Origin of the sequence: Halostella pelagica, from assembly GCF_004762015.1 — an archaeon.
GTDB lineage: Archaea > Halobacteriota > Halobacteria > Halobacteriales > Natronoarchaeaceae > Halostella > Halostella pelagica.
This window is the reverse complement of the sequence record NZ_SJES01000002.1, coordinates 217,629-272,580: the sequence shown is the minus strand read 5'-3', so window position 1 is coordinate 272,580 and position 54,952 is coordinate 217,629. Positions and strand designations below refer to the sequence as shown.

61 protein-coding genes and 1 tRNA gene (2 of these 62 only partly in view) are annotated in these 54,952 nt (G+C 63.1%); 30 read left to right on the top strand and 32 right to left on the bottom strand.

Annotation, left to right across the window (positions count from 1 at the left end):
- The 3 genes from EYW42_RS05815 to EYW42_RS05805 all read left to right on the top strand — a co-directional run.
- Positions 1 to 398: the 3' end of a Gfo/Idh/MocA family protein gene (locus EYW42_RS05815; protein ID WP_135534313.1), read on the top strand. Its footprint begins 697 nt before the window's first position; the window shows 398 of its 1,095 coding nt (coding positions 698–1,095); its start codon lies off the left edge, out of view; its stop codon occupies positions 396 to 398.
- Between the two features lie 300 nt (positions 399 to 698).
- Positions 699 to 1,832, top strand: a complete 1,134-nt coding sequence (locus tag EYW42_RS05810) for a S1C family serine protease (RefSeq protein WP_202613819.1) — start codon at positions 699 to 701, stop codon at positions 1,830 to 1,832.
- A 49-nt stretch (positions 1,833 to 1,881) separates the two neighbouring features.
- The gene (locus EYW42_RS05805) at positions 1,882 to 2,853 is read left to right on the top strand and encodes a sugar phosphate isomerase/epimerase family protein (protein ID WP_135534312.1); all 972 of its coding nucleotides are present in this window, start codon (positions 1,882 to 1,884) and stop codon (positions 2,851 to 2,853) included.
- Between the two features lie 34 nt (positions 2,854 to 2,887).
- Here EYW42_RS05805 and EYW42_RS05800 read toward each other — a convergent pair whose 3' ends face one another.
- From EYW42_RS05800 to EYW42_RS05785, 4 genes are all read right to left on the bottom strand, one after another.
- A complete protein-coding gene (locus EYW42_RS05800; protein ID WP_135534311.1) occupies positions 2,888 to 4,039 on the bottom strand; it encodes a DUF5305 domain-containing protein in 1,152 nt (383 codons plus the stop codon).
- 103 nt (positions 4,040 to 4,142) lie between these two features.
- Positions 4,143 to 5,264: a signal peptidase I gene (locus tag EYW42_RS05795; protein ID WP_135534310.1), complete on the bottom strand. Its 1,122-nt coding sequence runs from the start codon at positions 5,262 to 5,264 to the stop codon at positions 4,143 to 4,145.
- A gap of 43 nt (positions 5,265 to 5,307) precedes the next feature.
- Entirely contained in the window at positions 5,308 to 6,495 is a 1,188-nt protein-coding gene (locus tag EYW42_RS05790) for a CARDB domain-containing protein (RefSeq protein ID WP_135534309.1), read from the bottom strand.
- A gap of 210 nt (positions 6,496 to 6,705) precedes the next feature.
- The gene (locus tag EYW42_RS05785; RefSeq protein ID WP_135534308.1) at positions 6,706 to 7,203 is read right to left on the bottom strand and encodes a hypothetical protein; all 498 of its coding nucleotides are present in this window, start codon (positions 7,201 to 7,203) and stop codon (positions 6,706 to 6,708) included.
- 513 nt (positions 7,204 to 7,716) lie between these two features.
- On the opposite strand from EYW42_RS05785, the gene EYW42_RS05780 reads away from it, so the two are divergent.
- Both EYW42_RS05780 and EYW42_RS05775 read left to right on the top strand, forming a co-directional pair.
- Positions 7,717 to 8,226, top strand: coding sequence for a hypothetical protein (locus EYW42_RS05780; RefSeq protein WP_135534307.1), 510 nt, complete (start codon positions 7,717 to 7,719; stop codon positions 8,224 to 8,226).
- Positions 8,227 to 8,360: 134 nt separating this feature from the next.
- Positions 8,361 to 8,897 carry a DUF7344 domain-containing protein gene (locus EYW42_RS05775; RefSeq protein WP_135534306.1) on the top strand — a complete coding sequence of 179 codons (537 nt, stop codon included), beginning with the start codon at positions 8,361 to 8,363 and terminating at the stop codon, positions 8,895 to 8,897.
- A 50-nt stretch (positions 8,898 to 8,947) separates the two neighbouring features.
- Here EYW42_RS05775 and EYW42_RS05770 read toward each other — a convergent pair whose 3' ends face one another.
- The gene (locus EYW42_RS05770) at positions 8,948 to 9,739 is read right to left on the bottom strand and encodes a hypothetical protein (protein WP_135534305.1); all 792 of its coding nucleotides are present in this window, start codon (positions 9,737 to 9,739) and stop codon (positions 8,948 to 8,950) included.
- A 127-nt stretch (positions 9,740 to 9,866) separates the two neighbouring features.
- On the opposite strand from EYW42_RS05770, the gene EYW42_RS05765 reads away from it, so the two are divergent.
- Complete coding sequence (locus tag EYW42_RS05765; RefSeq protein WP_135534304.1) at positions 9,867 to 10,979, top strand: Gfo/Idh/MocA family protein; 1,113 nt, start codon at positions 9,867 to 9,869, stop codon at positions 10,977 to 10,979.
- 72 nt (positions 10,980 to 11,051) lie between these two features.
- On the opposite strand, the gene EYW42_RS05760 is transcribed toward EYW42_RS05765, so the two are convergent.
- Together EYW42_RS05760 and EYW42_RS05755 are read right to left on the bottom strand one after the other, a co-directional pair.
- A complete protein-coding gene (locus EYW42_RS05760; RefSeq protein WP_237561284.1) occupies positions 11,052 to 11,972 on the bottom strand; it encodes an alpha/beta fold hydrolase in 921 nt (306 codons plus the stop codon).
- A 61-nt stretch (positions 11,973 to 12,033) separates the two neighbouring features.
- Positions 12,034 to 12,885 carry a translation initiation factor eIF-2B gene (locus EYW42_RS05755; RefSeq protein ID WP_135534302.1) on the bottom strand — a complete coding sequence of 284 codons (852 nt, stop codon included), beginning with the start codon at positions 12,883 to 12,885 and terminating at the stop codon, positions 12,034 to 12,036.
- 432 nt (positions 12,886 to 13,317) lie between these two features.
- Here EYW42_RS05755 and EYW42_RS05750 point away from each other — a divergent pair, with 432 nt between their 5' ends.
- Positions 13,318 to 13,614 (top strand): hypothetical protein, encoded by a 297-nt coding sequence (locus EYW42_RS05750; protein WP_135534301.1) that lies wholly within the window; start codon positions 13,318 to 13,320, stop codon positions 13,612 to 13,614.
- Positions 13,611 to 13,823, top strand: a complete 213-nt coding sequence (locus EYW42_RS05745; protein WP_135534300.1) for a hypothetical protein — start codon at positions 13,611 to 13,613, stop codon at positions 13,821 to 13,823. The genes EYW42_RS05750 and EYW42_RS05745 overlap by 4 nt, the downstream gene beginning before the upstream one ends.
- Here EYW42_RS05745 and EYW42_RS05740 read toward each other — a convergent pair whose 3' ends face one another.
- A complete protein-coding gene (locus tag EYW42_RS05740; RefSeq protein WP_135534299.1) occupies positions 13,824 to 15,281 on the bottom strand; it encodes an RtcB family protein in 1,458 nt (485 codons plus the stop codon). It abuts the gene before it with no gap.
- Positions 15,282 to 15,391: 110 nt separating this feature from the next.
- A complete protein-coding gene (locus EYW42_RS05735; RefSeq protein WP_135534298.1) occupies positions 15,392 to 15,802 on the bottom strand; it encodes an archease in 411 nt (136 codons plus the stop codon).
- A gap of 119 nt (positions 15,803 to 15,921) precedes the next feature.
- Between EYW42_RS05735 and EYW42_RS05730 the strand changes: the two genes are divergently transcribed.
- The 4 genes from EYW42_RS05730 (at position 15,922) to bcp (ending at position 19,141) form a co-directional block, all read left to right on the top strand.
- Positions 15,922 to 16,398 (top strand): GNAT family N-acetyltransferase, encoded by a 477-nt coding sequence (locus EYW42_RS05730; protein ID WP_135534297.1) that lies wholly within the window; start codon positions 15,922 to 15,924, stop codon positions 16,396 to 16,398.
- A gap of 85 nt (positions 16,399 to 16,483) precedes the next feature.
- Positions 16,484 to 17,695, top strand: a complete 1,212-nt coding sequence (gene priS, locus EYW42_RS05725; protein WP_135534296.1) for a DNA primase small subunit PriS — start codon at positions 16,484 to 16,486, stop codon at positions 17,693 to 17,695.
- Positions 17,692 to 18,645 carry a DNA replication complex subunit Gins51 gene (locus EYW42_RS05720; RefSeq protein ID WP_135534295.1) on the top strand — a complete coding sequence of 318 codons (954 nt, stop codon included), beginning with the start codon at positions 17,692 to 17,694 and terminating at the stop codon, positions 18,643 to 18,645. Before priS ends, EYW42_RS05720 begins: the two co-directional genes overlap by 4 nt.
- 40 nt (positions 18,646 to 18,685) lie before the next feature.
- Complete coding sequence (gene bcp / locus EYW42_RS05715; RefSeq protein ID WP_135534294.1) at positions 18,686 to 19,141, top strand: thioredoxin-dependent thiol peroxidase; 456 nt, start codon at positions 18,686 to 18,688, stop codon at positions 19,139 to 19,141.
- A gap of 24 nt (positions 19,142 to 19,165) precedes the next feature.
- Here the strand turns inward: bcp and EYW42_RS05710 are convergent, their stop codons facing one another.
- From EYW42_RS05710 to EYW42_RS05700, 3 genes are all read right to left on the bottom strand, one after another.
- Positions 19,166 to 19,672, bottom strand: a complete 507-nt coding sequence (locus tag EYW42_RS05710) for an SHOCT domain-containing protein (protein WP_135534293.1) — start codon at positions 19,670 to 19,672, stop codon at positions 19,166 to 19,168.
- 162 nt (positions 19,673 to 19,834) lie between these two features.
- On the bottom strand, positions 19,835 to 22,099 hold the full coding sequence (locus EYW42_RS05705) for a CDC48 family AAA ATPase (RefSeq protein ID WP_135534292.1): 2,265 nt from the start codon (positions 22,097 to 22,099) through the stop codon (positions 19,835 to 19,837).
- Complete coding sequence (locus tag EYW42_RS05700; protein WP_135534291.1) at positions 22,096 to 22,350, bottom strand: DUF7127 family protein; 255 nt, start codon at positions 22,348 to 22,350, stop codon at positions 22,096 to 22,098. Before EYW42_RS05700 ends, EYW42_RS05705 begins: the two co-directional genes overlap by 4 nt.
- Before the next feature lie 159 nt (positions 22,351 to 22,509).
- On the opposite strand from EYW42_RS05700, the gene EYW42_RS05695 reads away from it, so the two are divergent.
- Positions 22,510 to 23,280: an alpha/beta fold hydrolase gene (locus tag EYW42_RS05695; protein WP_135534290.1), complete on the top strand. Its 771-nt coding sequence runs from the start codon at positions 22,510 to 22,512 to the stop codon at positions 23,278 to 23,280.
- Positions 23,281 to 23,389: 109 nt separating this feature from the next.
- Here the strand turns inward: EYW42_RS05695 and panB are convergent, their stop codons facing one another.
- Complete coding sequence (gene panB / locus EYW42_RS05690; RefSeq protein ID WP_135534289.1) at positions 23,390 to 24,199, bottom strand: 3-methyl-2-oxobutanoate hydroxymethyltransferase; 810 nt, start codon at positions 24,197 to 24,199, stop codon at positions 23,390 to 23,392.
- A gap of 83 nt (positions 24,200 to 24,282) precedes the next feature.
- Between panB and EYW42_RS05685 the strand changes: the two genes are divergently transcribed.
- Entirely contained in the window at positions 24,283 to 24,513 is a 231-nt protein-coding gene (locus EYW42_RS05685) for a hypothetical protein (protein WP_135534288.1), read from the top strand.
- Positions 24,514 to 24,569: 56 nt separating this feature from the next.
- A complete protein-coding gene (locus EYW42_RS05680) occupies positions 24,570 to 24,809 on the top strand; it encodes a DUF5822 domain-containing protein (RefSeq protein WP_135534287.1) in 240 nt (79 codons plus the stop codon).
- 16 nt (positions 24,810 to 24,825) lie between these two features.
- Here EYW42_RS05680 and EYW42_RS05675 read toward each other — a convergent pair whose 3' ends face one another.
- Positions 24,826 to 25,323, bottom strand: coding sequence for an HAD family hydrolase (locus EYW42_RS05675; RefSeq protein ID WP_135534752.1), 498 nt, complete (start codon positions 25,321 to 25,323; stop codon positions 24,826 to 24,828).
- A gap of 312 nt (positions 25,324 to 25,635) precedes the next feature.
- On the opposite strand from EYW42_RS05675, the gene cysE reads away from it, so the two are divergent.
- Entirely contained in the window at positions 25,636 to 26,154 is a 519-nt protein-coding gene (cysE, locus tag EYW42_RS05670) for a serine O-acetyltransferase (protein ID WP_135534286.1), read from the top strand.
- 68 nt (positions 26,155 to 26,222) lie between these two features.
- On the opposite strand, the gene EYW42_RS05665 is transcribed toward cysE, so the two are convergent.
- The 4 genes from EYW42_RS05665 to EYW42_RS05650 all read right to left on the bottom strand — a co-directional run bounded on the left by EYW42_RS05665 (position 26,223) and on the right by EYW42_RS05650 (position 30,371).
- On the bottom strand, positions 26,223 to 27,395 hold the full coding sequence (locus tag EYW42_RS05665) for an acyl-CoA dehydrogenase family protein (protein WP_135534285.1): 1,173 nt from the start codon (positions 27,393 to 27,395) through the stop codon (positions 26,223 to 26,225).
- Between the two features lie 37 nt (positions 27,396 to 27,432).
- Entirely contained in the window at positions 27,433 to 28,242 is an 810-nt protein-coding gene (locus EYW42_RS05660) for a helix-turn-helix transcriptional regulator (RefSeq protein WP_135534284.1), read from the bottom strand.
- Positions 28,243 to 28,507: 265 nt separating this feature from the next.
- Entirely contained in the window at positions 28,508 to 29,707 is a 1,200-nt protein-coding gene (locus EYW42_RS05655; RefSeq protein WP_135534283.1) for an alanyl-tRNA editing protein, read from the bottom strand.
- Positions 29,708 to 29,858: 151 nt separating this feature from the next.
- Positions 29,859 to 30,371, bottom strand: a complete 513-nt coding sequence (locus EYW42_RS05650; protein ID WP_135534282.1) for a multiprotein-bridging factor 1 family protein — start codon at positions 30,369 to 30,371, stop codon at positions 29,859 to 29,861.
- 158 nt (positions 30,372 to 30,529) lie between these two features.
- Between EYW42_RS05650 and EYW42_RS05645 the strand changes: the two genes are divergently transcribed.
- Both EYW42_RS05645 and EYW42_RS05640 read left to right on the top strand, forming a co-directional pair.
- Positions 30,530 to 30,614 (top strand) — tRNA-Leu (locus EYW42_RS05645).
- A 545-nt stretch (positions 30,615 to 31,159) separates the two neighbouring features.
- Complete coding sequence (locus tag EYW42_RS05640; protein ID WP_135534281.1) at positions 31,160 to 32,950, top strand: hypothetical protein; 1,791 nt, start codon at positions 31,160 to 31,162, stop codon at positions 32,948 to 32,950.
- Here EYW42_RS05640 and EYW42_RS19745 read toward each other — a convergent pair whose 3' ends face one another.
- The 3 genes from EYW42_RS19745 to EYW42_RS05630 all read right to left on the bottom strand — a co-directional run bounded on the left by EYW42_RS19745 (position 32,951) and on the right by EYW42_RS05630 (position 34,885).
- Complete coding sequence (locus EYW42_RS19745) at positions 32,951 to 33,088, bottom strand: DUF7503 family protein (protein ID WP_168192961.1); 138 nt, start codon at positions 33,086 to 33,088, stop codon at positions 32,951 to 32,953.
- 118 nt (positions 33,089 to 33,206) lie between these two features.
- The gene (locus tag EYW42_RS05635; RefSeq protein WP_135534280.1) at positions 33,207 to 33,482 is read right to left on the bottom strand and encodes a DUF3006 domain-containing protein; all 276 of its coding nucleotides are present in this window, start codon (positions 33,480 to 33,482) and stop codon (positions 33,207 to 33,209) included.
- Entirely contained in the window at positions 33,479 to 34,885 is a 1,407-nt protein-coding gene (locus EYW42_RS05630) for a lamin tail domain-containing protein (RefSeq protein ID WP_237561283.1), read from the bottom strand. The genes EYW42_RS05635 and EYW42_RS05630 overlap by 4 nt, the downstream gene beginning before the upstream one ends.
- Positions 34,886 to 35,054: 169 nt before the next feature.
- Between EYW42_RS05630 and EYW42_RS05625 the strand changes: the two genes are divergently transcribed.
- A complete protein-coding gene (locus EYW42_RS05625; RefSeq protein ID WP_135534279.1) occupies positions 35,055 to 35,615 on the top strand; it encodes a DUF420 domain-containing protein in 561 nt (186 codons plus the stop codon).
- Positions 35,616 to 35,635: 20 nt separating this feature from the next.
- On the opposite strand, the gene EYW42_RS05620 is transcribed toward EYW42_RS05625, so the two are convergent.
- The 6 genes from EYW42_RS05620 to EYW42_RS19430 all read right to left on the bottom strand — a co-directional run bounded on the left by EYW42_RS05620 (position 35,636) and on the right by EYW42_RS19430 (position 39,776).
- Complete coding sequence (locus tag EYW42_RS05620; RefSeq protein WP_135534278.1) at positions 35,636 to 36,160, bottom strand: GNAT family N-acetyltransferase; 525 nt, start codon at positions 36,158 to 36,160, stop codon at positions 35,636 to 35,638.
- Positions 36,161 to 36,304: 144 nt separating this feature from the next.
- Positions 36,305 to 37,720, bottom strand: coding sequence for an amidophosphoribosyltransferase (gene purF / locus EYW42_RS05615; RefSeq protein ID WP_135534750.1), 1,416 nt, complete (start codon positions 37,718 to 37,720; stop codon positions 36,305 to 36,307).
- 328 nt (positions 37,721 to 38,048) lie between these two features.
- The gene (locus EYW42_RS05610; RefSeq protein WP_135534277.1) at positions 38,049 to 38,222 is read right to left on the bottom strand and encodes a 50S ribosomal protein L37e; all 174 of its coding nucleotides are present in this window, start codon (positions 38,220 to 38,222) and stop codon (positions 38,049 to 38,051) included.
- Positions 38,219 to 38,410 (bottom strand): LSM domain-containing protein, encoded by a 192-nt coding sequence (locus EYW42_RS05605; protein ID WP_135534276.1) that lies wholly within the window; start codon positions 38,408 to 38,410, stop codon positions 38,219 to 38,221. The genes EYW42_RS05610 and EYW42_RS05605 overlap by 4 nt, the downstream gene beginning before the upstream one ends.
- 47 nt (positions 38,411 to 38,457) lie before the next feature.
- Complete coding sequence (locus EYW42_RS05600) at positions 38,458 to 39,522, bottom strand: M20/M25/M40 family metallo-hydrolase (RefSeq protein ID WP_135534275.1); 1,065 nt, start codon at positions 39,520 to 39,522, stop codon at positions 38,458 to 38,460.
- Between the two features lie 83 nt (positions 39,523 to 39,605).
- Positions 39,606 to 39,776, bottom strand: a complete 171-nt coding sequence (locus EYW42_RS19430; protein WP_161972912.1) for a hypothetical protein — start codon at positions 39,774 to 39,776, stop codon at positions 39,606 to 39,608.
- Between the two features lie 13 nt (positions 39,777 to 39,789).
- On the opposite strand from EYW42_RS19430, the gene EYW42_RS05595 reads away from it, so the two are divergent.
- From EYW42_RS05595 to EYW42_RS05575, 5 genes are all read left to right on the top strand, one after another.
- Entirely contained in the window at positions 39,790 to 40,068 is a 279-nt protein-coding gene (locus EYW42_RS05595) for a hypothetical protein (protein WP_135534274.1), read from the top strand.
- A 72-nt stretch (positions 40,069 to 40,140) separates the two neighbouring features.
- Positions 40,141 to 41,097, top strand: a complete 957-nt coding sequence (locus tag EYW42_RS05590) for a zinc-dependent metalloprotease (RefSeq protein ID WP_135534273.1) — start codon at positions 40,141 to 40,143, stop codon at positions 41,095 to 41,097.
- Positions 41,098 to 41,212: 115 nt separating this feature from the next.
- The gene (locus EYW42_RS05585; RefSeq protein WP_202613818.1) at positions 41,213 to 41,524 is read left to right on the top strand and encodes a HalOD1 output domain-containing protein; all 312 of its coding nucleotides are present in this window, start codon (positions 41,213 to 41,215) and stop codon (positions 41,522 to 41,524) included.
- A 130-nt stretch (positions 41,525 to 41,654) separates the two neighbouring features.
- Positions 41,655 to 42,272 (top strand): class I SAM-dependent methyltransferase, encoded by a 618-nt coding sequence (locus tag EYW42_RS05580; RefSeq protein ID WP_135534272.1) that lies wholly within the window; start codon positions 41,655 to 41,657, stop codon positions 42,270 to 42,272.
- 63 nt (positions 42,273 to 42,335) lie between these two features.
- Positions 42,336 to 43,355, top strand: coding sequence for a threonine ammonia-lyase (locus EYW42_RS05575; protein ID WP_135534271.1), 1,020 nt, complete (start codon positions 42,336 to 42,338; stop codon positions 43,353 to 43,355).
- A 29-nt stretch (positions 43,356 to 43,384) separates the two neighbouring features.
- On the opposite strand, the gene EYW42_RS05570 is transcribed toward EYW42_RS05575, so the two are convergent.
- The 3 genes from EYW42_RS05570 to EYW42_RS05560 are packed head-to-tail and all read right to left on the bottom strand — an operon-like array spanning position 43,385 to position 44,577.
- Positions 43,385 to 43,588 carry a hypothetical protein gene (locus EYW42_RS05570; RefSeq protein ID WP_135534270.1) on the bottom strand — a complete coding sequence of 68 codons (204 nt, stop codon included), beginning with the start codon at positions 43,586 to 43,588 and terminating at the stop codon, positions 43,385 to 43,387.
- Between the two features lies 1 nt (position 43,589).
- Entirely contained in the window at positions 43,590 to 43,994 is a 405-nt protein-coding gene (locus EYW42_RS05565) for a nuclear transport factor 2 family protein (RefSeq protein ID WP_135534269.1), read from the bottom strand.
- Between the two features lie 31 nt (positions 43,995 to 44,025).
- Positions 44,026 to 44,577: a hypothetical protein gene (locus tag EYW42_RS05560; protein WP_135534268.1), complete on the bottom strand. Its 552-nt coding sequence runs from the start codon at positions 44,575 to 44,577 to the stop codon at positions 44,026 to 44,028.
- Positions 44,578 to 44,698: 121 nt separating this feature from the next.
- Between EYW42_RS05560 and EYW42_RS05555 the strand changes: the two genes are divergently transcribed.
- Positions 44,699 to 47,347: an AAA domain-containing protein gene (locus EYW42_RS05555; protein WP_135534267.1), complete on the top strand. Its 2,649-nt coding sequence runs from the start codon at positions 44,699 to 44,701 to the stop codon at positions 47,345 to 47,347.
- Between the two features lie 26 nt (positions 47,348 to 47,373).
- Here the strand turns inward: EYW42_RS05555 and EYW42_RS05550 are convergent, their stop codons facing one another.
- On the bottom strand, positions 47,374 to 48,093 hold the full coding sequence (locus EYW42_RS05550; protein WP_135534266.1) for a YqjF family protein: 720 nt from the start codon (positions 48,091 to 48,093) through the stop codon (positions 47,374 to 47,376).
- A 180-nt stretch (positions 48,094 to 48,273) separates the two neighbouring features.
- Between EYW42_RS05550 and EYW42_RS05545 the strand changes: the two genes are divergently transcribed.
- The 3 genes from EYW42_RS05545 to EYW42_RS05540 all read left to right on the top strand — a co-directional run bounded on the left by EYW42_RS05545 (position 48,274) and on the right by EYW42_RS05540 (position 50,389).
- Positions 48,274 to 48,585: a hypothetical protein gene (locus tag EYW42_RS05545; protein WP_135534265.1), complete on the top strand. Its 312-nt coding sequence runs from the start codon at positions 48,274 to 48,276 to the stop codon at positions 48,583 to 48,585.
- A gap of 125 nt (positions 48,586 to 48,710) precedes the next feature.
- A complete protein-coding gene (locus EYW42_RS19425; protein WP_161972911.1) occupies positions 48,711 to 48,878 on the top strand; it encodes a hypothetical protein in 168 nt (55 codons plus the stop codon).
- Positions 48,879 to 49,150: 272 nt separating this feature from the next.
- A complete protein-coding gene (locus EYW42_RS05540) occupies positions 49,151 to 50,389 on the top strand; it encodes a lactate racemase domain-containing protein (protein ID WP_135534264.1) in 1,239 nt (412 codons plus the stop codon).
- 41 nt (positions 50,390 to 50,430) lie between these two features.
- On the opposite strand, the gene EYW42_RS05535 is transcribed toward EYW42_RS05540, so the two are convergent.
- A complete protein-coding gene (locus EYW42_RS05535) occupies positions 50,431 to 53,241 on the bottom strand; it encodes an ATP-dependent helicase (RefSeq protein ID WP_135534263.1) in 2,811 nt (936 codons plus the stop codon).
- A gap of 144 nt (positions 53,242 to 53,385) precedes the next feature.
- Here EYW42_RS05535 and EYW42_RS05530 point away from each other — a divergent pair, with 144 nt between their 5' ends.
- Positions 53,386 to 54,120: an MBL fold metallo-hydrolase gene (locus EYW42_RS05530; protein WP_135534262.1), complete on the top strand. Its 735-nt coding sequence runs from the start codon at positions 53,386 to 53,388 to the stop codon at positions 54,118 to 54,120.
- A gap of 144 nt (positions 54,121 to 54,264) precedes the next feature.
- Positions 54,265 to 54,952: the 5' portion of an MMPL family transporter gene (locus EYW42_RS05525; RefSeq protein ID WP_449271869.1), read on the top strand. The gene runs 2,312 nt beyond the window's last position; the window shows 688 of its 3,000 coding nt (coding positions 1–688); its start codon is at positions 54,265 to 54,267; its stop codon lies off the right edge, out of view.

Genomic DNA, 54,952 nt, shown 5'->3' with positions numbered 1-54,952 from the left:
CCGCGAGCGCGCTGATCCGCTGCGCTGACGGGTCAACGATCTCTCTCGAAGCCGCCTGGGCAACGAACCGGGAGAACAGCCAGGACTTCATCATCCGGGGCACCGAGGCCGGGGCAAAATTCGACAAGGCCACCGGTGACCTGACGCTGTACGAATCGAGCGGCGTCGGTACCGACCACCTGACGGACACGTCCGTCGACACCCAACCGAACGACGCACACAAGTCCGAACAGCGGGCCTTCCTCGACGCGGTCGAGTCGGGCGAGGCTCCGGACCGCAATACGATGAAGCAGGCCCTGACCGTCCAGCGCGTCATCGACGCCATCTACCGTTCCAGCCAGGAAAACCGAGCAGTCGAGATCCGTTCGAGCAACGACGCGGAGATCCAGGTGGACTAGCCCGGCGGTTTCGGCCGCCGCTCTCTCAGTACCGTTCGCCGCTTCCCTGACCTATCAGTTATCTACTTCACCGATCTACCTAGTTCACTCATCCGGTGTCGTAACGATTCTCTACGTCCGTTTTCAACAACCGACTGGCTTCTCGGTTACGAAACACGGCCGCGGACTGTCCGTATTCTCTCACCCGACTCGGAACCGCGTGACACCGGCGAATCGTAAGTTCAGGTTACTGAATGGAACAGTCGAAACACCGCTAAACGATAGGCCCCGTTTATCGCTCGCACGACCGTCATCCGTCGTATGTCTCAGAAGGCGGTTGGAGTCGCTATCGGCGCTCTCGGCGTCGTGTTTCTCACGCTCGCGGTCGCCGTTGCGGTTCCCGCGTTCGCTCAGATACCAACCGACGAGGACGTGTACGCGCAACAGGAAGAGAACGCGACGGCGACGGGCGACTGTAATTACACGCAACTGTACGACGAGACGAGACCAGGCGTCGTCCAGGTGATGACTGACCGCGGAGAGGGATCCGGGTTCGTCTACGAGATGGACGACGGCGCGGGACAGATCGTAACTAACGAACACGTCGTAACGGGCGCGAGACAGGGCCAGGCCGGGGGTGAGCGTTCCATTCCTGACACCGTCGAAGTCAAGTTCAGCGACGGCACGACGGTGACGGCGAACGTGACGGGGACGGACGTGTACACTGACCTCGCGGTGCTCCGCGTGAACGAAACGCCGGAAAGCGCCGCCGCGCTCTCGGTGGCCGACGAAAGTCCGTCGGTCGGCGAACGGGTGGCCGCGATCGGCAGCCCGTTCGGTCTGGAAGGGACGATGACCCACGGTATCATCAGCGGCGTCAACCGGTCGATGGCGACTGGAACCGGGTTCCGAATTCCCGACACGCTCCAGACTGACGCGCCGATAAACCCCGGAAACAGCGGCGGTCCGTTAGTCACGTGCGACGGTGACGTCGTCGGAGTGAACCGCGCCGGCGGCGGGGATAACGTCGGGTTCGCTATCTCGCCCGAACTGGTCAACCGAGTCGTTCCGGAACTCGCAGAGAACGGCTCGTACGCCAATCCCTATCTGGGAATCCGTTCGGTTCCGGTGACGCCGACGGTGGCGGAGGCGAACGGGTTCAACGTGAGCGAGGGGGTACTCGTCTATCAGACGGTCGAGGGCGGCCCCGCGGACGGAACGTTGCAAGGGAGCGATGACTCGGAGGTCGTCGACGGCCAGGAGGTTCCCGTCGGTGGTGACGTGATCGTCGCCGTCGCCGGGCAGAACGTCAGTTCGCAGGAACAACTCGGCAGTTACCTCGCGACCGAGGCGTCGCCCGGCGACGAGGTTGAACTGACAGTGATACGCGACGGAAACCGGACGACGGTGAACGTGACGCTCGGCGAACGACCCGATCCCGGCGAGCGGCCCTGAAGTCTGTTTTCCCCCCGTCTTTTTGCTTCGGGATGACGCACCGTCACACATGGATATCGGCGTCCACACGCCACCGCTTTACGGCAAGTCGCTGGAAGAAGCGCTCGCGTATCTCGACGGTATCGGCGTCGACGCCGTGGAACCCGGCGTCGGCGGACACCCCGGGGACACGCACCTCCCGCGCGAGGAGTATCTGGACGACGAAGAGGCCCAGGCCGAGTTGCAGGACGTGCTCGACGAACACGACGTGCGGATCAGCGCGCTTGCGACCCACAACAATCCGATCCATCCGGACGAGGGAACCGCAAACCGGGCCGACCGCGAACTCCGCGAGGCGATAGCGTTGGCCGACCAGTTAGACGTAAACGCGGTCACCACCTTCTCGGGACTTCCCGCCGGTGGGCCGAACGACGAGGTGCCGAACTGGATCACCGCTCCCTGGCCGAGCGAACACGCCGACGCACACGAGTACCAGTGGGAGGAGGTCGCGATCCCGTACTGGCAAGACATCGCCGAACACGCCACTGACCACGGTGTGAACGTCGCTATCGAGATGCATCCCAACATGCTGGTGTACGAACCGCACGGCCTGTTGCGCCTGCGGGAGTCAACCAACGAACGCATCGGCGCGAACTTCGACCCCTCACACCTCTACTGGCAGGGTATCGACGTGACCGAGGCTATCCGCTTGCTCGGCGACCACGACGCGATTCATCACTTCCACGCCAAAGACACGAAAGTGTACGACGCGAACGCCCGCGAGAAAGGAGTGCTCGACACCACCTCCTACACCGACGAGCCGAACCGTTCGTGGCTGTTCCGCTCTATCGGCTACGGCCACGGTGAAGACCACTGGAAAGACGTCGTCTCCACACTCCGGATGGTGGGCTACGACGGCGCGCTCTCTATCGAACACGAGGACTCCCTGACTAGTTCCTCCGAAGGCCTGGAGAAAGCCGTCGACGTGCTCCAGCGCGTCGTCTTCGAGACGATGCCCGGCGAAGCGTACTGGGCGGAGTGATAACCGACTCGGGTCGCGGTGGCCGGTGACTTTGCTATAACTGCTCCCAGGCGTCCTCGTCGTCCGGGTCGGGCGGAGCACCTCGGCCGCCACCGGGCGAGCTTTCGGTCCCGACGCCCGACGATTCGATGCCTTCGACGTTGCTCGGTTCCATCGAGTCGACGCTCGGCCACGCCATCTGCTCCCAGGAGCCGTTCTTGCAGTAGTAGTAGATCATATCGCCCTCGATGACGGCGAACAGGTCCCAGCGCGGGTCGTGAATCACCCGCTGGTTCGCGTCGATGGCGACGTCGACGACGTCCTCTAGCGTGTCAAGTTGGACGTGGTCCTTGTCCATCCACATCGGGATCGCACCCTTCGATATCCACTCCTCGTGGCGACGTTCGTGGATCTCCTGTCTGATCGCGTCCACGTCGACGGCGTCCTCGCGTCTGAGCCAGAGGATAGCGCTGGCGGCGAACGCGCCGGTCGAACCGGCAAACAGCAACATCGCGGTCGTGTAATCCGGCGAGGAACTCGATTCGCGTGTCACCGGCGTCTGGTGAGTCTGTTGCGCCGCGACATCGCCGTCGACCCAGTACGCGTTCCGCGTCACTTCCAGCGGTGCGGTCGCAGTTATCTCACCGACGTAATCGCCGGTGTCGTACGTAGTCACTAGGTGAAGCCGCACCTCCATCGTCCCGACGTTCGAGAGCCTGGTTGCGGTCCGGTTGAGTCGGCGGTCGAGTTCGCGGATGTCCACCGTCGCGTTCGACGTCGCCGTTCCGTTCGTCGCTGTCGTCGTCTCTGATACTAGCGTCTCCGACTCCTCCCAGAACACCTCCCCGTCGGCCGTCGCACGCGTTCCGAGACGCACCTCGTGCGTGACGCTTGTTCCGTCTGGTGCCGTCGTCGTCGGCGTGATCGTCAACACTGGCGTGTCGTTTTTCAGGTACCGCGGGTTGTTCTCCAGACGCGTCCCGGCCTCCCAGAGCGAATCGTTCGACGCTACGACTGCGCTCGTCTCGACTGTCGATTCGACGGACTGAACGTTTCGCTGTTCGGTGACTGTCGTCGCCGCCGAGTTCGTCACAACGGACCCGGAGAGAGCCAGCGCCACGAGTCCCAGGAGAGCGAACGCGACGGCCAGTTGCCGTCCGTGTCTGGCAGCAACCAGTCGGACGCGTGGCGGGACGAAGTCGCTCACGGCGACCCCGTACCTCCCTGGATTTCGCCGCCATTCAGCGCCAACACTCCGGTCATACGAAGCGAATGTGACTGAAGATACATAATTATAACTGAAATTCAATTCAAAACAACCACCGCCGCAGCCGCGCCGCCAACGGTCGGTCCCGCGTGGCGGACCGGATACGTTGGTTTCTCGCTCCCGCGACGAGGACGACGAGCGACCCGACGAGGAACGCGGTGACGAGATCGACTGTCGCCATCGCGACGAGGGGGTGGATGTCGTGCAGCGTCACCAGCACTGACATCGGTAGTACGGCGAGATACCGTCGTTCGGTCACCTCGCGGTAGTGGACACCCGTCGATTCACCGCCCTCTAGCGTCAGGGTTGCGGTACTCGATCCCCTGGCCGACGCGTACTGCCGGCGCTCGTCGACAGTAACGCCCTCACTGTTCGGTTCAACGACCGCGACGACGGGAACGATACCGTCGTTTTCCACGACGTATTCGACGCTTGTCTGTCCGCCGGCCTCGACGACTAACTGCTCGTCCTCGGGTTCCTCGGCGACAAGAAGGCCGTACTCGGTCGCTCCAGACGGAACGACCATCGCCGCCGTCGTCGGAACGACAACCACCAGCAACAGCAGCCCGAACAGCAGCCGTCGGTCGAAAACGTTGGGTCGGGACCGCACCCTGGAGACGATGCGTTCCCCGCCGTCTGTGAGCCAGGCGAGAGCGACTAACGCCAGACCGACGGCAACGAACACCCCGCCGATGCTTCCGCCCGCGATCGGGCCTACGACCGTCCCAACCACGCTTCGGACAGTCGTGATAGCCGTACCGAGGTGCGGGACCGTAACGACCGTTCCACCTATCTGAAGCGCTTCCGCTCGAATCTGGCGGTCTTTGACCGGCGGTTCATCCCCGTCCTGGTCCGTGAAGGGGTTCGCGTCTCCCTTGGTAACGTACCCCTCCGGAGTCCTGTCGACGACCCGATGGGTCGTCAGACCGCCGCCCTGTATCTCGCTCGCTTCGAACACGACGACATCGCCCTTCTCCACGTCGCCAGTGACTGCGGTCGGGACTGCGACGAAACCGTCACCCGCGTCGACCGTCGGTTCCATGCTGCTCGTCGTGACGTAGCCGAGGAGTATCGGCTGACCGAGTACCTGCCCGAGCAGCATCGACACTATGACGACGACGGCGAACGCCTCCAGCGTACCCTTCAGTAGGGTTCGCAGTCTCACATGTCCTCCATGATGTTACTACACCGTAATTATTTCTCTCCTGTCATTGGCGCTTGAATCGGACAAAAACCACCCCGAAAGCGAGCGGCGGCACCACGGCGAGAACGGAGCCGGGATATTCAGTCAGGTCGCCGAGGGGAGACTCGTCGGAGGAAGAGACGGTTACCGAACCCGCGTCCGTTCCGCTCACGCTCACTGCGAACGTGCCGGTGCTATCGACCGGGGTCTCGAACGTCACCGTCCTGGTTTCGCCCGCGGAAACGGCGACTCGCTGCGTGGCGACGACGACGCCGTCAACTTCGAGTTCCGCGACGAACGTCCCGTCGGCGCTACCGTTGTTCGATACGTTCGCTGTGACACTCATATCGTCGCCCGGTGCGATCTTCTCGTCGCCTACCGTCGCGTTCGTTACTGCGAACCGGGGGGCGGGGCCTTGGGCCGGTGAAACGGTGACGATAGTCGGATCGGCATCGTCCGTTCCGACAGTGTACTCGCCCGCCCGCTGGAACTGCCGGGTGAAGGTCACCGTTCGGTTCTCGCCGCCCGAGACCAGAACTCGGCGCTCATCGACGACGACGCCGTCGACGTAGAGCCGAACCGGCACCTCGGCCGAGTTGCTCCCGCCGTTGGAAACGACTGCCGTCACGTTCACGCTCTCGCCGGCGGTTAGCTCCGTCCGGTCGATGCTCGTTCTGACTGACACCGGATCAGAGTTCCCGGAGTCTGTGCCATCGCCTCTGTCGTTGGTCTCTCCCGGACGCTGGCCGCCGGGCGTTTCCTCGTCAGGGGACCACGACATAACGCTGATTGCGTTCATTAGAACTCCTTCGCGGCCGTGGGTGTCAGCGGCGATCCCGACCGACAGCGTCTCGCCGGGCGAGAGCCTGACGGCGTTTGCACGGCCCTCGACGGAGTTTGACGGGTCACCGTCGCGATAGACGGTCACACCGTCGGCGTCGTGTCGCACCGCGACGTACCGCGGTTCGTCACCGGTCAACGTGACTGTGAACACGTCGTCGACGGTCGTCTCGGCGTCGCCGTTCAGGGAGTCGAGTTCAACGACGAGTTCGCCGTCGTCGACGCTTGCGTACTGTCCGTTCCCCCCGTCGTGGGGTGCGAGGGAGACGACCCCGGCCTCGTCAGTTCTCGGTCCGTCGAACGCCACTGCCGCAGTCGGAACTGCGAAACCGAGGAGGAGAACCGCGCCGACTACGAGGAGGTTCCGCCGCATGAGGGTCTACTCCACCCTAAGAAACAGATTACCTTTGTATTGACTCGCGTGAAGGAGCGAATGGTCGGCTTGAGAACAGTCCCGAGTCGGTATTCGTCCCCTTGAACGGTTGGTTTCGAAGAGAGAAGACGGATTTCGTACCGCGGTCATTGCGAACCGCGGCCGAACGAATCACTGCCCGATACTGCCCACGAGAGCGACTATCTGTCGCTACGTTCCGTCGTCTTTGGCGACTACGGTAATCGAACTGAGTAGCGAACTGCTGGCAATGTTACTCGGGTTGATGTCGGGCACGTTGATCTCGAGAGAGATATTCTCGGTCGCGCCCTGAGAGGCCAGGTTGACCGAGTTGGTCGTGCTGTTGTCGACGATCACGTTATCGTTCGAGTCCTTGAAGATAAATTCGATAGTGCCGAGCGTGTTACTGCTGGAGTCTTTCACGGTGTTTTCTATCGCAGTTCCGGCATTGACTGTGGAGTTAGTGTCGTCAGTGTCTATATAGAGGTCGATACCGCCCGAATCGCCCTGATTCTCGGCGGTAAACAGCGGATCGATCGCCGTCGTCGCGTTCGTGTTGATCCCGGACCCGCCGGCGTTCGTCCCGTCCAGATCGATCTGGAGCGTTCCACCGTTCTCTTGGGCGTAATCACTGGGGGTCGGGTCCAGTTGTAAGAAAGCACTGCTGTCGCCCGCAACGCTCACGTTCACGCTGCGGTCGGCTTCGACTGTGCTAAATGCACCGGAGCTGAATGCAGCTCCGCCGCCGACTGTTGCCGTTGCCAATCCGATTAGTACGTTCCGACGATTCATTCTCATGATTGTAGTTTCCGTTCGCACGGTAGGTCGTGCTTATTTCTCCAAATACAGCCCGCCCCCTTTGTATTAGTGAGCTTGAATGTTCCGCAAGTCGATCTTGAACTCCGCGAAAGCCTCTCTTGAACGGCAAAAACACGCTCCGACCCCGAAAGTAATAATGCGAGTGAGGTATAAATTAAATACGATTGAAATGTCGTTCCAACGTGGTACCGCTCGAAAGGACTGCCTCTTTTCGCTCGTGGCCACCCACTGTCGCCGGTTCACGTCCAGACCACGCACGCGCGAGAACGACTCAGTGGCTCAGCCAGACATGCTTGCACAGGTTACGTTCCAATACAACGACGTTCGGTCGAGACGCAAACAGCGAGTACCGACTCACAGCGAGGGAGATACCTCCGTACACCGATGACGGTGCTCAAGCGGTTGGGAGTGGTGCTACTGGTGGTTGGCGCGCTCATTCTCGCCGCACAGAGCAGCGGCTTCACGACATCAGCGGCGGATCGAGGAGTCAACGTGAACGCCGCTGCTCCGGAAAACGCGTTTCTCGGGCTTCACGACGACGGATACGCCGGAGAGGAGATACGCAATTACGAGTGCATATTCTGGGGGTACTTCTGTGGACCAGACGAGCAACCGCAGGAAGTAGTCACGGTTCACAATCAGTTCGACCAGAATGTCACTGTCACCGAAGCGACGGTCGACGGTGGAACAGGGGATCTTTTCGAGGTTCGATCGACGCCGGAGACGCTCGCACCGGACGGATCGGACACGATCGAACTCGGCTGTACGGGCGATGTCGAGGAGAGTGGGCAGACGGACGTGACGGTCAGGGTTTCGGCGGAGGGCGATTCCGTGGCAGTTGACGGTGCGGCCGTCACTGCAGAGAACGTGCAGTACGACTGTAGATCCAACTGAGAGTCCGGGGTTATTTCCCTTCGGTTCGTAGCGTTTCAGTCCAACCTGGATAAAACCCGATTTTCAGTGACACGTCGAACGATGTGGCAGTGCGAAAACAATATTATACATTAGTTCATTGACCAGAAACAAGAATGGCGACCAAGAACGGTGGCCTCTCGGACAAAGACGAGGTGTTCTCGTTGCTCAGCAACCACCGTCGGCGGTACACGATCCAGTTCTGCAAGCAGGAAGACGGGCCAGTGACCCTTTCGGACCTGGCCGAACAGGTCGCGGCCTGGGAAGAAGAGAAAGACGTCCCGGAACTGACCTCTGCGGAGCGAAAGCGCGTGTACACGTCCCTTCAGCAGACGCACCTCCCAGCGCTCGCGGACTCGGGCATGATCGAATACGAGAACCACGAGATCGAACTCACAGAGGCAGCGGACGAGTTAGACGTGTACATGGACGTGGTTCCGGAGGGCTCGATACCCTGGGGCGTCTACTATCTGGGGCTGTCCGTCGTCGGCGTGGTGATCCTGGGCGGCGTGTGGGTTGAGGTGCTACCGACGGACCCTGTCCCGGCGATTGGATGGGGGTTGCTGGTTGTTTCCCTGTTCGCCGTCTCCGCGGCCGTACACACCTACACGAGTAACAAGTACCACCTCGGAGAGATGGACCGACCGCGATGACGGTGATCCGGATCTGACTGTCGGTCACACTGCTTTCCGACCCGAAACGTTCAACCGGTATCTGTCCGCGTAACGGAATCGAAGTTGTTCTGGACGTCGAACGCGGTAACGGTCAGTTCGTACGTCGTGCCTCCCTGTACGTCGTATCCGCCGTCGTCGGGTTCGAGGGTTATCGCGGGGGCGTTCCCTTGCCCTTTCCGCACGTACCTCGTCCCGGAGGCGGTGTCAGTTCGAGTGGCCCGCGTCTCGCCGTTGCTGTCGGTCACTTCGTATTCGACGCGGTCGAGTTCGTTTTGGCTACTCACTTTTACCGTTCGTATCGTCCAGTTCTCGTCCCAGTCGTTCGCACTGAACTTTTTGACCTTGTCGATTGTCACTGCGCCGCTGGTGTTGCCGGACACGGCGGTCGTTTCTCGCGCCGCCTCGAACTGAAAGTCCGGTGACGTACCGACGATAGTAAACGGGACTTGGACGTCCTTGACTTCGGCCGTGATCTCGACCCGCTGCGAGCTACCAGCCCCGAGCGTCGGATTGTTGTTGTACAGTGTTCCGTGGGATGGGTCGTCAAGCGTAACGCTAAAATCGACAGTTCCAGTGGTGTTGTTTTCGATCTCTACGAGAAGCCCCCGATTGTTCTTCCGGACCGTATCGTTGACCAGCAAGCTGATGAGTGCGTCGGGGTCGTCGGCGACGTTCAGATTCGTCAGTCGAGAGCCAGTCACGGAAGAGAACGCTTCCGTAGTGATAGACGCTCCACCGACGACCGTCGCAGTCACGCCCATCCCGACGAGAAGCCGACGGCGGGTGAGTCGTCCGGGGGTGTGACTGCGACGCTTGTCCATAATAGCGGAGACGGTTTCCAATCGTATATCAGTTATTGCTGATAATTTGCCCGGACTTACACTATCCGAACAGTGACCTAGCGCCGCTGAAGAAACACTGAAACGCGGTCCTATTGAACACTACCCCATGACCATACAGGTCGGCGTTCTCGGGTACGGGTTCATGGGAAAAGCCCACGCGAACGCGGTAGCGCGGTTGCCGATGTTCTTTCCGGACGCACCGGACATCGAACGCGAGGTGGTCGTCGGACGTGACGAGTCGGCCCTCGCTGACGCCGCTGACCGCCTCGGATTCTCCCGAACAGCGACCGACTGGCGCGACGTTATCGACGAAGTCGACGTGTTCTACAACCTCGGGCCGAACCACGTCCACGCGGAACCCAGTATCGCGGCGCTCGACGCCGGCACGCCCGTTTTCTGCGAGAAACCGCTCGCTCCGACGCTGGAATCCGCCCGAGAGATGCGCGACGCCGCACGAGACGCCGGCGTAACGGCCGGTTGTGCGTTCAACTACAGGTTCATCCCCGCTATCCAGTACGCGCGGAACATGATCGAGGCAGGCGAACTCGGGGACATTCACCACTTCCGGGGGACGTACCTGCAGGACTGGTTGGTCGACCCCGAGGAGCCCTGGTCTTGGCGCAACGACGAGGAGATGGCGGGAAGCGGCGCGCTCGGCGACCTCGGCGCGCACACGGTCGACCTCGCTCGGTTTCTCGTCGGGGACCGAGCCGGCGAGATCGAACGCGTCAGCGGACACTTAGAGACGTTCGTCGACGAACGACCCCTAGAGGGCGGGAACGAAACGCGACCGGTAACGGTCGACGACGCCTACTCGGCGCAGGCGGAGTTCGCGAACGGTGCGATCGGAACGTTCGAAGCGTCGCGGTTCGCGAACGGCCACAAGAACGACCACAGCATCGAGATCCACGGTTCGAAGGGGAGCGTGCGCTTCTCGTTGGAACGGCTCAACGAACTCGAAGTCCTCCGAGAGGGGAACCGGGGATACGAGACGGTCCTCGTCACGGACGAGGACGACCCGTACATCGACCACTGGTGGCCCCCTGGCCACGTCATCGGCTGGGAGCACACGTTCGTCCACGAGAACTACGAGTTCCTCTCTGCTGTCGATGCGGGCGACGAGTTCGCACCGAACTTCGAGGACGGATACGCGGCACAGAAAGTGCTCGACGCCGTCGAACGGAGTGATGAGTCCGGGGAATGGGTCGAAGTCGCGTAGGTTCGCGACTGCACGTTCGCGGACGATGAGTCCGGGGAGTGGGTCGAGGTCGCGTAGGTCGCGGCTACAGCCTCACGCGACGGTTACACCGTCGAGAAACTCCAGACAGTGGGCGTTTACCTCCCCCGGTGCGTCGGCCTGGACCCAGTGACTCGTGTCGACCAGACGCTGGATCCGGACGTTCGGCACCCACTGTTCGATCCCGTCGAGCAGGCGCGGGGAAAGCGCGGCGTCTTCCAGCCCCCACAGCACCAGCGTGTCCTGATCGATCCGGGTCCTCGATAGCGTCGCGCCGCCGGCCGACTCACCCACCGTCTGCTTGACCATTCCCCGTCCGAGCGCACGGTAGTAGTTCAGTGCCGACGTGAGTGCCCCGGTCCGAGCCAGCGCCTGCTTGTAGCGACGAACGTCTGTCTCGGTGAAGGCGTTCGGACGTACTGGTGCCTCCCTGAACATCCGCCCGACGAGTGCGAAGTCGTCAGCGCGAAACAGCCGTTCGGGAAGCCACGGTAGTTGGAACAGGAGCGTATACCACATCCGGCGGGCCTGTTCCGGGCGCTTCAGTTCGCGTAGAAGCGGTCCCGGATGCGGCGCGTTCATGACGACGAGCGATTCGACCGTTTCGGGGTGTCGGGCGGCCGTCTCCCACGCGACGTTACCGCCCCAGTCGTGGCCGATGACGTGTCCAGCGCCGTCTGCCAGCGCGTCGATCAGTCCCGCCACGTCGGCGGCGAGTTCCGCGACGCGGTAGGCCGCTACGCCGCGTGGTTTCTCCGAGACGTTGTATCCCCGCAGGTCGACCGCCACGACGCGATAGCCCGCGTCGGCGAGCGCGGGGATCTGTCGCCGCCAGGAGTACCAGAACTCCGGGAAGCCGTGAAGCAGCACGACCGGCGTTCCGTCACGTGGTCCTGCGGCGACGTAATGCAGGCGCACGCCGTTGACGGTCACGTGTTCGTGCGTCCAGTCCGTCCGCGCGAGTGCGTCGCTCATCATCGGACGTTCGACGGCGAGCGAGAAAATAGGTCAGGGGAGAAATCCGGGCGGAAGCCGTTCAGAGGTCCTGCCGACCCTCGTCCGTGACCACGTCGGTCAGTAGATCGACTGGCGTGGCATCGTAACTCGGGTTCTCGATGCCGAACCCTTCGGTCGGTTCGCGCATCACCTCGCTCCCCGTCCGGTACTCGTTCTCGAAGACGAATCCCTCCTCGATTATCTTCGCGCCGGACCCGACCACGGTCATCGGGACGCCGACCTGGTCCGCCGTCGCTGCGATGGGAAAGGTCCCGACGCGGTTGTACAGCGTGTCCTCGGCGATACAGGTCATCCCTGTCACGACGCGGTCCACGTCGGACATCACGTGCCCGCTGGCGGCGTCAGTGACCAGCGTCGTCTCCACACGGTCCATCTCCGCGAGCGTCCGGGCCGTCCGTCGACCGAGATAGCGCGGGCGGCCCTCCGTCACATAAACGTCGAGATATGTCCCGTTCTGGACGGCACGCTCTATCGCCTCTAGCACCGTCGAGGAGTAGTCGTGGGTCAGGATCGTCATCCCGTCATCGAGATACGACACGGCGTGTTCCGCCGCTCGACCCTTCCCCGTTTCCACGTCGTCGACGACGCGCTCTATCACCTGTTTGAGCCGTCCTTTCGCGTCATCGACGGAACTATCCTCCGAGTTCAACACCGTGCGCTCGACCTCGCGGAGCGCGTTCTGGAGCGACGCGTGCGAGTGGTTGGCCCGGCGGAGCGTCTTGCTGTTTCGCTCCAGGTCCCTGTGGAACTCCTCGACGGTCGCGAACTCCCGGTCGAGCAACTCCTCTAACGCGCGGGTCGCGTTCACCGCGACGACGGAGGAGCTGTGGGTCTGCATCTCCTCTATCTCTTCGACCGTCTCGTCGATCATACATCGTCCAAAACCGGCCGCGGACAAAGCCCTTGCCCCAGAAAGCCCTTGCGACCCCTTGGCAGGGGTCGCTGCGCCCTTTCTATGTCCTCCGCAACGCGCTCACTTCGTTCGCGCGTTGGCCCAGGCCCGCAAGTTTGCGCGAGCCTGCGATCGCGGAGGCACGCTCCGAGCGCCTGCCCTTCCCCGCAGCGCAGGACGCTCACTGTCGCTCGCGTCCCTGCGCCCGGCCCATTGGTGGGCCGAGGGTTTATAGCCGATACCGGAACCAGACCCGTCGTGACCTGACGAACCGTCGCGAGGGCGGACGAGGCGGGTGTACGGCGAACCCCCTCGCGAGATCCGTGGCCGTCTGTTCGCTATCCGATACGGGACGCCCGCACCGCGGCTACTCCCGCTGGAGATAACTTCACGGGGGCCGTACTTGCCGACGTGGTCTCCGTCACCTACACCTGTCCGTACTGCGACGCGGTCGTCGAGATAGACCGCGATCCTTACCTGCGGGACAAGTCCGTCACGAAAGATCCGAAGGGCGACCGCGAGTACGCCAGTACGACCGGTGATTACGAGAGCGCCGACGGTATCGAATTCGTCTGCATCGGCCGTGCGGACGCGGACGACGGGTGCGGTCGGACGTTCTATCTCAACTACGTCAAGTACGACGAGGGGCGCGAGGTAGACGAGGGACCGTCGCTCGAAGACACGCCGCGGTTCGATTTCAACCCATGAACGAGGACGTACTCGACGAACAACGAGAACTCGTATCGTTACTGGAAGACGCCGGCTGGGACGTCACGGAGGCGGAACTCTCCGTCTACGAGAGCCCGTGGGAGGACGACGATTCGCCGGAAGCGACCGTGACGCTCACCGCGCGGAAACTGTTCGCGGAGGTCGACGAAAGCGACGTGGACGAAGGGAGCGAGTTCCGGATCAATTGATCACCCTTTGATGTTGCAGACGGGGAACGTGCGCGCCACCTTGTCGCCGATACCGAGGGCGTCGGAGACGCGGACGACTTCGTCGACGTCCTTGTAGACGCCCGGCGCTTCCTCGGCGACTGTCGCGCCGCTCTGGGCCTTGACGTAGACGCCATCTTGCTCCAGTTCGTCCTGTACGTCACCGCCCCAGTAGGTGTCCTTGGCCGCCGTGCGACTCATCAGGCGGCCAGCGCCATGGGCCGTCGATCCGAACGTCTCCGTCATCGACTTGTCGCCGCCGCGAAGGACGTAACTCCCCGCGCCCATGCTCCCGGGGATAATGATCGGTTGGCCGACATCGCGGTACGCCGCGGGTACCTCCGGATGGCCCGCCGGGAACGCGCGGGTCGCGCCTTTGCGGTGAACGTACAGTTCGCGGCTCTCACCGTCGACGTCGTGGGACTCCTTTTTCGCGATGTTGTGGGCGACGTCGTACAACAACTGCATCTCCATCTGCTCCCACGTCCGGTCGAAGACGCGTTCGAACACGCGGCGAGTGCGGTGCATGATCAACTGGCGGTTCACCCACGCGAAGTTGATCGCGGCGCACATCGCGCCGTAGTACTCCTCGGCCAGTTCGGATCCAGCGGGCGCGGCGGCCAGTTCCTTGTCCGGTAGCCGGTCGAGCAGGTCGGCGTGTTGTTTCTCTATCTTCCGCAGGTAGTCGTTACAGACCTGGTGACCCAGTCCGCGGCTTCCGCAGTGGATCAGGACGACTATCTGGTCCTCTCGGAGGTCGAACGCGTCGCCCACGTCTTCGCGGAACACGTCCGTCACGCGCTGGATCTCGAGGAAGTGGTTGCCGCTCCCGAGGCTTCCTATCTGGTTTCGCCCCCGGTCTTTCGCCTTCTGCGAGACGGCGGACGGGTCGGCGTCGGGACGCCGTCCTTCGTCCTCACACGCTCGCAGGTCGTCCTCGACGCCGTACCCTTCTTCGACGGCCCACTCGACGCCGCGGGCGAGGATCCCCTCGATAGCGTCGGCGTCGCCCTTGACGATGCCGCCGCCGCCGAGTCCCGAGGGAACGTTGGCGAACAGGGCGTCGACGAGTTCCTCCTCGTTGCCCCGAACGTCGTCGTACGTCAGGTTCGTCGTCATCATCCTGACGCCGCAGTTGATGTCGTAGCCGACCGCTCCGGGCGAGATACAGCCGTTTTTGGCGTCCAACGCGCCGACTCCACCGACGGGGAAGCCGTACCCCTGGTGGCCGTCGGGCATGCAGATGGCGTGGTTCGTTATGCCGGGGAGGTGCGTCGCGTTTTTGATCTGCTGGAGGGTCTTGTCGTCGCTGATTTCGTCCAGCAGAGCCTCGCTTGCCAGCACTCGTGCCGGGGTTCGCATGTCTCCCTCCTGCGGGATCTCCCAGACGTACTCACGCACTTTTTCGAGCGTGATGCCGTCTGCGTCGTAGGTGGTCATATCCGAGTATCGGTCCGGCGGACCGGAATACGTTTCGTCTCCGCGTTCGACAGGTCGCGACCCGGGTGACGAAACACCGCGTTGCCGCGCATCCGGAACCGGGTAGCGCGCTACACGTCGAAGACGACGTAGGCCTCCCACCCGTCGCCAGTTCGGGAAAGATCCATCTCCGAGTAGGTAACGGCCTTGATCTCACGGGCGTGAACCGAGGAGAACGGGACGCCACGGGCGCTCGCGGTCACCGTCCACTTGTCGCCATCGCTCTCGACGGACGCCTCGTGGTCGGCGGGGAGCACGCTCCGCACGTCGCGCTGAAATATCAGTTCGTCGAGGAAGTCGAACAGCAGCGCCTCCCTGCTCTCCGCGGTGACAGTCAGTTCGAACCGCTCGCCGTCGTCAGGAACAGTTTCGCACATTGCCGCCGTCAGTCCGTCGGCGACGGCCGCGAACGTCTCCCCGAGCGTGTCGCCGTCGGCGGCCACCGCGACGTCCGCCGTGTGGTCGCGGAGTTCGTAGGACATAGTTCCCGTTCTCGGTCCGCCCGCTTGGGAGTTCGGATCGCGAGACTGGAGGTCGGCTGAGAGCGGATGAGAGAGGGGGGCCGGTGGAATTATATTCGCGAAACCACTACTCTGTAGCAGTGAGCGTCAAGGTCGATATTCGAGTCGTCGGATCCGGCAGCGACGAACACGTCGAGGAGGCGTGGGATCTGAAAGAGCGCATCCGGAAAGAGGACGGCGTGTTGAAACAGCGACGGAGCTTTTTCACGGATGCCTATCGTCGGTCGACAGTTCACGTCGCGTTCGTCGACGACGACCTGATCGGGCTGGCGGCGGCGCGGCGCGACGGCTATATCCTCTTTCTCGCGGTCGATCCGGAACATCGGGGCGGCGGACTGGGCGAACAGCTAGTCGCCCGTGTCGCGGAGGACCACGCGACGGTGACGTGTCACGCGCGAACGACAAACGAGAACGCGCTCCAGTTCTACGAGCATCTCGGCTTCGAGATCAAACGCCGCATCGACAACTACTACGAGGACGGCGGCGACGCGTACTACCTAAAACTCGGCTCCGACGCCGGGATCACGGAACGGCTTTCCGACATCATCCGCCGATAAGTCGACGGACTGTCGCGATGGGCGACCGAGAGCGTAGTCGGGTCCGGCAACGTTTTACCGTCTCCCTGATAACCGAGGTGACGACATGGAGGAGCACACTCGTGGGTACCTCCGCGGCCGCTTTCGCGATCACTACCGGCGCGCGGAGATAACGCCCCCGCCGGACGCCCCGGACCGGGAGTGGGGGTTCATCCCCTGGACAGAGGGGCCGGGAACGACGATGGTCCGGCACCGCTCGCTGTTCGACATCGGGTCGATAGACGAGTTCCTCCAGCGCAAGCGCCCGCGACACGTCTACTTCTCGGCCGGGCGCTACGAGGACCCGAGCGCGAATTCGATGAGCGAAAAGGGGTGGCGGTCGGCCGACCTGATCTTCGACCTCGACGCGGACCACCTCCCTGCCGTCGACCCCGAGACGACTGCCTACCCCGAGATGCTCAATGCCTGCAAGGACGCGCTTTTGCGTCTACTCGACCTCCTCGAAACGGATTTCGGATTCGAGGACCTCACGGTCGTCTTCTCCGGCGGGCGCGGCTATCACGTCCACGTCCGCGACGAGGGCGTTCGCGCTCTCGACAGCGACCGCCGCCGGGAGATCGTCGACTACGTCCGGGGGATCGACGTCGAGTTCGAGGACCTCGTCGACACGGAGGCAGTCGCCGGGATGGGCCGCGAGACGCCGGCGCAAAAGCGCACGCTCGATACGACCGGCGGGTGGAGCAAGCGCGTTCACGACCGGATCTGCGCGTTCGTAGACGAACTGCTCGCGATGGACGAGGACGACGCTCTGGACCGCCTACAGGAGTTCGACCGGATCGGCTCCGGCCGGGCCGAAGCGTTTCTCACCGCCGCGACGACGAACGCGGACCAGATCCGCGCGGGCAACGTCGACGTCCATCCTGCCTTTTTCCAGATCGCCCGGACGCTCGCGGAGGACGTGCTCGAAACGGAGACGGCACCCATCGACGAACCCGTAACGACCGACACCAACCGTCTCATCCGCCTTCCCGGGAGCCTCCACGGCGGAAGCGGCCTCGAAGTGAAACGGATCGACCGACCGGCGATCGAGGACTTCGACCCGCTTCGCGACGCTGTCCCCGAGACGTTCACCGGCCACTCGATCGCCGTGGACGTGACCGACGTGTCCGACCTTCCGCCGGTCGGTAACCCCGACTTCGGCGAGGTGTCTCTCAACGGCGATACTTTTACGGTCGCAGAGGGAACACAGACCGTATCGGAACACGTGGGCGTCTTCTTGATGGCCCGCGGCCAAGCCGAGAAAGGTGAAGAACAATGAACCTCGACGAACTGCGGTCTGTCCAGAGCAAAGAGCGACAGAAGGACAGCCTGCAGCATCTCCGCGACTCGTTCTACGGGGACGTCGGCGAGTACATTTCTGAACTCAAAGACCGGCGAGATAGCGCGGCGGCGGAGGCCGACGACCCCTTCTCGAACCCCGATGTCGGCCGACTAACCGACGAGATAGAGACCGCTGAGGAGGTCGTCGAAGCAGTGTATGAGCGCCGGATGGGCAAGATAGTCAAGCGCGCAAGCCTCGCCGCCGCCGGTATGCCCGCCGACGAGGAGGGGCTGACAACCGAGGAGAAGGAACTGTTCGGCGACATCGTCGACCGGATCGAGGCGAACAAGGACCACGTGTTAGACGTGCTCTCCGGCAACGCGACCGCCGAATCGCCGACGGCCGACCGCACCGAAGCGGAGACGGACGCGGAAACGAAGACGGACGCGGACGACGGCGTCAGCGCCGCGGACCTGATGGGCGACGGTCCGGACGCCGAACCGGATTCGTCTACGGCCTCGGCTGATCCCGATTCACCGTCGGGCGAACACCCGGTGGACGCCGAATCCGGCGTTCCCGACGCCATTGCGGAAGCGGAGCGCGAACGCGCGCAGTCCACCGAGGCGCACACAGGCGACGGTGAGACGCAGGTGGACGGCGACATCGGACCCAAGACGAGTGGCGGTACGTCGGGTGACGGACGCGCCACATCCGACGAACACGCTGACGGACCTGAATCGGACGACAGCGCCGCGTCCGCCGGTGGCGACGCGTCCGACGCCGGTACGGAAACGGACCGCGCAACCGTCCGCATTACGCAGGACGTCGGTCAGATCCTCGGTATCGACGAGCGAGAGTACGAACTGGCGGCGGAAGACGTAGTGCAACTTCCGGAACAGAACGTCGAACCGCTCGTCCAGCGAGACGCCGCCGAACGCCTCGACTGAAAGCGGAAACAGTTTATAATATCAACCCCGCTAAGCGTCTATGCTCTGTGACGGCCAGACCGCTCCCGAGTTCGAATTACCCAACCAGAACGGCGATCCCGTTTCGCTGTCTGACTTCCGTGGCCAACGAGTCGTCCTGTACTTCTACCCGCGCGCGAACACGGACGGATGTACCACTGAGGCCTGTGGCTTTCGGGACAACTGGGCCGCGTTCGAGGACCGCGACGTCGCCGTCATCGGTATCAGCGATGACAGCGTCGAGGACCTGAAGGAATTCGAGCAGGACCACGACCTCCCCGTCACGCTGCTCTCTGACGAGCGAGGCGAAGTAGCGACGCTGTACGACTCGTACGGCGAGAAGCAGATGTTCGGCAACACCTTCGACGGCGTGTTCCGGAACACGTACGTCATCGACGAAACTGGCGAGATTGAGCGCTCTTACGAGGGCGTCGACCCGGACGGCCACGCCGACGAAATCCTGGACAATCTGGAGTAGAGAACTACCGCGAACTGCCTCACACTACCGTTCCCAGAGTCTGTCGCTATCCCGGCCGTACGTATCGTACTCTCTGGTGTTGCGCTCGTCGAGACGCTTTTCCGTGTCGTCCGACCCGAGGAGGAGGCCCATCTTGCGCTCGAACTCGGCCTCGTTGATCTCTCCGGCGACGTACCGTTCGCGGAGGCGGTCCTCCGGGTCACGCTCGGCCGCGTCGCCGCTGTGTCCGTTCCCCTGGGGGAGCCACTTCCGCCATCCGGTCGACTGTTCCACGTTCCGCATGCCGCTACGCGAATCAGGGACTCGCCGGTCCGTGGGATCTGACGAGTCGTCGTCACCGAGCAACGAAACCAGACCGAACGCCGCGAGCGCGACGACGAGGAGGACCGTAACGGTGACCACGAGCGAAACGATCGTGGCAACTATCCCCAGCAGTACGCTGAGTATCGTGCTGACGACGCTCAGAACGAGCATCAGCACCACGACGACGCCGATCCCCTTGAGGAGGACCCCGCTTAGCGAACGGCTCATACTGTTTCTCTACGTGCAGGGCTCAAAAAAGGTTCGTCGCCTCTGTCGCGTCTCGGGAATGACGGAGACGGTTACGTCACGCGGGTAACCGTCTCGTGTCGAGGCAGTTCTCGTGAACGGTTTTGCGGCGGGAAGTCGCGGAGCCCCCGTCGCAAACCCGTTCTACTGGAACGTCCGGGTGACCTGATCCTCGGAATCGACTTCGGTCCGGTCGAACTGCTCTTCTATCTCCTCGTACTGCTCGCGGATCTCCTCGGTGACGCTGGGAGTAACCTCGTCGAGCGCCTGCTCGAAGTGTTTGCGGTTCACGCGAACGTTTCCGACGCTTTCGCCGATCTCGTCGGGGTCGACGGAGTTGATGAACTCGCGGGACGCGGCCATCGACGCCTCGCGGACGAGCGCTTCGATGTCAGCGCCGACGTATCCGTCCGTCTCCGCGGCCAACCATTCGAGGTCGACGTCGTCGGCCAGCGGTTTGTCCCGCGTGTGGACCTCGAAGATCCGGCGGCGCGCCTCCTCCTCGGGGACCGGCACGTGGACGTGACGGTCGAGACGGCCCGGCCGGAGCAGGGCGTTGTCGATGAGGTCGGGACGGTTAGTCGTCGCAATGACGACGACGTCTTCCAGTTCTTCAAGCCCGTCGAGTTCGGTCAGCAACTGGGAGACGACGCGTTCGCTGACCTCGCTCCCGCCGCCGGACCCGCGACCGCGTTCGCCGGCGATGGAGTCTATCTCGTCGAAGAACACCACGGTCGGGGCGTTCTCACGGGCCTTGCTGAACACTTCGCGGACGCCCTTCTCGGACTCGCCCACGAACTTGTTGAGCAGTTCGGGCCCTTTGACGGAGATGAAGTTACTCTGGGACTCGTTTGCGACGGCTTTCGCCATCAGCGTCTTGCCGGTCCCGGGCGGGCCGTACATCAGCACGCCCTTCGCGGCCTCCATGTCCATCTGGTCGAACACTTCGGGGTAGTCGAGCGGCCACTGGACGGTTTCGCGGAGCCGTTCCTTAGTGTCTTCCAGACCGCCGACATCGTCCCACGTGGTGTCTGGTACCTCGACGAACACCTCGCGGAGCGCGGATGGGTCGATCCCCTTCAGTGCCTCCTTGAAGTCGGCCTCGGTTACCTGCAGTTTGTCGAGTACGTCGGCGTCTATCTGATCGGAATCGAGGTCGAGGTCGGGGCGGATACGCCGGAGCGCGTTCATCGCTGCCTCTTTCGTCAGCGATTCGAGGTCGGCCCCGACGAAGCCGTGCGTGTTCTCCGCGTACTGATCCAGGTCGATGCTGTCTACCAGCGGCATGCCGCGGGTGTGGACCTGCAGGATCTCTCGGCGACCCTCCTTGTCCGGGACGCCGATCTCGATCTCGCGGTCGAACCGACCGCCGCGGCGGAGCGCGGGGTCGATGGCGTCGACGCGGTTCGTCGCGCCGATGACGATTATCTCCCCGCGTTCATCGAGCCCGTCCATCAGCGAAAGGAGCTGTGCGACGACGCGGCGTTCGACGTCGCCGCCAGCCTCCTCGCGCTTGGGCGCGATGGAATCGAGTTCGTCGATGAACACGATTGCAGGCGCGTTCTCCTCGGCCTCCTCGAACACCTCGCGGAGTTGTTCCTCGCTCTCGCCGTAGTATTTCGACATGATCTCCGGCCCGGAGATAGTGTCGAAGTAGGCGTCTATCTCGTTGGCGACGGCCTTCGCCATCAGCGTCTTCCCGGTCCCCGGCGGGCCGTGCAGGAGGACGCCTTTCGGCGGTTCGATGCCGAGTTGCTGGAACAGTTCGGGGTGGCGCATCGGCAACTCGATCATCTCGCGGACCTGTTCGAGTTCCCTGTCCAGCCCGCCGATGTCCTCGTAGGTTACGTTGGGGCTGTCGCTCCCGCCAGCGCCGGACTCCGCACCACTGATCTGCTCGGCCGGTTTCTCGCTGATCTGGATGTCGGTCGAGTCGGTGATGACGACCGTTCCGCTCGGGTCGGTCGAGGCGATCTTGAGCGGGACGGACTGGCCGCTGTTCGACATGGGGCCGAACGAAAGCGGGAACGGGACCGTCTGACCCTCGGTTACGGCCTGCCCGGAGAGCTTGTCGCGGACGAGCGGGCCGATGTTGCCCCGGATACGGAGGTTCTGGGGGAGTGCGACCGTCACGCTCGTTGCGGGGTTGACGTCGGCCTTCTCGACCTCGATGCGGTCGTCGATGCCGACGTTGGCTTCCTGCCGGAGGCGACCGTCGATCCGGATGATCGCCTTCCCCTCGTCTTCAGGGTAGCCGGGCCAGACGCGTGCAACAGCGCGGTCTTCCCCCGTTCCGATGAGGATGTAGTCGCCGTTTTCGAGGCCCAGTTCCTGCATCGTCGCCCGGTCAATAGCCGCGAGTCCACGCCCCGCGTCTTTCTGTTTCAGTGGCTTGACAGTGAGATTCATAGTTCCTCCTCCAGTTCGATAGTGAGGACGCCGTTTTTCATAAACACTTCCGCGTCCCCGTCAGGAAGTTCGATTTCGATCTGCGACTCGTCGTCGCCGTCGCCGGTGACGACGATCGCGGTGCCTGCAACGACGTCGACGTTGGCGTCGGCAACCGAGGGCCCGAGATCGGCCGCGATCACGAGGTTGTCGGCGTACTCGTATTCGCGGACGACCCGTCCGTCGCTCTCGGCAAGTTGGGTGATATTCATGTTGGTACTAACCAAAAGTTAGCGTTCAAAGTATATAACTGTTTGCTAAATGTCCCCCCGACGTACCGGTTGTTCGGGACTTCGGCCGAATTGCGGTTCACACGTCACTCGGTCGCCGCCGATGTTGAGTTTTATGGTCGTTCCAGACGAACGTCACGTATGGAAACAATCACCCATCAGGGCCGTGAGACGGCCTACCGCCGCTCAGACCGGGGCGGCGACGGGACGCCGCTGCTTTGCGTCCACGGGAGCGGAGGCACGAACGCGGTGTGGAAGTCGCAGTTTCGACTGGCCGACGACCGGCCGGTCGCCGCGCTGGATCTGAGCGGCCACGGCGACTCTGACGACATCGACGCGACAGCGGGGTACAGCACGCTCTCGGCGTACGCGGACGACGTCATCGCGGTCGCGGAGGAGACTGACGCAGGGGTCCTCGTCGGTAACTCGCTCGGCGGTGCCGTCGTCATGCACGTCGTTCTCGAACGGGAATTCGATCCCGAAGCGGTCGTTCTGGCGGGCACCGGCGCTCGGCTCTCGGTCAACGAGGACCTCCTGCAATGGCTGGCGAGCGACTGGGACCGCGTCGTGGAATTCCTCCACGGCCCGGGACGACTGTTCGACGACCCCGACGGCGACCTCGCGGAACTCTCCGAACAGGCCATGCGCGAGTCCGGACGTGCGGTGACGGAACGGGACTTCCGGACGTGTCACACGTTCGACGTGCGCGACCGTCTCGACGAGATAGACGTGCCCGCGCTCGCCGTCGTCGGCGCGAACGACCGCCTCACGCCCCCCTGGTTCCACGAGTATCTCGCCGACGAACTGCCGGACGCGGCGCTCGCCGTCGTCGAGGACGCCGCGCACCTCGCGATGCTCGAACAGCCTCGCGCGTTCAACTCCGCGCTCGAACAGTTCTTCGAGGGGCTCTGACCGGCCGCTGGAGTCGTTTGTGAGTATCTGTAGGCCAGTCGGTCGCTTCGGAGGTGACGGCCGTCGGCCGATATCCGTTCCGTTCGAGATCACCCGGTAGATACCGCAGTCAGTCGATATCGTCGTACTCGGTTTCGTGACTGTGTTCGTCCGCCGGATACTCCCCGGATTCGACGGCCTCGACGTACTCGCCGACCGCCCCTTTGATCTCGCTTCTGACGTCGCCGAACTGCTTCGCGAACGGCGGCGTCCGCTCGCCCAGTCCGACGACGTCATTGAACACGAGCACCTGTCCATCGGTCTCCGGGCCCGCACCGATGCCGATAGTCGGGATGTCGAGCGCGTCCGTCACCGACGCGGCGAGATTCGACGGGACGTGTTCGAGGACGAGCGAGAACGCCCCCGCCTGCTCGTGGTCGACGGCGAGATCGATGATCCGCTGTGCGGCGTCGTCCGTCGTCCCCTGGCGCGTGTACCCGCCCAACTGGTTGACGTGTTGCGGCGTCAGCCCCAGATGCGCCATCACTGGGATACCCAGTTGTACCAGCCGTTCGGTCAGTTCGACCGTGTGCGGACCACACTCCAGTTTCACCGCGTCCGCGCCCTCCTCTTTGATCATCCGGCCGGCGTTTTCGATGCTCGTCTCTCGACCGGTGCCGACGGAGAGAAACGGCATGTCGGCGACGACGAGCGTCTCGTCGGTGCCGCGAACGACAGCGCCGGTCCTGCTCGCCATCTCGTCGACTGTCACCGGGAGGGTCGACTCGTAACCGAGCGACGCGTTCCCGACGCTGTCTCCCACGAGCACGATGTCGATGTCGGCCTCGTCGACGAGCGACGCGGTCGGCGCGTCGTACGCGGTGATCATCGTGATAGGCTTCGCTCCGGCTTTCTCCTGGACCGCCGGTACGGTAGTCATACGCTCCCTTGGTGCGCCGCGCGATAAAAGCCACCGACTCGATCACGGATAGTTTTTCGTACCGTGGGTGAGAGCGCTCGGATATGTACGGAACCCGTGAACTACTCGCAGTCGTCCTCTCCATCGGTTTCGGCCTGTTCCTGATCGCATTTCCGGCCGCGTTCGTCCAGTTACAGATGGTCGGACGCGGCCCCAGAGACAGGGGCCAGTACGGCGACGACTGGAGTCCGCCCACGAAGTACACGCTTCCGGTCCGAGCCATCGGCCTGATCGCGGTCGGCGTCGGCGCGTACATCGCCGTACGGCCGCTGTGAACCGCGTCCGGCGCGAACCGTCACGTATTATACCGCTCGGCGACCAGAGCGTATCAGTGCCAGAGCGCGTCGACGACGGCGAACCGGTCGACCGGGAGGGCGTCGATTACACGTACGTGATGCAACTCACGTTCCTCACGACTATCCTCGCCGGCGTTCCGCTCGTCGTAGTCCTCTCGCTGTTCGTGACGTTGCCGACATGGGCCGACCGAGTCGAGTTCGTCATCAGGGTCGGCGCATTACTGTGGTTAGTGACCGGAACGGGCCTGTTTCTCCGGGAGCGACAGCGGCAGTAAGCGAGCGACGACGGTGTCAGCGTCGCGTCTCGAAGACGAACGCCGTCCCGGCCCGTTCGGCCGTCAGTTCGTCCCGTTCGGAGTCGCCGACGAACACGGCGTCGGCCGGGTCCACGCCGAGCGCGGCGACTGCCGCCAGAAGCGGTTCGGGGTCTGGTTTCCACGTCCCTACCGTGTCCCGACCGACGACGGTCGAAACGTGCTTTGCCAGGCCGTGACGCTCAAGCGCGATGTCGCAAGCGTCGGAACAGTTCAGCGAACAGACTCCCACCGGGCGGTCGAGGGTCCCGACCTCGTCTGCGAGCGGTAGCCGCCGGGACCGGCGTGCGCCCGCCTGCTCGTGGTCTGCTATCTCGGCGTTCACCGATTCGAACAGACCGTGGTCTCGCGCGTCTTCCAGAAGGCCCCAGAGATCCCGCCCCTTGGGGTCGACGCCGGCGGCCTCGTACACCGCCGCGACGTCCTCCTCGACGACCCGCCAATCGACGTCGAGTTCGGCGAGGGTCCCATCCATGTCGTAGACGACGGCATCGTACTCCTCGTACGGCACGAGCGGCGGTACGCGCTCCCCTCGCAAGTTACTATCGGCTGGGACCGATCCGAACCGGGTCCCGCTGGGGTTACCGAACTGGTCCGAAACCGAACAGCCGAACCGAACCCGTTTTGGGGGCGAACGGACGAGTGTATCGCATGGTGTCTTCTATCCACTCCACCGGCACCGTTATCGACCGACTGCGTGCCTCTCGGGAGTGGTGTTGCTGCGGGTCCCGACTCTCGGTTGCGCTCCAGTCTCGAATCCGGACGGCGCAGTCTCCGAAGGGGGACGATGTTTAGGTCCGTTCGCGAAGACGTCCGGGCGGCGCTGGAACGCGACCCGGCGGCCAAAAGCGCGATCGAAGTGGCGCTTTGTTACCCCGGGCTGCACGCGGTCTGGTTCTACAGGGTCGCACACGTGCTCTGGAACCGCAACTTCCACCTGACCGCGCGGCTTCTCTCGCAGTTCGCTCGCTTCCTGACCGGTATCGAGATCCACCCGGCGGCGACGGTCGGTCGCCGCCTGTTCATCGACCACGGCGCGGGCGTCGTCATCGGCGAGACGGCAACGGTCGGCGACGACGTTCACATGCACCACGGCTGTACCCTCGGCGGGAACGATCCGCGGCCCGTCAAACGCCATCCGACCGTCGAGGACGGGGTGGTTCTCGGGGCGAACGTGACGCTTCTCGGCGCGATCACCGTCGGTGAAAACGCCGCCGTCGGGGCCGGTGCAGTCGTCGTTGACGATGTCGAACCTGACCAGACGGTTACCGGCGTTCCCGCGACCCCGGTCGACGAAGTATCGTAGCGCTTGGAAGCCATCACACAGCAGACCTCGTCCGAACGGGAGGATACGTCCGAAACAGCGCAGGCCGACTAGTCGAGCATCTCCCGGGCGATCACCGTCTTCTGTATCTCGCTCGTGCCCTCGTAGATAGTCGTGATCTTCGCATCGCGGTAGAGGCGTTCGACGTCGCCCTCGGTGACGTAGCCGTACCCGCCGTGGATCTGGACCGCCTCGTTGGTCACGTCCATCGCCGCCTCGCTGGCGAAGTACTTCGCCATGCTCGCGCCCATCCGGACGGATTCGCCGCGGTCCTCGCGCGCGGCGGCGTCCCGCGTCAACAGGCGACTCGCCCGAACCTGCGTCGCCATGTCCGCGAGTTTGTGCCGTATCGTCTGGATGTCACCGATCGGTTTGCCGAACTGCTCGCGCTCCCCGGCGTACGCTTTCGCCTCGTCCAGTGCGGACTGTGCCAGGCCGACCGACTGCGACGCGATGCCGATCCGGCCGCCGGTGAGGATCGAGAGCGCGGCGCTCAGTCCTTTCCCCTCCTCAGTTAGGCGGTTCTCCGCGGGGATCCGAACGTCGTCGAACGTGAGAGACGTGGTATCGCTCGCCCGCAGGCCGAGTTTGTCCTCCTTCTTGCCCACTTCGAGACCATCCGTGTCGCCGGACTGCGTCCGGCCGCTCGCCGAGGAAACCTCAGCGGCGTCTTTCGGCACGAGAAACTGCGTGATACTGTTCGGGTCGTCCCGGTCGGTCTTGGCGAAGAGGATAACGACGCCGGAGCGCTCCCCGTTCGTGATCCACTGCTTGTCGCCGTTGATGACGTACTCGTCGCCCTCCCTGCGCGCCTCGGTGGTCATCTCCGCCGGGTTCGACCCCGCCTCCGCCTCCGAGAGCGCGAACGCGCCGACCGGTCGGCCGTCGGCCATCTCCGGCAGCCAGCGCTCCTTCTGGTCCTCGCTCCCGAACGTCGCGATGCAGGAGGTCGCGAGGCAGTGGACCGAAAGGGCCGTCGCGACCGAGAGCGTCCCGTAAGCGACCTGCTCGTTGACCACGCTGTAGGTGAGGCGGTCCGCGTCGTATCCACCGTACTCTTCGGGAACCGTAAGCCCCGTGAGATCGAGGTCTGCGAGGCCGTCCCACACGTCCTCCGGGAACGACTGGTGTTCGTCGGCCTCACGTGCCACGGGACGGATCTCCTCCTCGGCGAACTCTCGGACCACGTCGCGGACGGCGCGTTGTTCAGCGGATAACTCCATACCATACTCTTCGATTGTGAAGTAAAAAAGGTGAACGTTACGCGTCCCGTTCGGACTCGTCGTACCGGTCCGCTACGAACTGCTCGGTATCTTCCGCCCGCTCCCAGAGATATTCGAACAGGCGGGTCCCCCAATCGACGGCAGCGTCAGTCTCTACAACTACCTCGGTCTGAGGGTCGTACGAGCCGTCGAGTTTTGGCAGCGACAGCAACAGCGTCTCGTCGGAGACTGCCATCGCGAACGACGCGTCGTACACCCTCGACTCGACGTGTTTTGCGCCCTCGACCTCTTCGGAACTGTCCACGACTATCCGCTGGATCAGTTCCGGGGTGACGACGAGTCGTCGGTCACTGTCCGGTGATTCGTTAAGCGCTTCCGCGTACCGGTCGTGATAGACGGGAGTGACAACTGAGATACATTCCGCGGCGGCGATCTCGTCAGCCACGCGTCGGGACGCCCGGTACGGGTCCGAGTCCGGCGACCGAATTATCTCGTGATCGTCCAGCGTGAAGAACTCCGCTCTGAACTTATCGGGAACTCCAGATGCGTCGTGGCGCTCCCAATACTCGCCGTCCTCGCTGAGGACCGACCCAGTCCGCTCGCATCGCGCTATCGCGTCCGACAGTACCTGTCCTGCCGCCGTCGTCGCCCATGTGTTGTCTTCCTGTTGGTACACTAACCCGTGTTCGTCGAGTTTGTTCAGCGAATCGTACACCGAGGATTTGCTCGACGGCGTGTCGTCGAGCACCGTCTGTCGGGTCGCTGGTCCCGACGCCAACCTCGACAACACTTCGCGACGTGCCGAGGACCCGACGACGAACTCCAGCGTATCAAGCGTTCCGTGCATTATCTTTGCTCATAAATGGGGGTTTCCGGATATATCAATGGTGGTCGGTTCCTTTTCCATAACGGAGACCTCAACGGTCCTATTGTTGATTTCCAGCCAGTCTGGACTGTTTTACTCTCCCCGGAATAAAAAAATTTAGGTTGAAGAAACCCATCCAATCTAACGCTGGCAGGTCATGCCTGTCCTGTTGGCTTGCAGCCAGCGGGGATCCGTGAGAGCGGTTCTCACGCCGCCCTGTTTTGTCCCACCGTAACGGCCCTCACTCTCAAGGCGAGTCGCCAGTCTTCAGGTACTCGACGATTCTGTCCGGATCTCCGTCGAGTCCGCCCGCCTGTGCGACGCGGTCCGAACCGCCGCCACCACCTCCGAACTCGGCGGTAACGTCGTCGATAACGTCTGTAGCATCCGTTTCCGACCCCACCACCACGAACGGCGGACGGTCGCTCCCGACCAGTGCGACCACGTCAGCGACGTCTCCGGCCAGTTCCCGAACCACGTCGTCGACGTCGTTTGGCCCCACTCCGTCGACCGTTCCCGCGACCACGGTTCGTCCGCCGCGCTCTTCGACATCTTCGCACAGGTCCGCGACTCGTCGGTCGAGCAGGTTTTCTCGCAACTCCTCGACTTCCGCCTCTAATTCGGCGACCTCGTCCTGAAGGCGTCGGGCGGCTTGAGGGACCTCCGTCACGTTCGCCCCGAGAACGGTACTCGCCTCGAACGCGGCCGACTTCTCGGTCGTCCGGCGGTCGATACCGGCCGTTCCGACTGCGAACTCGACGCGCGTCAGCCCCTCTCCGGGGTTCGACCTGCCGATCACGGTTACGGGACCTATCTCTCGCGTGTTCCGGACGTGTGTGCCACCGCACGCGGCCGCGTCCCATCCCTCGATAGTGACCACGCGGACGGTGTCGCTATCGCCGAACACTCCCTCCTCGGTCTTCGTGTTGAACGCGACATCGTCGCGTTCGCGTGCGTCCTCGACCGGAACCTCTTCCCAGGAAACGTCCCGGGAGTCCCAGACCGCCTCGTTGACCAGGCGTTCGAGTTCGACGAGCGTCTCGTCCGTCACGTCCGTCGTGGTCCGGAAATCGATCCGGATCTTCTTGTCGTCGATACCGAACCCGCCGTATCCGAGGTCGTCTAACACCCTCCGGCCGGCACCGTACAGTGCGTGACTGGCTGTGTGAGCGCGCATGCAGTACATGCGGAACGACCAGTCGACCTCACAGAGCGCCCTGTGGCCCGGCCGCCACCCGGGTGCCTCGGCCAGACGGTGGACTACGCCGTCGTCGGTTACCTGTACGTCCACCACTTCCTTGCCGTCTATCTTTCCTCGGTCCGCGGGCTGTCCGCCGCTCTGGGGGTAGAAATACGTCGTCTCCAGCGTCACGTCCCTGCCGTCTACTGCCGAAATCCCCGTCTCGAACCTCGTCGTGTACGGTTCGGCAGCGGCTTGTCTGCTCATCAGACGTTCCGACACGCCGGACCGGCAAAAAGCTGACCGCCGACGACACTGTCGCCCGTGGGTCTCGGCGGATTCGACGACTGACGCGCCGACTCTATTCACACGACGGTCCGTCTATCGAACGGCTGCCGCAACCACGGTGTGCTGAAATTCACGTTGACTCGGCCAGTTCGACGTCTAGCCGCTGTTCGAGCGCCCGGACGAGACTACCGCCGACGCCGGCTTGCGTCGCTCGGCCCTGCTCTATCGCCAGCAGGTCGGCCTCGTCAGCGTCGAGTTCTTCAGCGAGTTCCTCCCGCTGGAGTCCGGCGTCCTGCCTGGCTTCCTGCAGAACGCTCCCGTAGTCAGAGACCAGATACGGCAACTGGTCGTCGTCGTAGTTCGTGCCTTCCTCCTCCCAGTGTTCGGAGTCGTCGTTCCAGGCGGGACTGGACTTCGCCGCGTTCTGTACCGCCCTGCGCTGTCGGTCGTCGCCCTGGGACTGGTTCGTCTCGCTTTTCTCGTCTTTGTGTGCGTTATCGTCGTGGGGTGCGCACTCCTGACACACCTGGAGCTGCGCGCCGGCGACGTTAGCTTCGCGGAGCGAGTCGCTCTCGGTCCCGCAGAGTTCGCATGCGTCGCCGTCGCTTGACCCCGACGATCCGCCCGTCGAGTACTTGGCCATACACCCCGTAACGGGGGAACCGGTTTTAACACCCCGATTTTCACTGCTCCCTGATACCGACGAGCGTACTCGCGGGAATTCGCCGCCGGAACGGCGAACGAAACGAAAGTCCTTTAATCAGTCCACTGGATAGAGATGAATGCAGCAAGACGCCGCGAGCGTGGGTAGCCAAGCTAGGCCAACGGCGCAGCGTTGAGGGCGCTGTCCCGTAGGGGTCCGCCGGTTCAAATCCGGTCCCACGCATCGCAACGGCGCAAGCAAACCGCGAGCGCCCATCGAAGTCGATGCAGGTGATATCCCTTCGCGGACATCACCCACGCACAACTTCTGCCGGAATAGCACTGCACAGGATAGATGTAGCGCTGACCGACGCAACGTGTTATTGTTAATACACTTAGTGTCTTGGAACACGTTTTTACCGTTCCATTGCGATAGAAGTTACATCAGAAGGTATCCGGGAAATGACCATCAAATACTCGCCTACGGATAATCCGACTGGCATCAAGTTAGTCGACTTCACGGAACAACGCCAGTTTACGATCCGGACCCCGGACCCGGTCACTCTCGACGAAGTAAACTCAGACCAATTCTGGTTTCCAGTAAGTCGGGCATGTCGTTTTGAGAGTAAAGGACTGTATATCGACAGATTAGACGGAGTCCATATTCATGACGGGAAAGGAGAATTCCAAACTGAAATAAAATCTCACGAAACGAAGGAATTCGAACCCGCTACCTACAGTATCGATATTCACGGCCCCCTCAAGGTGTATCTCCAGGTGACGAGCGGGATGACGATCAACACTGGTGGGAACTATCTGTACATCGAGTTCGACGGTAACACAGAGATGTACCTCGGTATGCGGTCGTATCATAAACAGCCCGCAGGGACGATAACCGTCCCGGACGACCCGCACGACCTCATGACTGCCGTTGGGACTCTCTCGTCGGCACTAAAAACGACATCGTGCGAACGTTCGTACCCGACCCTCCGTGGTCATCCCCCGCTGTTCGAACGAGGTGATTCGCTGGAGATTCCGAGTCATATCGAGCCACCGGACACGGGAATCAGGATCGTCGTTCCCCCGGAGTACAGGTACATCTATACGGTCTCTTCGCTCGCCTTTTATCTCGGTGCAGAGGTCGTTGCGGGCGACGTACCGAGGATCGAAACGACCAACGGCTTCACGCGTGACCTCGCCAGTCGACGGTGGTTCGAGGACGAAGTCTCGTGTCTTCTCCGGCAGGTGTTTTTCCTCGACTGTATCGTGCGCACGGAGGGCATCTACCAGATGGACCTCCGAGAGCGGCGAATGGTCGAACAGTACCTTCCGTTCGATATCGCGGAACTGTACGACAAACCGCTGCAGGAACAATTAGAACAGTACCTTCAGATACCGTACGAAGTCGTCTCGGAGTACATCCCGCAGTGGACTCTCACGGCACACATTCCGTCGAGTCCCGAGGGGATCATACCGACTCCCTTCGTGGTGAACGAACTAGGTATCGTGCGGGAACCGCGCGGTACTCGAATCTCTCGACCGAGAACGACTGCGGCAAACTACTCACGGGCACCCGGCGGTGGCACCGCTGAATCAGAGACTTCGCAACCGCTGGTTCGTTCCGGGGCGACGACGGGCGACGACGACGTTACGTTCGTCCAACCGGAAACGACGAACGAGTCGCTCGAACACTCCTGGTTCGGAAAGCACGTTCCTCGGGGAGCCACGAAAGCAACCACTGAAGCGTTCATGAACCGGGTGTCGAGGGAAAACCGCTCAAGTCAAATAGATATCACTGTCGTCTGCAATGACGATCGGATGATAGCCGAACACGATTCCCTTGATAGCGTGTACGGACGCAGAGACGAACTTCCGTACAATGTCGAGTCCTACGTCCAGATCTCGACCGACGAACTCGAAACGTTACTTCTGGACGGCAACATAGATTTCCTTCACTACATCGGCCACGCGACTCCTGATGGTCTCGAATGCTCGGATGGGGATCTCGACGTGCGGGAACTCGACGAGATCGATGTCGAGGTATTCCTGCTCAATGCCTGTCGGTCGTACAACCAAGCGATAGCGATGGCAAAGCGCGGTGCCACCGGCGGTGTCGGAACGCTAAGCGACGTAGTGAACGAACACGCTATCGAGATCGGGAAAGCCCTTGCCCATCTGATCAACCTCGGCTTTAAGCTCCGTGCGGCGGTCGACCTCGTTCGGGAACACACTCGCATCGGTGATCAGTATCTTATCGTCGGTGATGGCGGTGCAGATATTGCTCAATCCGAAGGAGGACCGCCAGGCGTCTGCGAGGTTACACCCCGTGATGACGGTTTGTATGATCTATCCGTTCGTATGTATCCGACCAGGGAATTTCAGATCGGATCCACGGTACTACTTAAGTTGCAACAGACTTCGGAGAATTGTCTGTTACCGGGCCCAAGCGAAGCTACAGGACTGACGGAGGCCGAACTTCGTGATTACTTCTCCTCACACAGCAGCCCAGTCCAACTCGACGGAGAACTCCGTTGGAATGACCTGTCGTCGCCTGTAGATCTGACCGTCGACGAAAACTAGTTAGGGGCCACCTGTTCCTGTAGCCACTCCCGCTGCGGCCGTCCCTGCCGAGGCAGTCAGCAGCAGGATCATGAACAGCGCGCCGATCATTCGTGGGTGGTCTGCGAGGAACGACTTGAGTGCGTCTTGATTGGACATTGCACTCGGAACAACGAGACAGAACCTTTTCAAATTATCTGAAATTTTCTTATAAATTAATAGGTGAAGTTATAGGATATTTTAGGGAAGTAATGACAAATGAATTTATAGGATCACGTCAATTATCGTCGTCGGGCGGACGTTCGGACAACCGGTCGAACCGGTCCTGTGCGTTCTCTCGGCGGTGGTTCGTCTCGTCCGGGCGGTATTCGAGACGTTCCACTGCGTTATCCTCGACCGTCACCGTGAGCACGGCGTCGGCGTGGTTCGCCGCTTCGGGCAAGGAATCGCGGGGGAGCGTCGCTTGCCCGACTACGTCTCCCTCGCGTTCGAGCAACAGGACAGCGCTGTCGTCTTCGAACCGGTCGACTACGCCAGTGTACGTTCCGTTCATCCGTACGTCTCCTGAACAACGAGTTCTCCCCGGTCGTTTCTGACGGTGACGGTGTCGCCGCCGTTGTTCCAGATCGGTCGCCCGGCCTCCCAGTACAGATCGGTGCTGGTGTCCGTTCCGTTGCCGCTGTAGATAGTCACTGACTCGCCGGGTGCCAGCGAGACGCCGTCCGGGAACGTGTACGTCTCGCCGGACTCGTCCGAGAGCGTCCATCCCGAGAGTTCGACATCGTCATCGCCGGCGTTTTCGAGCGTCACGTACTCGCCGTTCAGGTTCTCGTAATCGTCGCCCGCGGCGTCTTGGTGGACCGCGGCGATCCGCAGGTCCGCACCGCCGTCCGCGACTACCGTCGATGCCGGAGCGTCGTCCACCGGACCGCCGGCGCTGATCGTCGCTCGCGTGACGGGAGCCGTTCCGTTTTCGGGTGCGACCGGCGACACGTCGCGGAGTCGTAACGGTTGGGTCATCGCGCTCTGTTGGGTTCGGACGCTGACGGCGTCGCCACCGCTGATCACCACCACGTCACCGTGCACCCCCGTCCAGTAGGTCGGGATCAGCGAGTCGGCGAGGCGGCGGAGCGTCTCGTTGTGCGGATGGCCGTACGGAGAATCGTACGCGCTCGATACCACCACCATTTCCGGACTGACCGCGGTCAGCAGTTCGTCGCCGGTGCTCGTCTTGGACCCGTGATGGCCCGCCGCGAGGACGGTCGCGTTCAGTTCGACGCCGTACGTGTCGACGAGATGCGCTTCCTGTACGTGTTCGGCGTCGCCGGGGAGGAGCGCCGAGACGGAACCGTGTCGCAGTCGAAGGACGACGTTGTTCTCGTTACGCGCGCCGTCATCGAGTCGCTTCTCTGGCGGGCCGAGCACGTCGATAGCGAGGCCCTCCATCGGTATCGAATCGCCTTCCCGCGTCTCGTACAGCGTCACGTCGTGTTTCTCCACGGCGGACAGGTATTCGTCGTACGTCGCCGTACTGGCGGCGATCCCCGGGTCGTAGACGGCTCCGACCCCATTCGCTTTCGTCTCGTAGTGTTCGATGACGGCAGCGTGTCCACCGATGTGGTCGGCGTCGGCGTGTGTCGTCACCAGATAGTCGATCCGGCGGATCCCGCGCTGACGCAGGTACCGAAGCACGTGGTCGCCGTCGTCCGTCCAATGGCCCGTGTCGACGAGCATCGTCTCGCCCGACGGCCCGACCACGAGCGTCGCCGCGCCCTGTCCGACGTTGATGAAGTGCAGTTCAAGCGTCCCGTTTCCAGACCCGTCGGGTGACGCCGTTGGTGTCAGTTCCGAAGTGGTCACGTTGCTCTCGGTGGGTCCGCCGTCCCCGCCGGTGGCACCGACGCATCCCGAGAGAACGACGAGGACGACCATCAGAACCGTTCCGAGTCTGTACACGCCACGACAGTACACCTGGATCCACAAATCAGTGCGCTAGTCTCAAGTATTCGCTATTAATACTTATAGTAATTAACTCTGTAGCGCTTGCTCATTATTATACTACGGAACGCGATCTCTGCCAGTCGTGAAAGGAACGTCTTTGGGACCGCGGCAATAAGGATAGGCTATGCAACACCGGGTCAGAGAACACATTCCGGCGACGACGGGCCTGCTCACTGCCGTTTCGCTGGCGCTCGTGTTCGGTGCCGCTCTCGGTGCGATACCGGGAACCGTCCTTCCCCGCGCGCCGGGGTGGTTCGTCGACGCTATCCCGCACGTAAACGCCGTCCTCAGTGCCCTGGCTATCGGAACCATCGCTGGCGGGATCCACGCGATCCGACGCGGGCGAGTCGGCCGCCACCGAGCGCTGATGCTCATCACGTTCAGCCTGTTCGCGACCTTTCTCGTGCTGTATCTGTACCGGATCGTGCTGGAAGGCCCTGCGGCGTTTCCCGGGCCGGAGACCGTCTACACGTACGTCTACCTCCCGATACTGGCTATCCACGTTCTGCTCGCCATTCTCACGATTCCGCTCGTCTACTACGTCCTCCTGCTCGCGTGGACGCACTCGGTGGCGGAGCTTCCGTCGACGAGGCACGCGACGGTCGGCCGAGTCGCCGCCGCGCTGTGGCTCATCTCGTTCACGCTCGGCGAGGTAGTGTACGCGCTGCTGTATCTCTTCTACTGATCCGCGACGCCGTCCGATCTCTACTGGTCAGTCACCAGCCGAGCGTACCAGACGACGTCCCGATGTTCGCCGTCGACGAAGACGGCTTCGCGGTGGACCCCTTCGCGTTCGAACCCAGCCTTCTCCAGGACACGCGCCGACGCGTCGTTGAACGCCACGACGCGGGCCTGCACGCGGTGGAGTCGACGCTGGTCGAACGCATACTCGGTCAGCGTCCGGGCGGCGTCCGTCGCGTAGCCGTTGCCCCACTCGTCCGGCACGATCCAGTAGCCGAGTTCGCCGACGCCGTTCTCCTCGTCGACGGTGTTTAGCGATACCATGCCGACCGGCCGGTCGTCCGCGGTGACGAGCAGGTCGACCGAGTCCTCGTCCGAGACGACTTCTTCGAAGAACTCCCGCTCTTGCTCGGAGTTTTTCGGAGTCGACATCAGCGTGGTACGCCACACGTCGGGGTGGTTGACGGCGTCGCGGAGGAACTCGATGTCGTCCGATTCGACCGTACGGAGCGATACAGTCTCGCCGCGGAGAAAGGTCGCGCCTGGCATAGTTGTCGGTCGTTCCGATCGGACGAAAAGGATGGTGGTGGTGTGCTACCTATTCACAGTGTTCGTTGTACCTGTAGACCGGTATTCGACGGCTCCACGTCAGCGAAATACCGAACTGAAGTATAAGGATCCCTATCAGTTAGCTCAGTCGTCGGCCGGAACCTCTGTCCGGGTGATCTCCCGGTCCGCCTCTTCGCCCTCGATGTCGTAGGGATATTCCCCGGTGACACAGCCCATACAGAGGTCGTCGCGGGACTGTTCGAGCACCTCGGCGACGGCGTCTTTCGAGAGGTACGCCAGGCTATCAGCATCTATCTCGTCGGCGACCTCCTCGACGCTTTTGTCGCTGGCGATGAGTTCGTCACGGCTCGCCATGTCGATGCCCATGTAACACGGCGCGACGATGGGCGGTGCGCCGATGCGGACGTTGACCTCCTCGGCACCCACGTCCTTGAGGAGTTTGACGAGTTGGGTCGACGTCGTGCCGCGGACGATTGAGTCGTCGATGATCGTGACCGTCTTCCCTTCGATGGTGCTTTTGATGGGGTTTAGCTTGAGGCGGACCGCGCGCTCTCGCTCGTCCTGCGTCGGCATGATGAACGTCCGGCCGACGTAGCGGTTTTTCATCAGCCCTTCCGCGAACTCGACGTCGTCCGCGGCCTCGGCGTACCCCGAAGCGAACGCTCGGCCGGAGTCGGGAACGGGGAGGACAACATCGCTGTCGATGCCGCTTTCCTCCCAGAGCTTCCGTCCCAGGTCGCGCCGGACTTCGTAGACGCGCTTCCCGTCGATGACGCTGTCGGGGCGGGCGAAGTAGACGTGTTCGAAGAAGCAGTGTGCGGTTTGTTTCTGCTCGACGAGTTGGTAGCTGTCGAACCCTTGTCCGTCCGCCCGGAGGATAACGAGTTCGCCGGGCTTGACGTCTCGGACCAGTTCTCCGTCCAGCGTGTCGATGGCCGCACTCTCGCTCGCGAGAATGTACCCGTCATCGAGTTCGCCGATGCAGAGCGGTCGGTTGCCTTGCGGGTCGCGTACGCCCATCACCGTATCGTCGTGCGTGATAGTGAGCGAGTACGACCCGTGGATACGAGTCATCGTCTGTTTGACGGCACGGACGAGGTCCTCCTCTAACAGGTTCCGCGCGAGGTCGTGGGCGATGACTTCGGTGTCGCCGTCGGACGTGAACGCGTGGCCGGAGTCCGCGAGTTCGTCGCGTATCTCGTCGGCGTTGACGAGGTTGCCGTTGTGCGAGAGCCCGAGCGACCCGCTCTTGAACGAGACGGAGAAGGGCTGTGCACAACTGGAGTCGACACTGCCCGAAGTGGGATATCGGACGTGACCGATCCCCGACGGCCCGTTCAGGCTCTCGATGTCGTCCTCCGAGAACGCGTCTCCGACCAGTCCCATCTCTACGTGACTGTGTTGCTGGAACCCGTCGTGCGTGACGATACCGGCTGATTCCTGCCCGCGGTGCTGAAGCGCGTATAGGGAGTAGTAAAGCGGGCGTGCGGAATCGCGTCCGTCGAGCGAGATACCGACGACGCCGCACTTTTCGGTCATGCCGTCCTGGGATCGCCTCTCGGCCCGCCCGTTTGACATGGACGGTTGTAGAGAACGGGCCGGGATAAATCCTCGCAAACGTGTCTGATTCTCCGTCTCTCCGGTGACAAATATACACGTTCGTGAACAACTCTTTGAACGTCTGCACTCAGCAATCCTCTCTCCACCCATACGCCGTTAGCGCGCGGTGAAACCTGCTGGGGGAGACACTGCAAACCAGAACTGCCATTATATCAGACAATAGAAGTGAAGCGTTCGTACACCGAAACCACGGGGCTACCGCTACGCGTGTGGTTTTCGAGAGAAAGGAAAACTCGTCAGTCGGTGGTTACTCGCCGGCTTTCGACTGCCACTCGTAACCGCGCTGCTTGCTCGACTTACCGAACCCGCACGACGAGCATTTACCTTTCTTGACGTGATACGACTTTTCGCCACACCGACGACATTTGACGTGGGTCGTGGTGTTTTTCTTACCCTGGCTCGGGGTTCCTGCACCAGTCATGGGATAATGGTTACGACGTTATCGCCGCGTATAATCGTTGTGTCTTCGCCTTCCGCGTCCTCCAGAACGAGGTTCATGTGCTGGTCGTACCCGGTGAGAAACCCGTCGTACTCCTCGCCGCCTTTCAGTCGGACGGTCACCTGGTCACCGACGGACGCTTCGAGCACGTCGAGTGGACGTTCGCTCATACGGGAAACGGCTTTCGACGGACGCTTAAACGTACCGGTAAGCGCGGTCAAATAGGGACGCTAAACGGTGCGCGCTCGCTTGCACCGGCAACAAATGCCTCTAGAAGTGTAACTGCAGCCGTCATATCGTCCGTGTCGATCACCTCGACCGGTGTGTGCATGTACCGGTTTGGCAGACCGAGATAGACAGATGGCACGCCGCCACGGGCCGTGAAGAACGCGTTCGTGTCGGTGCCGGTGGTGGTCGGGGACGACTGCAACTGCACGCTTATCCCTTCGGCTTCGGCCGTCTCCCGGAGCGAGTCCGCGAGTGCGGGGTGGTTCGCGTTCCCGCGGGTGACGACCGGGCCGTCGCCGAGTCTCACGTCGCTCGCCCGGTCACTGGGTGCGTCGGGGTAGTCCAGTGCGTGCGCAACGTCGACGACGACGACCGCGTCCAGGTCGAGGTCGAATCCGACCATCTCGGCTCCGTGAAGACCGACCTCCTCCTGAACCGTGCTGACCGCGTAGACGGTGGCGTCCACGTCCGCCTGGGCCGCGTTCCGGAACGTTTCGGCCGCGACCCACATCCCGGTGCGGTTGTCCATCCCCGGGCCGGCGACGCGCGTCCCCTGTAAGTCCGTCACCGCGCCGTCGACCGTGATCGGATCGCCGACGGTGACGAGTTCCCGGGCCGTTTCGCCGTCCGGTGCGCCGATGTCGACGTGGTGGTCCGCGATAGCTTCCTCGCCGGGGTCCTCGTCGTCGTCCGCTCGGACGTGGATCGCCGTCTGGCCGATGACGCCGGGGACCGGTCCGTCCGCGGCGTGAATCGTCACCTGCTGGCCGCGCGTGACCGTCTTGTCGATGCCGCCGACTCGCCCGACGTGGACGTGGCCATCGTCGTCTATCTCGCGGACCAGAAACCCGATCTGGTCGGCGTGACCCGCGACGGCTACCGCGGGTCCATCGCCCTCGCTCACCGCGACCGCATTGCCGTAGCTGTCCGTGCGTATCTCGTCGGCGTACTCGCTCACGCGGTCTATCCAGACTCGCTGACCGGGTGCCTCGTAGCCCGACGGAGTCGCCGATGAGAGCAGGTCGTTTAGAAACGCGCGCCGGTCGTCGTTCATGAATGTCGTTTCGAACTCCTGATACGAAACGTTGTTCGTTTCGACACGGTGGCACCGGTTGAGGTCCGCTCGTCTACGCGATATCACCGGTGATCGAACGCGCTGTCGTTCCGGCAGTCATCGACCGCGCCGTCCTTTCGACCGCGTTGTCTCTTCGGCACCCATCGATCACCGGACGTGTTCGCCGTCGTACTGGTGAACCGGGACGCCGGATCGAACTCCGGTTTCATCCGACAGTATAAGTCCGTCCCCATCGAACGGTACAGTATGGTCGACATAACACTGTTCGAACTACACGTCGACGGCGACCCCCAGTTCACCCCCAGTTGGATCAGCGGCGAACGCGACACGAGCGAGAGGCTGGAGGGTGACGGCGGGACGACCGTCGATGTCGAGGAGGAAAGCAGCGGGAACGGAGGGAAGGTGCTGATCGGTCTCGTTGCACTCGTCTTGACCGCCGCGGTCGTCAGGAAGTTCCGCGGCGGCAGTGACGGTAGCGAGGAGTTCGAAGAGGAACCGGAGTACACCGTCGAAGAGACCGCCTGAGGATCTCGAACCGCCGGCCGTCCCCGGTTCCGGGAGAAGGGTTTTGTCCTCTCGGACGCAAGTGAATTCACTGTGAGTCTCTATCGTAGCGTCCGGGCCGTTACGTCCGCGTCGGGCGACGGTCCGATCGACTGGAGTGCAGTCGCCGAGGCGGCGAAGGCGTCGACTGACGCCGGCTCGCTCGATATCTCTGCCGCCGAACGGGACGGGTACGCCGACGACGTCCGCGACGCTCGTCGGCGCGTCCGCGACGTGTCCGCCCTGAATTTCGACCTCCCTCGCGCCGTCGAGGTGCAACACCGCCATCACTGGATCGATGCGAACGTCGAGACGTTCTCCCGGCTCATGCGACCGCTGGAGGACGAAACTGCGGATTTCTTCCCCGGTGCCGCACGCGTCGTCAACACCGGTTCGATGAGCTTCATGCTCGGTTTTCTGGGTCGCAACGTCCTCGGCCAGTACGACCCCCTCTTGCTCGCGGACGACCCGGACGACCACGCGCTGTATTTCGTCCGCCCGAACATCGTCCGCACCGCCGAGAGTCTGAACGTCGAGTACCCCCGCTTCCGCCGCTGGATCGCCTTCCACGAGGTGACACACGCCGCCGAGTTCGGGGCCGCACCCTGGCTCTCCGACCACCTCGAAGACCAACTCGAACGCGGTATCGGCGCGGTCACCGACGGCACTCTGGACCGCGAATCGTTCAAGGAACTCGACGCCGCGATGACCGTCGTCGAGGGGTACGCCGAACTGCTGATGGACCACGCGTTCGACGACGAGTACGCGGACCTCCGCCGGAAACTCGACGAGCGACGGAAGGGCCGGGGGCCGCTCGCCCGCCTCGTCCGCCGCGCGCTCGGTCTTGGTCTGAAGCGCCGGCAGTACGAACGCGGGAAAGCGTTCTTCGAGAGAGTCACCGAGGAACGCGGCGTCGCCGCCGCCGGTGCCGTGTGGGAGCGCCCGGAGAACCTGCCGACGAACGACGAGATCGACGCACCTCACACGTGGATGCAGCGCGTCGACCCCTGAGGTATCCCGTACCGCGGCCGCACTGACCTGAATACATATAGCCCCCGCCGCCATCCCCGCTGTATCACTGTAGCCACGGAGGCCATACGGGTGTGCCCTAAAGAGGAGAGTACACGTGACCACGGAAATTCATTCCCCAGTCGAACGCGACGCCGAGGACGAAACGCTCACCGAAGCCGTCGTACTCGCTGTCGCTGACGCCGTCGACGCCGACCCTCTAACCCTCGAACCGCTTCACGACTGCGTGGACCCGGACGCGCTGGATCAACTGTTCCGCTCGGCCGATGACCACGCGGACTCGGTTCGCGGACGCGTCGAGTTCCGCTACGCCGACTGCGACATTGCAGTCCACGCTTCAGGACGCGTCGTCGCGACCCCCGTCAAACCTCCCAGTGTACAGTCCGAGTCCCTCGCTGCCACGGAATAGTCGGAGCGTTCTGTTTTCAGTTCTCGTCTCACTTTCCGCGTCGGCTTTCGCTTGGTTCGCCCGTAGCGGACGTCACTGGCGGGTGATCGAGACACAAGATACTTGCGAACACCGGGGGGAGAAGCAACGAATGACTGGCAGGAAAGCCGTTCGAGACGGGTACGACTCACTGGCTCAGACGTACGCCGAACAGCGCTCCGATGACGAGACGCTGGGGACGACTCTGTTCGACGATCTGCTGGCTGACCTCCCGGACGACGCGCGGTTGCTCGATGCCGGCTGCGGTCAGGGGACTCCGGTTCTCGCCGGCGCGGGGGTGTCGGCGGTCGGCCTCGACTTCTCCGGCGAGCAGCTCCGCCTGGCGACGGAGAACGCTCCCCGCGCGGCGCTCGTTCAGGGCGACATGGCAGCGCTCCCGTTCGAGGACGACGCGTTCGACGCTGTCACGGCGTACCACTCGCTGATTCACGTACCGCTTTCCGAACACCAACGCGTTATCGACGAGTTCGCACGCGTGCTGAAGCCGGGGAGCCCGCTACTGGTCTCCGAGGGCCACGTCGAGTGGGAGGGTTCGAACCCGGATTGGCTCGACAGCGGCGCAGCGATGGAATGGCATATCGCGGGTTCCGAGGCGACGCGCGAGCAGATCCGGGAGGCCGGGTTTACCGTCCTCGACGAGTGGTCCGTCGCCGACACGTGCGCTGAGGAAGAGGGCGCCCAGAAGCCCTTCTTCCTGGCGGAGCGCTGAGGGGCCGACAGTTCGGTCTGCCGGGGCGGTATCGTTACAAGGTGTCCCCGCGCAGTCACGACCATGCCGTCGCAGTACGATCCGGTCGAATCGCCGGACGAGACTACGCTATTCCCGTATCACGACCGCACGCCCCCGAAAACCGCCGACGTCTATCGCGCTCGGCGCGTCGTTCGCCGTACCCTTCCACGGACGCCCCTGGTTCGGAGTGAACCGCTCTCCGCCGAGTTCGACGCCGACGTCTACCTGAAGCGCGAGGACACCCTCCCGACGGGCGCGTTCAAGGTTCGCGGCGGCGTCACGCTGGCCGCAGACCTCGACGACGCGTTCCGCGACCCCGGACTGATCGCCGCGAGTACCGGAAACCACGGTCAGTCCGTGGCGTACGCCGGCCGGACGTTCGACGTGCCGGTCACCGTCGCCGTCCCCAGAGACGCGAACCCGTCGAAAGTAACCGCGATGGAGCGACTCGGTGCCGACGTGGTCCACCACGGCGACGACTTCGACGATGCCCGAGAACACGCCGAAGAACTGGCCGCTGCGGAGGGGTACCGGTACGTCCACTCCGCGAACGAGCCGAAACTCGTCGCAGGCGTGGGGACGGCCGGCCTCGAAATCGTGGAAGACCTCCCCGAGGTTGATTACCTGTTCAGTCCGGTCGGCGGCGGGTCGAGCGCCGCCGGATACTGTCTCACTGTCGGCGAACTCGCGGACGCGACCGTAGTCGGCGCGCAGTCCGAGGCGGCCCCCGCGATGTACCGGGCCTGGGACGAGGGGCATCTCGACCCGGCCGATGAAATGGGAACGTTCGCCGAAGGCATCGCGACGCGCGTCCCGTTCGCGATGACCATCGACCTGCTGCGCGACCGCCTCGACGACTTCTGTCTGGTTAGCGAGGACGCTATCAGGACGGCCGTGCGGGACCTGCTCATCGAGGAGTCGCTGGTCGCCGAGGGGGCGGCCGCCGCGAGCGTCGCTGCGATGCGCGGAATGCGCGACGAACTCAGCGGCAAAACGGTCGTCCTACCGATCTCGGGCCGGAATCTAGACACCGAGAAGCACCGGACCGCACTGGGCGAGTAAGTCCACCGCGGAGTCGCCTGCTCCGCTCGCTACGGGGCGATAGTCGCCAGATAGTACACGAGCACGAGTCCGAGAAGGAGTCCGGCGACCGTCACGGCGGCGACGCTGCCGAGGTCAGCGCCGCCCTGGACGGCGATCATACCCGCCGAACCGCCGACGAGGAGGACGAACCCGGCCATCAGACGCTTGCGCTTTTGCTCCCTTTCTTCGTCGGAGAGAGAAGGCCCGACCATCTCAGTCCCCGTCACCGCCCTCACCGCCCGAAAGCTCCGGGTGAGGTGCGCTGACGTGCAGTTCGACGAACACCCACTCCTCGTCCCGTCGTTCGAGCGTCCCGCTCCAGCGAGTCGGGAACGCGAAGCGTCTGCCGCTCTCGGCGTCGGTCCAGGCGAGGTCGACCTCGTCGCTGAACCAGGCGTACTCGCCCCGCTCTGTCACGCTGAGTCGTCGGGTGTCGACCGTCCATTCCTCGGTCGTCCGGGTCTGTTCCCGCAGCGCCTCTGCGATGTCGTCGTAGCCGACCAGCGACTCGGAGACGCCGAACTTCGCCGTTTGTGCGTCCTCGGCGAAGTACGTGTACAGCGGTTCTCCCCGGCGGAGCGACTCGTAGTACTCGCGGACGGTGTCGACAGCAGTCATACGGACACGAACGCCGTGAGGCCGCTTGAAGTCACTGGAACGCTCTGCCGACACCGTCGTCGTCGACTAGCTCCTCGAACTCGGTTTCGAGGAGGTCCTCGGCCTCCTCGAACGTCGTAGAGAGGTCCTCTAGTTCGTCCGGGCGGTCGTACTGGTCGTACTCCATCGGCCCGAACGCGGGACTGTCTATGGCCTCCATCACGTCGTCGAACAGGTCGCCCGGCGTCGTCGGGGCGTCCTGATGCGCTTTGATCACCTCTTCCAGATGTGTGACCTGCTCCTTGGCCTCGTCCTCGTCGTCCGGCGGCGACTGGACGGCGAACCGCCCGGTCTCGGACTCCTCGGGCAGGTAGGAACCGATCTCGTCGTCTAGGTTCCGCGCGACTCGCGCGCCGACGCCGCGAACGTCGAACGGGTTCTTTGCGTACGTCTTCAGGTGAAAAACGCCCCCCGAAGGGTGGCCGAGGTAGAGGTCCTCGCCAACGCCTCCGTCCCGGTCGCCGGCGACGGCGCGCCAGCCCTCGGGGTCGACGTTCTTATCCACGACGTCCTCCATGATGTCGTCCCACTCGCGGACCCGCATGACAGGATATTGCGAATCGACGGGAAAGAACGTATCGATTGGGGAGATCCGTTCCGCGCGGGACGATGCTCCGTGTCACGACCAGTAGCGTTTTTGACCGCGGACCACCAGAGACGTGATAGTGAACATTCGGGGGACCGTTGCGGAGGCCGGTGAGGTGCGTACCGTCTCGACGCAGTACGGCGAGAGCGACCTCGCGGAGGTCGAACTGCGGCTCGAGGAGGGCGCTGACCCCGTGCCGGTGACGCTGTGGGGCAAGTGGACCGAGACGGCCGAACTCGTCGAACCGGGGATGGAGCTCCGCGTCACGGACGCCGAGGAGGACGACTACGACGGCGGCTACGCGACGACGGGCGACTCCTACGTCGTGCTCGAACCGGACTTCCTCGTAGACGTCACCGACGTCCGCTCGTGGGTGCAGTGCCCGCGGATGTACTATCTGAACAAGCTATCGGGCATTCCGCTGGTCTACCCCGTCGTCAAGGGGACCATCGTCCACGAGGTGTTCGGTGACCTCCTCCGCGGGCGTGACCTCGACGACTCCATCGCTGACCGCGTCGAGGAGGCGGGGCTCGAACTCGGACTGCTGGGCAAGACGGCCGAGGAGGTCGAGGAGGAGGTCCGCCAGAACGCGATGGCAATAGAGGGGTGGCTGAAACAGGGCGTCCTGACCGACCAGGACGAGTGGCGGAGCGAGCAGACCCTCATCAGCCAGAGATTCGGCATCAAGGGCCGTGCCGACGCCATCAGGCGCGGTATGCCCGTCGAACTCAAAACGGGCAAGAACACCAAGCGCGACCCGCGGTTCCACGACAAGATCCAGGCCGCCTGCTACGCGCTCATCCTGCAGGAGCGCGGCGTCCCGGTCGACACAGGAACGCTGCTGTACACCAAAAACTCCGCGCTGGACCGCTCCGAGGCGACCGGCGACCTCTCGCCCGCCAAGGAGTTCTCGGTCGGCGACGGACTGCTGAAGTTCGTCGTCCGGACGCGCAACGAGATAGCGGCGATGGAACACGACGTGAGCGTCCCGACGGGGCACGAGGCGGACGCAGTCTGCGATTACTGCTTCGAACAGGACACCTGCCAGGTCGTCTCGGGCCGCCTCGACCAGGAGTCCAAAGCCGGCCAGATCGGTCGGCCGATTCCCGAGGAGGAACGCGAGTACTTCGGCCGGTTCTACCGGGCTATCGAGGAGGAGCGCCGCGCGACACACCGCGAGTACGCGAAGCTATGGGAACAGACCGGCGAGGAGCGAGCGGACGACGACCGGGCGCTGATCAACCTCGAACCGACCGACCGCCGGCAACTCGACGGCGGCCGCTGGGAACTCCGTGCCGACCGAACTGACGATGCGGTGTCGAAGATCCGCGAGGACGACGTGGTGCTGGCGAGCGACGGCCACCCCGTTACCGGCCACGCGGAACTTGCACGCGTCGAACGCCTCGACGAGGAAGTGGTCGTCACTGCGGACGAACCCGTCGAACTCCGACGGCTCGACGTGTATCCTTCTGAGCTTTCGGCCGATCGGATGCTGACGGCGCTGCACGACGGCCTGCTCAAAGGCGGCGAACGCCGCAAAGACGTGCTCTTCGGCCGCGCAGACCCCGAATTCCGCGAGGAGACGGAGACGTTCATCGACAACAACGAGGCTCAGAACGATGCGGTGACGCGTTCCGTCGCCGCCGAGGACTTCGCGCTGGTTCACGGTCCGCCGGGGACGGGCAAGACCTACACCATCGCACGGACCGTCAGGGCGCTCGTGGAGCGCGGCGACCGCGTGCTGCTCTCGGCTTTTACCAACCGCGCGGTGGACAACGCCCTGGAGGCGGTGCGGGATCAGGGATTTCAGGACGTCCTCCGCGTCGGCACGGAAAGCGGCATCCGCAAAGACATGCAGGACGTCCGGCTCGCCGAGCGCGGCGACCCCGGCGAACGTACCCGCGAACTCCGAGAGGCTCCGGTCGTCGCCGCGACGACATCGACCTGCGGGTCGCGCGTCATGCGGGAGCAGTCGTTCGACGTGGCCGTCGTCGACGAGGCGGCCCAGCTAACCGAACCCGAGACGCTCGCGGCGATCAACCTCGCGGACCGGTTCGTTCTCGTGGGTGACCACGAGCAGTTACCACCGGTCGTCAGGACCGAAAACGACCTGACGAAGTCGCTGTTCGAGCGCCTCATCGAGGACCACCCGGATGCGGGTGTGATGCTCGACCGCCAGTACCGGATGGCCCAGCGCATCCAGGCGTACGCGTCACGGGAGTTCTACGACGGCGCGTTGCGTCCCGCGACCGGCGACGTGGCGAGTCAGCGACTCTCTGACCTGTCCGGCGTCGACGTGGACACGCTTCCCGACCACCTGCAGGACCCGGTAACGATGGTCGACGTGCCGGGCGACGGCGCGCGCCACACGGACGCCGAGGAGGCCGACGAGGTGGCGGAGATCGTCGAAACTCTCGCGGACGCGGGCGTGCAACTAGCCGATATAGGCGTCATCGCCCCGTTCCGCGCGCAGGTCGCGGAGATATCCCGTGGCGTTCCGGACGGCGTCACCGTCGACACTGTCGACCGGTTTCAGGGCTCGTCCAAGGAGGTCATTCTCGTCTCCTTCGTCGCCAGCGGCGACCTCGACAGCCCTATTTTCGAGGATTACCGCCGGGTGAACGTGGCGCTTACGCGCGCCAAACGGTCGCTGATACTCGTCGGCGATGCGAACGCCCTGTCGACCGACGACGTGTACGCCCGGATGGTCGAATGGGCGCGGGCGTAGTTCAGTCGGGGCGGCGTGAGCCGTTCTCAGACCCGGACCGGTTCGTTGATCGGGCTGGCGCGTATCGGCCGTCGTCCGACGTTTCCGAGCGTCACGGCCCGTGGGGGTGCAACGTGGAGATGCGGTTCCGCGGCCGGTCTCCCGATGTCAGCAGCGGCGAACAGCGTGTTCTCGTCGACGGTCGCCGCAGCCGTGCGGAGCCGCCAGGGGTCGTGGTCAACGACGCCGGTGTAGAGTGCGGACCGGCCGGGGAGGTAGAACCGGTAGCGGTCGATGGCGAACGCCTCGAACGAACCGGGTTCGACGGATTCGAGTGACCCGTTCGGGCCGTACGTCGCCCGGAACCGCGCGTCCGGTTCCCCGGCCCGGATGCGCTCGCTTTCGAAGCGGACGTCGGTGCCGTCACGGCGTACTGACGCCTCAGCACGGTAGTAGGGTATCCCGAGCGTCCGCCGGCCCGCGGTGACGGCCAGACGCTCGTCCGCGTCCATGCTGAGGAAGTAGACGCCCGGGTCGCCGTCGACGGTGACGTACGTCCGGAGGTTCACCTGCGGGAACGTCCGCCCGAACGGCGCGAATCGGGGGCGCACGTCGTCCATCGTCAGCGAGACGACGCCGAGCCACGCCTGCCCGTCGAACGTGTCGAGCGTCGCGGCGTCGGGCAGGTGCGGCCGGAGCCGGTCCGGCGCGACCGGATAGTGGGCGAACAGCAGGTCCCGCCACTGCATGGAGCCGAGCGGAGTCATATGTATATTTATGGTGCCAACGTACTTCTCGGTGGCATTATCGGTTTCTGTCAAGACAGGCTTATTGACCCTTTGGCCACCATCTATTATAATTTATATTTAAATTACTATATAATAATATAACATAAATAACATTCTCCCCAAAGTACTTATATACTGATGAAAAGTATTAGAATATATATGAAAAAGCTACCAAAGATAATTTTTCTTGTAGTAGTTATTATAGTTATGATTTCATCAATAATGATATCAATTCCACCAAGACAGCAAACTGAGACAGGCCATGAAGTAACATATTATGTAAAGCAAACAAATGATAGTGATATTGTTGATTATGTAAGATTCGATAATCTCACAGAGTCTGAGCAGAGAGAATTCAAAACAGGACTAGAACAGGATGGAGTTACAAAAGAAAGCAGGCCTGAGATCGCTGATTACAATCATATAAGATACAAGAGTAAGTATTATACGATAGAGATAGCAATGCCATAAGTTAACATTATTTATCAGTTATATCTTCACCTCATATTAATACAGATATAATTTTTATAAAGTGGTCTGTATTAGTTTTATTTGGAATGTTCAACACAGATTCCAAATATAGCCGACGTAGATTTATGGAAAAAGTTAGTGGTTCTGTCGGAGCTCTGAGTTTAACTACTACTGTAAGTGCTAATGCACAAAATGGGAATGAGGATATTGTAGAAGGACATGGAAAATACCTCGAAATCGGGGTTTCATTTGGAAGAATCTCCAGAAGATGCAAAAACAGGAAGTGGAGATAGAGAAAAACAAATTAGCAGGTCAACATTGTAATTCTGGGAATCGTCACCAACAAAATGTTCCGGATAGTCGCCGAGACGCTGGTTGTGACGCATATTTGTTCATTGTTAACTTTCAGGAAGATCGGATTTGGCTGTGTTCAAGTCACTAGCAACACTTGCAGAGACCCACAATGTTCTCATTCTCTTCTCTTTTGTGCCGGAGCGATCACATATCCTCTTCTATTCATTTCGGTCGGAGCATTTTCATGATCGGTACCGTTACTTCTCCCCGGATGAACGCCAGAAGTGACCTTCTACTGGGTGACGGTCGAATTTACATCTCGCTTCCGGATTCCGATGCGACCGTCGCCGACCCGCCCGGCGGCGACGCTGTCGACCCCCGCGAGGCCGCGGACCGCGCCGTCGCGGATCCGCACGGCCCAACCCTCTCGGAGCGCGTCGCGCCCGGCGACGAGGTGGCGGTCGTCGTGACGGACGTGACGCGCGCCACGCCGGACGACGCCCTGCTCGACGTGCTCCTCGACGAACTGCGGGACGGCGGCGTGGACCGCGCCGACGTGACCGTCGTGATCGGCCTCGGCCTCCACCGCCCGATGGGCGACGACGAGATCCGGGCGGCGCTCGGCGACCACGCCGACCTGGCGGTCAACCACGACGCCGACGCCGCCGTCGAGGTGGGCGACGTGGACGGCTGTTCCGTCGAACTCCATCCAGCGGTCGCCGCGGCGGACCACGTGGTCTCGACCGGGATGGTCGAACCGCACCAGTACGCCGGCTTCTCCGGCGGCGCGAAGACCGTCGTCGTCGGCGCGGGCGGCGAGCCCATCATCCGGTACACGCACGGCCCGGAGATGCTCGCCCGCGACGGCGTCCGCCTCGGCCGGGTCGCCGGCAACCCGTTCCGCGAGACGATAGACCGGGCGGGCGACGTGGCCGGCGTCGACTTCTGCCTGAACGTCACCCACGGGCCGAGCGGGATCCTCGACGCCGCGGCCGGCGATCACCGCGCCGTCGTCCGGGATCTGGCGGCGACGGCCCGCGACGCGTTGTCCGTCCCCGTCGCGGCCGACTACGACGCGGTCATCGCGGGCGTCGGCGCGCCGAAGGACGCGAACCTCTACCAGACGACGCGGGCCGCGACGTACGTGGCGCTCGGCGACCAGAACCCGCTCCGCGAGGGCGGGCGGATCGTGCTTCCGGCGACGCTCTCCGAGGGCGCGGGACGGGGAACCGGGGAACGGCGCTTCTATAACCGACTCTCGGGGGCTGAGAGCGCTGCTGCGCTGTTCGAGGAGATGCGAGAGGGGTACGCCCCCGGTGCCCAACGAGCGTTCGTGGTAGCGCAGGTGCTCCGCGAGTACGACGTGTACGTGACGAACAGCGACTCGCCGTCGGTCGTCGAAGAGTGTCTGATGAACGCCCGCCCGTCCATCGACGAGGCGGTCGAACCGGGGAGCGACGTTCTGGTCGTGCCGGACGCGTTGAACACGTTGCTGGTGTCGGCTACGTGATGCCGGTGGTCGTACTATAGTAGCGTCTGCGAGTCCTCTCCTCACTCGTCGGCCGCCAGCGGTCCGCCCGCATCGGCGCCGTCGCCGATCTCTTCGACGACGCGCTCGTGAAACGACTGGAGTGCCGCGCTCTCGTCCTCCGCGAGGACGACGTCGCTCGCCATCAGCGTGGCGAGGCCGAACGACCGGGGCGTCGGCGAGGCGACCGTCTGCTCGGCGACAGTCACGTCGCCGTCGGCTATCGACGCGACGACCGCCTCGATCTCGTCGACGTTCAGTTTGTCCTCCAGTATCTCGCGGTAGGTCTCCTCTATGACGGCGAACTCCTCTAGGTCCTCGGCGAAACCGAGCAGCATCTCGCTGGAGACCTGTTGCTCCTGTGCGGATTTCTCGTACCCCTTGTAGCGCTTCAGGATCATCAGCGACCGCGTCGCGTTGATCCGGAAGTACCGCTGGAGCAGTTCGGTGCCGTCTAGGCTCTCCCGTAGGAGCGCCCGCACCTCGTCCGGGTCGAGGTCGCGGAGGATCCCCGCGATGTCGACCTTGCGGTTCAGCGGCATCGAGAGCGTGAACCCGTTGTCCGCCACCGCGACGGAGACGTTGGCGTTTGCCTCCTGCGCACAGCGGTACGCGAGGAGTCGGGAGAGTCCGTCGTTGAACCGCCGGCCGTAGTTGGAGTGGACGTAGTAGTGGCGTTCGTACTCGTCGCGGTCTTTCTCCTGCTCGACGGCTATTCGGCGGTCGGTGCTGACGCTCTCGCTCCCGGCGAAGCGGACCTGCTGGTCGAACATCCGGGCGACGGCCCGCACGCTGTCGTCGTCCAGCGGATACTCCCTGAGCCACTGCCGAACCGCCGGCGGGCCGCCCGAATCGAGGCGGTCGAGCAGTTCTCCCTGAAAGGCGAGTATCTCCCGGCCCAGGTCGTACGACAGCGGCAGGCGCTCGGAGAACCACGACGGAACCGTCGGCCGAGCGCTCGTCGGGTCGACGTACACCTTCGACCCGCGACGGTAGCTGAACTCGAAGTTCTGGCCGCCGAGGACGAACACGTCGCCTTTCTCCAGCGTGTCGAGATAGCTCTCGTCCAAGTTGCCGACCCACTCGTTGCTGGCGCGAGTGTAGACATCGCAGGTGAACGAGTCCGGTATCGTCCCGATGTTCGTCATGTAGATGACCCGCGCCAGTCGCCCGCGCTTGCCCATCAGCGTTTCGCCGACCTCGAACTCGTCGTAGTGGTACTCGCCGTCCGGCGGGTCGTTGCCGTCGCGCCACACCTTCGCGTAGACGTTTTTCTCTTCTAGCCCCTCGTAGTCGGCCGTGAGATAGCGCATGAGCCGGTCCCAGTCGCTCCCGTCGTAGTTCCGGTAGGGGTACGCTCGCCGGAGGACCGCTTTGATCTCGGCTTCCGGACGGACCTCCGCTATCGCCATCCCGTACACGTGCTGTGCGGCGACGTCGTGAGCGTTTTCGGGGATCGAGACGCTGTCGACGAACCCCTCTTCGGCCTTCTTGAGCATCACCGCGCACTCGACGAGTTCGTCGCGGTCCAGCGCGACGACGCGCCCGGTGACCGTCTGTCCGACACGGTGCCCGGCGCGGCCGACGCGCTGGAGCAGCGAGGCGACGCTTTTCGGGGACCCGACCTGCACCACGAGGTCGACGTGGGGCATGTCGATGCCGAGTTCGAGCGAGGTCGAGGACGTCACAACGTCGAGCGACCCCTCCTTCAGACGCTCCTCGATCCCCTGTCGTGCCTCCTTCGAGAGGCTCCCGTGGTGGCAGCCGGAGTTGTCCTCGTCGTACGCGTCGTACCGCTCCCGGAGGTTCTGGAGGATGCGTTCGGCTCCGGAGCGGGTGTTTGCGAACACCAACGTGTTCGTGTGCTCCTGCACCATCTCGTGGAGTTCGTCGTAGAACCGCTCCTGTACGACGTCCGGCGGGGTGTTGATCAGGTCGTCGGTCGGACAGTGCAGTTCGATGTCGAACGCGCGGGCGAAGCGCGCGTCGACTATCTCGTAGTCGCGCGTGTCACCGCCGGACGAATCAGTCCGGGGGCGTTGCTCACTCGCTCCGTCCGAGACTCGTTGCGTCTCGCACCCGACTAGGAACTCCGCGACGTCTTCCAGCGGTTCGATGGTCGCGGAACACCCGATCCGCGTCGGCGAGGTGTGGGCGAGTCGCTCTAAGCGTTCGAGGCTGACCGACAGGTGGGTGCCGCGCTTCCCGCCCGCGATGGAGTGTATCTCGTCGACGACGACGTATTCGACGGTTCGGAGCTTCTCGCGGAACTTCGGGGAGTTCAGCAAGATTGCGAGCGTCTCGGGCGTCGTGTTGAGTATATGCGGCGTCTCCTCCAGCATCTTCCGGCGCTCGCTGTCGTCGGTGTCGCCGTGGCGGATGGCGTGACGTACTTTCCCCACGTCCTGTGACTCGTCGCGCCGTTCCGTGATTTCGGTGATACCGTCCAGCGGGACCTCCAGGTTCCGGTGAATGTCGTTAGCGAGCGATTTCAGCGGGGAGACGTAGAGGCAGTAGACGGAGTTTTCCAACCCCGCCTCCTTCTCTCGACGGAACAGTTCGTTGATGATCGCGGTGAAGCTAGCCAGCGTCTTGCCGGACCCGGTCGGCGCTGCGATCAGCGCGTTCGTCCCCTCGTGGACCAGGGGGATCGCGCCCTCCTGCGGCGGCGTGAAAAAGCCCTCGTTCTCGGGAACGAACTCGCCGAACTCCTCGACCCACCACTCCCTGACCGCGGGTTCCAGCAGTTCGAGAACGTCCGCGTCCGTGATCTCGGCCCGGTCGGGGTCGAACGGCAGGTCCGCGTTCTCGACCGGCAGCCGGTTCCCATCCATCAGCGGATCCAGGGGGTCGCCCGGCAAGAGGGTTTGGAAGGCGGAGTGGAAGTGAAGCGGAGGACGGATCCGCGGTCGGCGAGTCGGGTCCAACGCCGGCCGGACGACACAACCCTTTTCGCTCCGCTCTCCGCAGGCACAGGCATGGACGTCACCTTCCTGGGCACCGGTAGCGCGATGCCGGCCGGCGACAGGTCCCAGACCGGAATCCTCCTCGAAGACGACGGCCGACGCCTCCTCGTCGACTGCGGGAGCGGCGTTCTCAATCGTCTCTCGCAGACCGACCCGGGCTACGAGGGCATCTCGTCGGTGCTCCTGACGCATCACCACCTCGACCACGTCGCCGACCTACTTCCCCTGTTGAAAGCCAGATGGCTGGCCGGCGAAACGCATCTGGAGGTCGTCGGTCCGGCCGGCACGAAGGCGCTGGTCGACGATCTGATCGACGTATTCGACTACCTCGACGGCCGCGTCGACCTTCAGATACGGGAGGTCGGCCCGCACGAGTTCTCGGTCGCGGGGTTCGATATCGAGGGGTATGAGACGCGCCATTCGACTCCCTGTCTCGCGTACCGCTTCGGGGACGCGTTCGGATTCAGCGGAGACACCGAGGCGTTCGAAGGGTTGGCGACCTTCGCGGACGGGGTCGCCGTCTTCGCGCACGACTGCTCGTTTCCGGACGACGTCGACGTGTCGAATCATCCCACCCCGTCACAGCTCGGCGACGCGTTCGCCGGCACCGAGATCGGGCGGCTCTACCTCACCCACCTCTACCCGCACACCGAGGGGAGACACGACGAGATGATCGCCTCGGTTCGCGAGCGGTTCGACGGCGACGTTCGGGTCGCAAGCGATCTCACGACGTTACGGATCGAATGACGTTCCGCGGTCGAGAACGATGATTTTCCGACAGTTCGAACGAAACCATCACCCTTAAGGACGACGTGTTGTTAGTAGTCTCATAACAACAGTGCTTACAATGCACGATATAACCAGCTACCACGGGAACGGAGCGTGGTCGACGTGGGCCTGACCGACTCGATCACGGACGCGATCGCGACGCACACTCGTATCGTGATCGCGGTGATGATCGTCCTCACTGCTGTCGTCGGGGGCGGTGCCGGGATGGTGGAACAGTCTTCGTCACTAGGCCAGTTCGAGACCGGGTCCGTCGAGGAGGAAAAGCGGAGCTACGTCAATCAGAACTTCACCTCCGGACGGGAGAACACGACATCGGTACAGGTGATCGTTCGAAACGAGACCGGGAACGTCCTTACGAAGGACTCGTTCCTTCGCTCCTTGCGACTCCAGCAGACGTTCCGCGAGAACGAAACGATAAACGAGTCGCTCGACGACGAGGACCCCGTTCTGGGTGTCTCGAACTACGTCGCCGCGTACGGTGGGATTCTGGAGGAACAGCGCGCTATCGAGGCCGAGAACGAGAGCTTACAGGCCGACTACGCCGCGCTCGGGCGGCAACAGGAGAAGCTGAACCAGACGGCTAGCGACCTCGAAGCCGCACTCGCAAGCGTTGCACGCAATGATTCCGCCGACCCGCGAGCCGTATTCGAATCGGTCCGACGGGACACGCCGGTGAATCTGAGCGACGACGACGCCGAGACGTTCGAGCGGGCGGCGCGGTTGGTTCGGAACGCGGAGACCGACGAGGAGCAACGTCTGGCGTACGCCGTCGCCACCTACGCCGGTCCCG

Coding starts and splice junctions, on each gene's coding strand:
- EYW42_RS05810 (WP_202613819.1), top strand. CDS start 699: ATGTCTCAGAAGGCGGTTGGAGTCGCTATCGGCGCTCTCGGCGTCGTG.
- EYW42_RS05805 (WP_135534312.1), top strand. CDS start 1,882: ATGGATATCGGCGTCCACACGCCACCGCTTTACGGCAAGTCGCTGGAA.
- EYW42_RS05790 (WP_135534309.1), bottom strand. CDS start 6,495: ATGCGGCGGAACCTCCTCGTAGTCGGCGCGGTTCTCCTCCTCGGTTTC.
- EYW42_RS05780 (WP_135534307.1), top strand. CDS start 7,717: ATGACGGTGCTCAAGCGGTTGGGAGTGGTGCTACTGGTGGTTGGCGCG.
- EYW42_RS05775 (WP_135534306.1), top strand. CDS start 8,361: ATGGCGACCAAGAACGGTGGCCTCTCGGACAAAGACGAGGTGTTCTCG.
- EYW42_RS05770 (WP_135534305.1), bottom strand. CDS start 9,739: ATGGACAAGCGTCGCAGTCACACCCCCGGACGACTCACCCGCCGTCGG.
- EYW42_RS05765 (WP_135534304.1), top strand. CDS start 9,867: ATGACCATACAGGTCGGCGTTCTCGGGTACGGGTTCATGGGAAAAGCC.
- EYW42_RS05760 (WP_237561284.1), bottom strand. CDS start 11,972: ATGAGCGACGCACTCGCGCGGACGGACTGGACGCACGAACACGTGACC.
- EYW42_RS05755 (WP_135534302.1), bottom strand. CDS start 12,885: ATGATCGACGAGACGGTCGAAGAGATAGAGGAGATGCAGACCCACAGC.
- EYW42_RS05745 (WP_135534300.1), top strand. CDS start 13,611: ATGAACGAGGACGTACTCGACGAACAACGAGAACTCGTATCGTTACTG.
- EYW42_RS05740 (WP_135534299.1), bottom strand. CDS start 15,281: ATGACCACCTACGACGCAGACGGCATCACGCTCGAAAAAGTGCGTGAG.
- EYW42_RS05735 (WP_135534298.1), bottom strand. CDS start 15,802: ATGTCCTACGAACTCCGCGACCACACGGCGGACGTCGCGGTGGCCGCC.
- priS (WP_135534296.1), top strand. CDS start 16,484: ATGGAGGAGCACACTCGTGGGTACCTCCGCGGCCGCTTTCGCGATCAC.
- EYW42_RS05720 (WP_135534295.1), top strand. CDS start 17,692: ATGAACCTCGACGAACTGCGGTCTGTCCAGAGCAAAGAGCGACAGAAG.
- bcp (WP_135534294.1), top strand. CDS start 18,686: ATGCTCTGTGACGGCCAGACCGCTCCCGAGTTCGAATTACCCAACCAG.
- EYW42_RS05710 (WP_135534293.1), bottom strand. CDS start 19,672: ATGAGCCGTTCGCTAAGCGGGGTCCTCCTCAAGGGGATCGGCGTCGTC.
- EYW42_RS05705 (WP_135534292.1), bottom strand. CDS start 22,099: ATGAATCTCACTGTCAAGCCACTGAAACAGAAAGACGCGGGGCGTGGA.
- EYW42_RS05700 (WP_135534291.1), bottom strand. CDS start 22,350: ATGAATATCACCCAACTTGCCGAGAGCGACGGACGGGTCGTCCGCGAA.
- EYW42_RS05695 (WP_135534290.1), top strand. CDS start 22,510: ATGGAAACAATCACCCATCAGGGCCGTGAGACGGCCTACCGCCGCTCA.
- panB (WP_135534289.1), bottom strand. CDS start 24,199: ATGACTACCGTACCGGCGGTCCAGGAGAAAGCCGGAGCGAAGCCTATC.
- EYW42_RS05685 (WP_135534288.1), top strand. CDS start 24,283: ATGTACGGAACCCGTGAACTACTCGCAGTCGTCCTCTCCATCGGTTTC.
- EYW42_RS05675 (WP_135534752.1), bottom strand. CDS start 25,323: ATGGATGGGACCCTCGCCGAACTCGACGTCGATTGGCGGGTCGTCGAG.
- cysE (WP_135534286.1), top strand. CDS start 25,636: ATGTTTAGGTCCGTTCGCGAAGACGTCCGGGCGGCGCTGGAACGCGAC.
- EYW42_RS05665 (WP_135534285.1), bottom strand. CDS start 27,395: ATGGAGTTATCCGCTGAACAACGCGCCGTCCGCGACGTGGTCCGAGAG.
- EYW42_RS05660 (WP_135534284.1), bottom strand. CDS start 28,242: ATGCACGGAACGCTTGATACGCTGGAGTTCGTCGTCGGGTCCTCGGCA.
- EYW42_RS05655 (WP_135534283.1), bottom strand. CDS start 29,707: ATGAGCAGACAAGCCGCTGCCGAACCGTACACGACGAGGTTCGAGACG.
- EYW42_RS05650 (WP_135534282.1), bottom strand. CDS start 30,371: ATGGCCAAGTACTCGACGGGCGGATCGTCGGGGTCAAGCGACGGCGAC.
- EYW42_RS05640 (WP_135534281.1), top strand. CDS start 31,160: ATGACGATCAACACTGGTGGGAACTATCTGTACATCGAGTTCGACGGT.
- EYW42_RS19745 (WP_168192961.1), bottom strand. CDS start 33,088: ATGTCCAATCAAGACGCACTCAAGTCGTTCCTCGCAGACCACCCACGA.
- EYW42_RS05635 (WP_135534280.1), bottom strand. CDS start 33,482: ATGAACGGAACGTACACTGGCGTAGTCGACCGGTTCGAAGACGACAGC.
- EYW42_RS05625 (WP_135534279.1), top strand. CDS start 35,055: ATGCAACACCGGGTCAGAGAACACATTCCGGCGACGACGGGCCTGCTC.
- EYW42_RS05620 (WP_135534278.1), bottom strand. CDS start 36,160: ATGCCAGGCGCGACCTTTCTCCGCGGCGAGACTGTATCGCTCCGTACG.
- purF (WP_135534750.1), bottom strand. CDS start 37,720: ATGACCGAAAAGTGCGGCGTCGTCGGTATCTCGCTCGACGGACGCGAT.
- EYW42_RS05610 (WP_135534277.1), bottom strand. CDS start 38,222: ATGACTGGTGCAGGAACCCCGAGCCAGGGTAAGAAAAACACCACGACC.
- EYW42_RS05605 (WP_135534276.1), bottom strand. CDS start 38,410: ATGAGCGAACGTCCACTCGACGTGCTCGAAGCGTCCGTCGGTGACCAG.
- EYW42_RS05600 (WP_135534275.1), bottom strand. CDS start 39,522: ATGAACGACGACCGGCGCGCGTTTCTAAACGACCTGCTCTCATCGGCG.
- EYW42_RS19430 (WP_161972912.1), bottom strand. CDS start 39,776: ATGGGGACGGACTTATACTGTCGGATGAAACCGGAGTTCGATCCGGCG.
- EYW42_RS05595 (WP_135534274.1), top strand. CDS start 39,790: ATGGTCGACATAACACTGTTCGAACTACACGTCGACGGCGACCCCCAG.
- EYW42_RS05580 (WP_135534272.1), top strand. CDS start 41,655: ATGACTGGCAGGAAAGCCGTTCGAGACGGGTACGACTCACTGGCTCAG.
- EYW42_RS05575 (WP_135534271.1), top strand. CDS start 42,336: ATGCCGTCGCAGTACGATCCGGTCGAATCGCCGGACGAGACTACGCTA.
- EYW42_RS05570 (WP_135534270.1), bottom strand. CDS start 43,588: ATGGTCGGGCCTTCTCTCTCCGACGAAGAAAGGGAGCAAAAGCGCAAG.
- EYW42_RS05565 (WP_135534269.1), bottom strand. CDS start 43,994: ATGACTGCTGTCGACACCGTCCGCGAGTACTACGAGTCGCTCCGCCGG.
- EYW42_RS05560 (WP_135534268.1), bottom strand. CDS start 44,577: ATGCGGGTCCGCGAGTGGGACGACATCATGGAGGACGTCGTGGATAAG.
- EYW42_RS05550 (WP_135534266.1), bottom strand. CDS start 48,093: ATGACTCCGCTCGGCTCCATGCAGTGGCGGGACCTGCTGTTCGCCCAC.
- EYW42_RS05545 (WP_135534265.1), top strand. CDS start 48,274: ATGAAAAAGCTACCAAAGATAATTTTTCTTGTAGTAGTTATTATAGTT.
- EYW42_RS19425 (WP_161972911.1), top strand. CDS start 48,711: ATGGAAAAAGTTAGTGGTTCTGTCGGAGCTCTGAGTTTAACTACTACT.
- EYW42_RS05540 (WP_135534264.1), top strand. CDS start 49,151: ATGAACGCCAGAAGTGACCTTCTACTGGGTGACGGTCGAATTTACATC.
- EYW42_RS05535 (WP_135534263.1), bottom strand. CDS start 53,241: ATGGATGGGAACCGGCTGCCGGTCGAGAACGCGGACCTGCCGTTCGAC.
- EYW42_RS05530 (WP_135534262.1), top strand. CDS start 53,386: ATGGACGTCACCTTCCTGGGCACCGGTAGCGCGATGCCGGCCGGCGAC.